51 protein-coding genes and 1 tRNA gene (1 of these 52 running past the window's edge) are annotated in these 57,671 nt (G+C 61.9%); 37 read left to right on the plus strand and 15 right to left on the minus strand.

The window, feature by feature from the left end:
* From ACT3UQ_RS13495 to ilvA, 22 genes are all read left to right on the plus strand, one after another.
* Positions 1–223 (plus strand): GMC oxidoreductase (locus ACT3UQ_RS13495; protein WP_444637298.1); only part of this gene is annotated, 223 nt, incomplete at its 5' end.
* Between the two features lie 137 nt (positions 224–360).
* Positions 361–1,557 (plus strand): amidohydrolase, encoded by a 1,197-nt coding sequence (locus ACT3UQ_RS13500; protein WP_444619329.1) that lies wholly within the window; start codon positions 361–363, stop codon positions 1,555–1,557.
* A gap of 263 nt (positions 1,558–1,820) precedes the next feature.
* The gene (locus tag ACT3UQ_RS13505; protein WP_105553919.1) at positions 1,821–2,909 is read left to right on the plus strand and encodes a BMP family lipoprotein; all 1,089 of its coding nucleotides are present in this window, start codon (positions 1,821–1,823) and stop codon (positions 2,907–2,909) included.
* 123 nt (positions 2,910–3,032) lie between these two features.
* On the plus strand, positions 3,033–4,667 hold the full coding sequence (locus tag ACT3UQ_RS13510) for an ABC transporter ATP-binding protein (protein ID WP_444637299.1): 1,635 nt from the start codon (positions 3,033–3,035) through the stop codon (positions 4,665–4,667).
* A gap of 20 nt (positions 4,668–4,687) precedes the next feature.
* Positions 4,688–5,896, plus strand: coding sequence for an ABC transporter permease (locus tag ACT3UQ_RS13515; protein ID WP_105553938.1), 1,209 nt, complete (start codon positions 4,688–4,690; stop codon positions 5,894–5,896).
* Positions 5,897–5,901: 5 nt separating this feature from the next.
* Positions 5,902–7,173 (plus strand): ABC transporter permease, encoded by a 1,272-nt coding sequence (locus ACT3UQ_RS13520; RefSeq protein WP_444637324.1) that lies wholly within the window; start codon positions 5,902–5,904, stop codon positions 7,171–7,173.
* An 8-nt stretch (positions 7,174–7,181) separates the two neighbouring features.
* Positions 7,182–7,592: a cytidine deaminase gene (locus ACT3UQ_RS13525; RefSeq protein ID WP_444637300.1), complete on the plus strand. Its 411-nt coding sequence runs from the start codon at positions 7,182–7,184 to the stop codon at positions 7,590–7,592.
* A 60-nt stretch (positions 7,593–7,652) separates the two neighbouring features.
* Positions 7,653–8,966, plus strand: coding sequence for a thymidine phosphorylase (locus tag ACT3UQ_RS13530; RefSeq protein ID WP_096287753.1), 1,314 nt, complete (start codon positions 7,653–7,655; stop codon positions 8,964–8,966).
* 306 nt (positions 8,967–9,272) lie between these two features.
* On the plus strand, positions 9,273–9,947 hold the full coding sequence (locus ACT3UQ_RS13535; RefSeq protein WP_096287751.1) for a DedA family protein: 675 nt from the start codon (positions 9,273–9,275) through the stop codon (positions 9,945–9,947).
* A gap of 102 nt (positions 9,948–10,049) precedes the next feature.
* Entirely contained in the window at positions 10,050–11,231 is a 1,182-nt protein-coding gene (locus ACT3UQ_RS13540; protein ID WP_374954812.1) for an adenosine deaminase, read from the plus strand.
* A gap of 112 nt (positions 11,232–11,343) precedes the next feature.
* On the plus strand, positions 11,344–11,895 hold the full coding sequence (locus ACT3UQ_RS13545; RefSeq protein WP_444637302.1) for a pyridoxamine 5'-phosphate oxidase family protein: 552 nt from the start codon (positions 11,344–11,346) through the stop codon (positions 11,893–11,895).
* Between the two features lie 13 nt (positions 11,896–11,908).
* A complete protein-coding gene (locus ACT3UQ_RS13550; RefSeq protein ID WP_444637303.1) occupies positions 11,909–12,577 on the plus strand; it encodes a MazG nucleotide pyrophosphohydrolase domain-containing protein in 669 nt (222 codons plus the stop codon).
* Positions 12,578–12,685: 108 nt separating this feature from the next.
* The gene (gene eno, locus ACT3UQ_RS13555) at positions 12,686–13,966 is read left to right on the plus strand and encodes a phosphopyruvate hydratase (RefSeq protein ID WP_105553914.1); all 1,281 of its coding nucleotides are present in this window, start codon (positions 12,686–12,688) and stop codon (positions 13,964–13,966) included.
* 101 nt (positions 13,967–14,067) lie between these two features.
* On the plus strand, positions 14,068–14,913 hold the full coding sequence (locus tag ACT3UQ_RS13560) for an FtsB family cell division protein (protein WP_105570251.1): 846 nt from the start codon (positions 14,068–14,070) through the stop codon (positions 14,911–14,913).
* Positions 14,914–14,969: 56 nt separating this feature from the next.
* Positions 14,970–15,662: a DUF501 domain-containing protein gene (locus tag ACT3UQ_RS13565; RefSeq protein WP_105570250.1), complete on the plus strand. Its 693-nt coding sequence runs from the start codon at positions 14,970–14,972 to the stop codon at positions 15,660–15,662.
* On the plus strand, positions 15,662–16,585 hold the full coding sequence (locus tag ACT3UQ_RS13570; protein WP_181148606.1) for a Ppx/GppA phosphatase family protein: 924 nt from the start codon (positions 15,662–15,664) through the stop codon (positions 16,583–16,585). The genes ACT3UQ_RS13565 and ACT3UQ_RS13570 overlap by 1 nt, the downstream gene beginning before the upstream one ends.
* Positions 16,586–16,645: 60 nt before the next feature.
* Positions 16,646–18,175, plus strand: coding sequence for a S8 family serine peptidase (locus ACT3UQ_RS13575; protein WP_255248491.1), 1,530 nt, complete (start codon positions 16,646–16,648; stop codon positions 18,173–18,175).
* Between the two features lie 252 nt (positions 18,176–18,427).
* Entirely contained in the window at positions 18,428–19,810 is a 1,383-nt protein-coding gene (locus tag ACT3UQ_RS13580; RefSeq protein ID WP_105570249.1) for an NAD(P)/FAD-dependent oxidoreductase, read from the plus strand.
* Between the two features lie 119 nt (positions 19,811–19,929).
* Positions 19,930–20,011: transfer RNA gene (locus ACT3UQ_RS13585), tRNA-Leu, on the plus strand.
* 789 nt (positions 20,012–20,800) lie between these two features.
* The gene (locus tag ACT3UQ_RS13590; protein ID WP_096287733.1) at positions 20,801–21,622 is read left to right on the plus strand and encodes a Bax inhibitor-1/YccA family protein; all 822 of its coding nucleotides are present in this window, start codon (positions 20,801–20,803) and stop codon (positions 21,620–21,622) included.
* Positions 21,623–21,831: 209 nt separating this feature from the next.
* Positions 21,832–23,022, plus strand: coding sequence for an AI-2E family transporter (locus ACT3UQ_RS13595; RefSeq protein ID WP_258133612.1), 1,191 nt, complete (start codon positions 21,832–21,834; stop codon positions 23,020–23,022).
* The gene (gene ilvA, locus ACT3UQ_RS13600) at positions 23,023–24,294 is read left to right on the plus strand and encodes a threonine ammonia-lyase (RefSeq protein WP_096287729.1); all 1,272 of its coding nucleotides are present in this window, start codon (positions 23,023–23,025) and stop codon (positions 24,292–24,294) included. It begins immediately after the preceding gene.
* Positions 24,295–24,372: 78 nt separating this feature from the next.
* On the opposite strand, the gene greA is transcribed toward ilvA, so the two are convergent.
* Positions 24,373–24,867 carry a transcription elongation factor GreA gene (gene greA, locus ACT3UQ_RS13605; RefSeq protein WP_096287727.1) on the minus strand — a complete coding sequence of 165 codons (495 nt, stop codon included), beginning with the start codon at positions 24,865–24,867 and terminating at the stop codon, positions 24,373–24,375.
* A 291-nt stretch (positions 24,868–25,158) separates the two neighbouring features.
* Positions 25,159–25,578, minus strand: coding sequence for a DUF4307 domain-containing protein (locus ACT3UQ_RS13610; RefSeq protein ID WP_096287725.1), 420 nt, complete (start codon positions 25,576–25,578; stop codon positions 25,159–25,161).
* A gap of 208 nt (positions 25,579–25,786) precedes the next feature.
* Here ACT3UQ_RS13610 and mca point away from each other — a divergent pair, with 208 nt between their 5' ends.
* The 5 genes from mca to ACT3UQ_RS13635 all read left to right on the plus strand — a co-directional run bounded on the left by mca (position 25,787) and on the right by ACT3UQ_RS13635 (position 31,700).
* Entirely contained in the window at positions 25,787–26,653 is an 867-nt protein-coding gene (gene mca / locus ACT3UQ_RS13615) for a mycothiol conjugate amidase Mca (RefSeq protein ID WP_096287807.1), read from the plus strand.
* A 43-nt stretch (positions 26,654–26,696) separates the two neighbouring features.
* Complete coding sequence (locus tag ACT3UQ_RS13620; RefSeq protein ID WP_096287723.1) at positions 26,697–26,978, plus strand: hypothetical protein; 282 nt, start codon at positions 26,697–26,699, stop codon at positions 26,976–26,978.
* Positions 26,979–27,160: 182 nt separating this feature from the next.
* A complete protein-coding gene (locus ACT3UQ_RS13625) occupies positions 27,161–29,269 on the plus strand; it encodes a thioredoxin domain-containing protein (protein ID WP_444637304.1) in 2,109 nt (702 codons plus the stop codon).
* Positions 29,270–29,367: 98 nt separating this feature from the next.
* On the plus strand, positions 29,368–30,129 hold the full coding sequence (locus ACT3UQ_RS13630) for an isoprenyl transferase (protein WP_096287719.1): 762 nt from the start codon (positions 29,368–29,370) through the stop codon (positions 30,127–30,129).
* A 257-nt stretch (positions 30,130–30,386) separates the two neighbouring features.
* Positions 30,387–31,700 (plus strand): PhoH family protein, encoded by a 1,314-nt coding sequence (locus ACT3UQ_RS13635; protein ID WP_105570248.1) that lies wholly within the window; start codon positions 30,387–30,389, stop codon positions 31,698–31,700.
* Here the strand turns inward: ACT3UQ_RS13635 and ACT3UQ_RS13640 are convergent.
* Complete coding sequence (locus ACT3UQ_RS13640; RefSeq protein WP_444637306.1) at positions 31,697–32,491, minus strand: hypothetical protein; 795 nt, start codon at positions 32,489–32,491, stop codon at positions 31,697–31,699. The two genes, ACT3UQ_RS13635 and ACT3UQ_RS13640, sit on opposite strands and share 4 nt — an antisense overlap.
* Before the next feature lie 84 nt (positions 32,492–32,575).
* Between ACT3UQ_RS13640 and ACT3UQ_RS13645 the strand changes: the two genes are divergently transcribed.
* Together ACT3UQ_RS13645 and ACT3UQ_RS13650 are read left to right on the plus strand one after the other, a co-directional pair.
* Positions 32,576–33,070, plus strand: a complete 495-nt coding sequence (locus ACT3UQ_RS13645; protein WP_176484236.1) for a prepilin peptidase — start codon at positions 32,576–32,578, stop codon at positions 33,068–33,070.
* Positions 33,071–33,074: 4 nt separating this feature from the next.
* Positions 33,075–33,542: an NUDIX hydrolase gene (locus ACT3UQ_RS13650; RefSeq protein ID WP_096287711.1), complete on the plus strand. Its 468-nt coding sequence runs from the start codon at positions 33,075–33,077 to the stop codon at positions 33,540–33,542.
* Between the two features lie 172 nt (positions 33,543–33,714).
* Here the strand turns inward: ACT3UQ_RS13650 and ACT3UQ_RS13655 are convergent, their stop codons facing one another.
* Together ACT3UQ_RS13655 and ACT3UQ_RS13660 are read right to left on the minus strand one after the other, a co-directional pair.
* Complete coding sequence (locus tag ACT3UQ_RS13655; protein WP_105650639.1) at positions 33,715–35,412, minus strand: MDR family MFS transporter; 1,698 nt, start codon at positions 35,410–35,412, stop codon at positions 33,715–33,717.
* Positions 35,413–35,461: 49 nt separating this feature from the next.
* The gene (locus ACT3UQ_RS13660; RefSeq protein WP_255248489.1) at positions 35,462–36,121 is read right to left on the minus strand and encodes a TetR/AcrR family transcriptional regulator; all 660 of its coding nucleotides are present in this window, start codon (positions 36,119–36,121) and stop codon (positions 35,462–35,464) included.
* Positions 36,122–36,234: 113 nt separating this feature from the next.
* Here ACT3UQ_RS13660 and ACT3UQ_RS13665 point away from each other — a divergent pair, with 113 nt between their 5' ends.
* Positions 36,235–36,801 (plus strand): GNAT family N-acetyltransferase, encoded by a 567-nt coding sequence (locus ACT3UQ_RS13665; RefSeq protein WP_096287705.1) that lies wholly within the window; start codon positions 36,235–36,237, stop codon positions 36,799–36,801.
* A 99-nt stretch (positions 36,802–36,900) separates the two neighbouring features.
* On the opposite strand, the gene ACT3UQ_RS13670 is transcribed toward ACT3UQ_RS13665, so the two are convergent.
* From ACT3UQ_RS13670 to ACT3UQ_RS13680, 3 genes are all read right to left on the minus strand, one after another.
* Positions 36,901–38,313 (minus strand): class II fumarate hydratase, encoded by a 1,413-nt coding sequence (locus ACT3UQ_RS13670; RefSeq protein ID WP_096287703.1) that lies wholly within the window; start codon positions 38,311–38,313, stop codon positions 36,901–36,903.
* 140 nt (positions 38,314–38,453) lie between these two features.
* Positions 38,454–39,083, minus strand: coding sequence for a carbonic anhydrase (locus tag ACT3UQ_RS13675; protein WP_096287701.1), 630 nt, complete (start codon positions 39,081–39,083; stop codon positions 38,454–38,456).
* Positions 39,084–39,146: 63 nt separating this feature from the next.
* Positions 39,147–39,794 (minus strand): DUF4245 domain-containing protein, encoded by a 648-nt coding sequence (locus tag ACT3UQ_RS13680; protein ID WP_096287699.1) that lies wholly within the window; start codon positions 39,792–39,794, stop codon positions 39,147–39,149.
* Positions 39,795–39,948: 154 nt separating this feature from the next.
* Here ACT3UQ_RS13680 and glpX point away from each other — a divergent pair, with 154 nt between their 5' ends.
* Positions 39,949–40,983 (plus strand): class II fructose-bisphosphatase, encoded by a 1,035-nt coding sequence (gene glpX, locus ACT3UQ_RS13685; RefSeq protein WP_096287697.1) that lies wholly within the window; start codon positions 39,949–39,951, stop codon positions 40,981–40,983.
* A gap of 77 nt (positions 40,984–41,060) precedes the next feature.
* Here the strand turns inward: glpX and manA are convergent, their stop codons facing one another.
* The 4 genes from manA to ACT3UQ_RS13705 all read right to left on the minus strand — a co-directional run bounded on the left by manA (position 41,061) and on the right by ACT3UQ_RS13705 (position 45,744).
* Positions 41,061–42,269, minus strand: a complete 1,209-nt coding sequence (manA, locus tag ACT3UQ_RS13690) for a mannose-6-phosphate isomerase, class I (RefSeq protein WP_181150547.1) — start codon at positions 42,267–42,269, stop codon at positions 41,061–41,063.
* Positions 42,270–42,354: 85 nt separating this feature from the next.
* Complete coding sequence (locus tag ACT3UQ_RS13695) at positions 42,355–43,881, minus strand: LCP family protein (protein ID WP_444637308.1); 1,527 nt, start codon at positions 43,879–43,881, stop codon at positions 42,355–42,357.
* 113 nt (positions 43,882–43,994) lie between these two features.
* Positions 43,995–44,528 (minus strand): 5-(carboxyamino)imidazole ribonucleotide mutase, encoded by a 534-nt coding sequence (gene purE, locus ACT3UQ_RS13700; protein ID WP_096287691.1) that lies wholly within the window; start codon positions 44,526–44,528, stop codon positions 43,995–43,997.
* Positions 44,529–44,583: 55 nt separating this feature from the next.
* Complete coding sequence (locus ACT3UQ_RS13705; protein WP_105570241.1) at positions 44,584–45,744, minus strand: 5-(carboxyamino)imidazole ribonucleotide synthase; 1,161 nt, start codon at positions 45,742–45,744, stop codon at positions 44,584–44,586.
* A 240-nt stretch (positions 45,745–45,984) separates the two neighbouring features.
* Between ACT3UQ_RS13705 and ACT3UQ_RS13710 the strand changes: the two genes are divergently transcribed.
* Positions 45,985–46,542 (plus strand): GtrA family protein, encoded by a 558-nt coding sequence (locus ACT3UQ_RS13710; protein WP_105553897.1) that lies wholly within the window; start codon positions 45,985–45,987, stop codon positions 46,540–46,542.
* Here ACT3UQ_RS13710 and ACT3UQ_RS13715 read toward each other — a convergent pair.
* The gene (locus tag ACT3UQ_RS13715; protein WP_105553896.1) at positions 46,539–47,267 is read right to left on the minus strand and encodes a TIGR03089 family protein; all 729 of its coding nucleotides are present in this window, start codon (positions 47,265–47,267) and stop codon (positions 46,539–46,541) included. The genes ACT3UQ_RS13710 and ACT3UQ_RS13715 overlap by 4 nt on opposite strands.
* A 282-nt stretch (positions 47,268–47,549) precedes the next feature.
* Between ACT3UQ_RS13715 and ACT3UQ_RS13720 the strand changes: the two genes are divergently transcribed.
* The 3 genes from ACT3UQ_RS13720 to ACT3UQ_RS13730 are packed head-to-tail and all read left to right on the plus strand — an operon-like array spanning position 47,550 to position 53,871.
* Positions 47,550–48,071 (plus strand): WhiB family transcriptional regulator, encoded by a 522-nt coding sequence (locus tag ACT3UQ_RS13720; protein ID WP_105553936.1) that lies wholly within the window; start codon positions 47,550–47,552, stop codon positions 48,069–48,071.
* The gene (locus tag ACT3UQ_RS13725) at positions 47,975–51,544 is read left to right on the plus strand and encodes a glycosyltransferase (protein ID WP_444637310.1); all 3,570 of its coding nucleotides are present in this window, start codon (positions 47,975–47,977) and stop codon (positions 51,542–51,544) included. Before ACT3UQ_RS13720 ends, ACT3UQ_RS13725 begins: the two co-directional genes overlap by 97 nt.
* Complete coding sequence (locus tag ACT3UQ_RS13730; RefSeq protein ID WP_444637311.1) at positions 51,544–53,871, plus strand: DUF5719 family protein; 2,328 nt, start codon at positions 51,544–51,546, stop codon at positions 53,869–53,871. The genes ACT3UQ_RS13725 and ACT3UQ_RS13730 overlap by 1 nt, the downstream gene beginning before the upstream one ends.
* Before the next feature lie 5 nt (positions 53,872–53,876).
* On the opposite strand, the gene ACT3UQ_RS13735 is transcribed toward ACT3UQ_RS13730, so the two are convergent.
* Positions 53,877–54,335 carry a metallopeptidase family protein gene (locus tag ACT3UQ_RS13735; protein WP_105553893.1) on the minus strand — a complete coding sequence of 153 codons (459 nt, stop codon included), beginning with the start codon at positions 54,333–54,335 and terminating at the stop codon, positions 53,877–53,879.
* A gap of 89 nt (positions 54,336–54,424) precedes the next feature.
* Here ACT3UQ_RS13735 and ACT3UQ_RS13740 point away from each other — a divergent pair, with 89 nt between their 5' ends.
* On the plus strand, positions 54,425–54,793 hold the full coding sequence (locus tag ACT3UQ_RS13740) for a DUF3499 domain-containing protein (RefSeq protein WP_096287677.1): 369 nt from the start codon (positions 54,425–54,427) through the stop codon (positions 54,791–54,793).
* Between the two features lie 264 nt (positions 54,794–55,057).
* Positions 55,058–56,575, plus strand: coding sequence for a TIGR01906 family membrane protein (locus ACT3UQ_RS13745; protein ID WP_444637312.1), 1,518 nt, complete (start codon positions 55,058–55,060; stop codon positions 56,573–56,575).
* Positions 56,576–56,663: 88 nt separating this feature from the next.
* Here ACT3UQ_RS13745 and ACT3UQ_RS13750 read toward each other — a convergent pair whose 3' ends face one another.
* Positions 56,664–57,671: the 3' portion of an AMP-dependent synthetase/ligase gene (locus ACT3UQ_RS13750; RefSeq protein WP_444637313.1), read on the minus strand. Its footprint extends 834 nt past the window's final position; the window shows 1,008 of its 1,842 coding nt (coding positions 835–1,842); its start codon lies off the right edge, out of view; the stop codon is at positions 56,664–56,666.

Genomic DNA, 57,671 nt, shown 5'->3' on the forward strand with positions numbered 1-57,671 from the left:
TCTCAAGCGCACGCATAACACCGTGTATCATCCGGCCGGCAGCGTGCGGATGGGGGCTGTGGAGGATGTGATGTCGCCGTTGGATCCTCAGCTGCGGGTTAAGGGGGTGACCGGGTTGCGGGTGGCGGATGCGTCGGTGATGCCGGAGTTGGTGACGGTGAATCCGAATCTCACGGTGATGATGATTGGTGAGCGCTGCGCCGAACTGATCCGCGGCAAGTAGCGAATGTCCCGTGCCCCTGGCCCCGGTTCGCGATGAACCGGGGCCTGGGCTGGGATTGTATTGCGTAATTAGGCTCAAGGTTACGGCCCAGCTGGTCGCCGATTCCTCGACGGCGTATTCTCACAGGGGTGACCACCGTGAATGAAAATGGCAAGTTAGCTTCCGTCCAACCGTGGACCGAGCCGCTGCTGCCTGCGCTGATCGACTTCCGCCGCGAGCTGCACCGCAACCCAGAACTGTCCTTCGCGGAGCACCAGAGCACCGCGCGAATTCTCGCGGCATTGCGTGCCGCCGGGCTCGAACCGGTGGCCATGGAGCAGACCGGTGCATTCGTCGACGTGGGCCCGGGGCCGATCCGGCTCGGGCTGCGCGCGGATATCGACGCGCTGCCGGTGGTGGAAGAAACCGGACTGGATTTCGCCTCGCTGACCGACGGGGTGGCCCACGCCTGCGGCCACGACATCCATACCACCGTGATGCTCGGCGTCGCGCTGGCATTGCAGCGGATGGACGAGGCCGGGGCGTTGCACGGGAAAATTCGGGTGATCTTCCAGCCTGCCGAGGAGAAACTGCCCGGCGGCGCGCTGTCGGTGATCGAGCAGGGGATCCTGGATGAGGTGCCACGCGTGCTGGCCCTGCACTGCGATCCGCGGATCGACGTGGGCAAGATCGGTACCCGCATCGGCGCGATCACCTCGGCCAGCGATACCATTCGGATCGAGGTCAACGGCCGCGGCGGGCATACCTCGCGTCCGCATTTGACCGAAGACATCGTCTTCGCAATGAGCCAGATCGCCACCCAGGTCCCGGCGGTGCTCGGGCGCAAGGTCGATGTGCGCTCGGCCGTCTCGGTGGTGTGGGGGCAGATTCATGCCGGCAGCGCCCCGAATGCGATACCCGCTACCGGATACCTGGCCGGAACCATGCGTTGCCTCGATGGCGAGGTCTGGTACGCGGCCGGTGAGCTGCTCGATGCCACGGTCCGCCAGGTGGCAGCCCCCTATGGGGTGGAGATCAAGATGCAGCACACCCGCGGGGTGCCGCCGGTAATCAACGCTCCGAGCGAAACCGCGTTGATCGAAGATGCCGGCCGCCGAGAATTTGGTGCGGCCGCGATCGAATTGACCCCGCAGTCCATGGGCGGAGAAGATTTTGCCTGGATGACGCAGAAGGTGCCGGGGGCAATGTTGCGACTTGGCACCCGCACTCCGGGAGGCAAGACCTACGACCTGCACCGCGGGGACTATAACCCAGATGAACGATGCATCGGCACGGGCGTGCGTTTAATGACCGCCGCGGCGGTGCAGGCCATCGACGAAGCGCTGGCCAACTAGGGGAAACCCAAAAGTTTTTAACACTTCTTTGAAGCATTAACAAATCGTCATCTGACTTGGAGTTTGACGTTAAGCGCTTGCCGTTACGTGTTCGGGAAGTTACCGGTTTGCAATCTTCCACGTCTTTACCTCTGTCGTATCTCCGATAGGCTATGGAAACGATGGGAAAGCTAGTACTTTTGTGCCGCTCGCGAAGGCCATCTTCGTGGGGTTACAGGTTCCTCGCCTCCCGGTAATCTCGCACTTCACTCATGGAGGTTTAGATGCGCTTCGTATCGCGCAAGACCGGTATGGCCGCGGCCATGCTCGGCATTTCTGCTTTGGCATTGAGCGCCTGTGGCGCCGCTCCAGAGGAAACCGGCGGAGCTGCCGGCAACTCTGACTACATTGGCTGCATCGTTTCCGACTCGGGCGGATTCGACGACCAGTCCTTCAACGAATCCTCGCACCGCGGCCTGCTGGCCGCCGCCGACGATATTGGCTTCACCCCGCGCGAGGCAGAGTCGAAGTCGAACGCCGACTTCGCCACCAACCTCACCGGCATGATGAACGCCGGCTGCAATCTGACGGTCACCGTCGGATTCCTGCTCGGCGACGCAACCGCCGAAGCCGCTGCCGCTAACCCGGAGAAGCACTTCGCGATCGTCGACTTCCAGTACGAGGAGCAGATCGAAAACGTCAAGCCGATCATCTATGACACGGCTCAGGCAGCCTACCTGGCCGGCTATGCGGCAGCTGCCGCCTCGGAGACCGGCACCGTTGCCACCTTCGGCGGCGTCAAGATTCCTACCGTCACCATCTTCATGGACGGCTTCGCCGACGGCGTTGACAAGTTCAACGAAGACAAGGGCGAGGACGTCAAGCTGCTGGGCTGGGACAAGAAGAAGCAAGACGGCACGTTCACCGGCGACTTCGAAAAGCAGGACAAGGGCAAGCAGGTGACCAAGAACTTCATCGACAACGGTGCAGACGTGGTCATGCCTGTGGCAGGCCCGGTAGGCAAGGGCGCCGGCGCTGCGGTGCAGGACGCCAACAAGGCCGGCAAGGACGTCAAGCTGGTTTGGGTTGACTCCGACGGCTACGTGACCGCGCCGGACTACAAGGACGTCATGCTCACCTCGGTGGTCAAGACCATGGACAAGGCCGTCGAAGAGGTCATCGTCGCCGATGCCGCAGACAACTTCGATTCGACCCCATATGTCGGAACGCTGGAGAACGAGGGCGTTGCCCTGGCTCCATTCCACGACTTCGACTCCAAGGTTTCCGACGAAACCAAGGCAGAGCTCGAGGCCCTGAAGGCCTCGATCATCTCCGGTGAGCTGAAGGTTGAATCGGCTGCCAGCCCTAAGTAGGGTTTGGCGCACCACAGAATAAGTCATCCGAGCGCGTCACCGCTCACCGCCTGAGCGGTGTGCAGGTGACGCGCTCTATGCCTGCCCACCTGCCAGCAACCGAATAACAAAGATGGTGGAATCGTGAAACTCGAACTACGAGGAATCTCGAAAGCCTTCGGTTCTTTCTACGCCAACAAAGACATCGACCTCGTCGTCGATGATGCCCAGATCCACTGCTTGCTCGGTGAGAACGGCGCGGGAAAGTCCACGCTAATGAACGTGCTCTACGGTCTGTATCAACCGACCGAGGGGCACATCCTGCTCGACGACAAGCCGGTGGCATTCTCCGGCCCCGGCGATGCCATGGCCGCCGGCATCGGCATGGTGCATCAGCACTTCATGCTGATCCCGGTGTTCACCGTCGCCGAGAACATCGCCCTGGGCGCCGAAGCCACCAAGGCCGGCGGCGTGCTGGACCTGCAGGTAACGCGCAAGAAGGTCCGCGAAATCTCCGATCGCTATGGGTTCAACGTCGACCCGGACGCGGTCGTCGAGGACTTGCCCGTCGGCGTGCAGCAGCGCGTGGAAATCATCAAGGCGCTGGTCCGCGAGGCGAAGGTGCTCATCCTCGACGAGCCAACCGCGGTGCTGACCCCGCAGGAAACCGACGAGCTGCTGGATATCATGCGCCAGCTCAAGGCCAACGGCACCTCGATCGTGTTCATCTCGCATAAGCTGCGCGAGGTGCGCGCGGTCTCCGATGTGATCACCGTGGTCCGCCGCGGCCTGGTCGTCGATTCGGTCGCCCCCGAAACCTCCACCACCGAGCTGGCCAACCTGATGGTCGGACGCGCCGTGCAGCTGAATCTGGACAAGGAAGCGGGCACCCCGGGGGAGGCCAGTCTCGCGGTGCGCGAGCTGAGCGTCATCAACCCGGCCGGCACCACCACCTTGGACCGGGTCTCCTTCGACATCCATAAGGGCGAGATCCTCGCCGTGGCCGGGGTGCAAGGCAACGGGCAAACCGAACTGACCGAGGCGATCCTCGGCACCCAGCCGGTGAATGCCGGATCGATCAAGCTCGACGGGCAGGAACTGGTCGGCAAATCGGTCAAGGCGGTGCTGCGCTCTGGCGTGGGATTTGTCCCCGAGGACCGCTCGGTGCACGGGCTGGTCACCCAGTTCTCCATCGAAGAGAACCTGATCCTGGACCTGTACGACCGAAAGCCCTTCGGCAAGGGGATTTCGATGAATCTGGAGGCGATGAAGAAGAACGCGACCAAGCAGATCGCCGACTTCGACGTGCGCACCGACAACCCGCTGAACCCGGCGTCCAGCCTTTCGGGCGGCAACCAGCAGAAGGTGGTGATGGCCCGCGAGCTGAGCCGCGATTTGAAGCTGTTCATCGCCTCGCAGCCCACCCGCGGCGTGGATGTGGGCTCCATCGAGTTCCTGCACCGGCGCATCGTCGCCGAACGCGACAAGGGCACCCCGGTGCTGATCGTATCCACCGAGCTGGACGAGGTGATGGAGCTGGCGGACCGGATCGCGGTGCTCTACAAGGGCAAGATCAACGGCATCGTGCCGGGGGACACCTCCCGCGAGGTGCTCGGCCTGATGATGGCCGGAGTCTCCCAGGAGGATGCGACCAGCCAGGCCGGGCACGTGAAGGCGGATGCCGAACCCGTCGAGGCGACCCCGGTGCCGGTGGAAACCAAACAGCCCGGCCAAGCAGCGCCGGGCGAAACCAACGCAGCGGAAGGAGAAGCGCAGTGAGCGAGAACCCCATCGGCGAGATGCCGACCGCCGAGAAGCCGGCAGCGCAGCCCGATGGCGGGCGGGCGAACAACGAGCTCTTCCGCAAGATCACCCAGGGCCCGGGCATCGTCTCGCTGCTCGGCGTGATCGTCGCCCTGGTCATCGGCGGCCTGCTGGTAGCAGTCACCGACAAGAAGGTCATCGAGACCTCCAGCTACATCTTCGCCCGACCCAGCGATTTCTTCTCCCAGCTGTGGCGCGCGGGAACCGAAAGCTACGTGGCGCTGTTCAACGGCTCCATCTACAACTCCGCACGGGGCTTCTCCCCGTTCCTGGAGACCCTGACGGTCTCCACCCCGCTGATCTGCGCGGGCCTGGGCGTTGCCCTGGCCTTCCGCGCGGGCATGTTCAACATCGGTGCCCAGGGGCAGATCATCATCGGGGCCACGATGGCCGGCTATGTCGGGTTCGCCTGGCACCTGCCGCTGGTGCTGCACCTGCTGCTGGTGATCATCTTCGGGCTGCTCGGCGGCGCGCTGTGGGGCGGGCTGGTGGGCCTGCTCAAGGCCCGCACCGGCGCGCACGAGGTGATCTTGACGATCATGTTCAACTACGTGGCGCTGTACCTGCTGGACTTCTTGATGAACACCACCGCCTTCCGCCGTCCCGGCGAGACGAATCCGATCTCCCCGATCCTCGACGCCAACGCGACCTTCCCGGCGATGCCCGGTTCCCGGTTGCACCTGGGGTTCGTCATGGCGATCGGGCTGACGGTGCTGGTGGCCTGGATGCTCAAGCGCTCCACCCTCGGCTTCGAATTCCGCGCGGTAGGGCATAACCCGCAGGCCGCACGGACCGCCGGGGTGAACGTCGCACGGACCACCATGCTGGCGATGGCCTTCGCCGGCGCGCTGGCCGGTGCCGCCGGCGTCGCCCAGGTGGCCGGCACCGAGAAGGTGCTCACCGCCGGTGTGGCCGGCTCGCTCGGCTTCGACGCGATCACCGTGGCGCTGCTGGGCCGCTCCACCCCGTGGGGGACCTTCTTCGCCGGACTGCTGTTCGGCGCCTTCCGCGCCGGTGCGGTCAATATGCAGATCTCCACCGGCACCCCAATCGACATCGTGCTCGTGGTGCAGTCGCTGATCGTGCTGTTCATCGCCGCTCCGCCGCTGGTGAAATCGATCTTCGGCATGAACCCCAAGCGACGCGCGCGCGTCGCCGAAACCACCAAGGCAGGTGCCAAGTGACCACCATGACGACTCAAGGCCTGCAACCGTCGATCACGCTGTTGCCGAGCAAGAAAACCCCAATCGTGCTCAGCGTCATCGCACTGATCACGCTGATCAGCTTCGGCTTCCTAGGCAGCAGCCAGGCGGCGCACTTCTCGCTGAGCACCGCCACCGACGCGTTCACGATTCCGGACCTGGTCTTCCCGGGCATGGCCACGAATATCGTCTTCGGGGTGCTGCTGGTGGCCCTGGCGGCCTATTCCTGGAGGCTGCGCGCCAAGGGGCAGGCCCTGCCGACCTGGGCGGTGGTGATCGCCGCGGTGGTCTTCGTCCTGGGCTTCCTGATCTGGGTGGTCTCCGGGGCGAATATCAACAGCATTTCGCTGGCCAGCCTGCTGGCCGGCGCGGTGGTGCTCGCGGTGCCGCTGGTCTTCGGTTCGCTCTCCGGAGTGCTCTGCGAACGTGCCGGCGTGGTCAACATCGCCATCGAGGGCCAGCTGCTCGGTGGCGCGTTCACCGCGGCGATCGTCGCCTCGGTGACCAAAAACGCCTTCGCCGGGCTGATCGCCGCGGGCATCGCCGGCGCGCTGGTTTCCCTGGTGCTCGCGGTCTTCGCAATCAAGTACCTGGTCAACCAGATCATCGTCGGCGTGGTGCTCAACGTGCTGGTCTCGGGCATCACCGGGTTCCTCTTCACCACGGTGATGCAGGAAGATCCGGAACTGTTCAACTCGCCGGCCCACCTGCCGATCATCGCGATCCCCGGGTTGAGCGCCATCCCGGTGATCGGCCCGATCCTGTTCAAGCAGTCGCTGATCGGCTACCTGATGTACGTGGCGGTCTTCCTGGTCTGGTTCGGACTGTTCAAAACCCGTTGGGGGCTGCGCGTGCGTGCGGTGGGCGAACACCCGAAGGCCGCGGACACCCTGGGCATCAAGGTCAACGCCACCCGCTTCTGGAACGTCACCCTCGGCGGCATCGTCGCCGGCATCGGCGGCTCCTTCTTCACCCTGGTGGCGATCGACTCCTTCACCAAGGAGATTTCCGGCGGCCGCGGCTTCATCGCGCTGGCCGCGGTGATCTTCGGACGCTGGAACCCGATCGGAGCCTTCGCCGCCGCGCTGCTCTTCGGCTTCGCGGATAACCTGCAGGTGATCTTGACGATTATCGGCACACCGGTGCCAAGCCAGTTCATGGCGATGATGCCGTATCTGGTCACGATCTTCGCCGTCGCCGGACTGGTGGGCCGCTCGCGTGGCCCGGCGGCCGTCGGCGAACCGTATGTGAAGGAATGACAATCCCCATGGAAAACAACACCGCGCCGTGGTCGCAGCTCGAAGCTGCGGCCGCGGCGGCGCTGTCCACGGCCTATGCACCCTACTCGAAGTTCCGGGTGGGCGCCGCGGCGCAAACCACCGATGGGCGAATCGTCTCGGGGTGCAATATCGAAAACGCCGCCTACGGGGTGACCCTGTGCGCCGAGTGCGCCATGGTCGGCGAAATGTTCGCCACCGGCGGCGGCCAGCTGGCGTACTTTGTCTGTTTCGGCCAGCTGGATGCGGGCAAGGTCGAACTGATCACCCCCTGCGGGCGCTGCCGCCAACTGCTCTTCGAGCACCGGGGTGCCGACATGCTGATCAAAACCGATACCGGCATCCTCACCATGGAACAGCTGCTGCCCTACGCCTTTGGCCCGAACGATATTGCCTTGTGACCCGCGCGCTTTTGCGTAGCGAAGTCACCTCCGAGAAATTGACGAGTAAGGAACCCGATTATGGCTGCCGAAAAATTTAGTGCCGTCGATATCATCCGCACCAAACGCGATGGCGGGGAACTCAGCGGCGAGATGATCGACTGGACCATCGAGGCGTACACCCGCGGCGCCATCGCCGAAGAGCAGATGTCCGCGCTGAATATGGCGATCTTCTTCCGCGGCATGAACCGTTCGGAAATTTCGCGCTGGACCCACGCGATGATCAACTCGGGCGAACGCATGGACTTCTCCGGGTTGACCGATGCCAACGGCAAGCGGCTGGCCACCACCGACAAGCACTCCACCGGCGGGGTGGGGGATAAGATCACGCTGCCGCTGGCACCGCTGGTCGCCAGCTTCGGGGTGGCCGTCCCGCAGCTCTCCGGCCGCGGCCTGGGCCACACCGGAGGCACCCTGGATAAGCTCGAAGCCATTCCGGGGTGGCGTGCGGCATTGACCAACGAGGAGATGTTCGCCCAGCTTTCGGGTGCCGGCGCGGTGATCTGCGCCGCGGGCACCGGGCTGGCCCCGGCGGATAAGAAGCTGTACGCGCTGCGGGATGTGACCGCCACCGTGGACTCGCTGCCGCTGATCGCCTCCTCGATTATGAGCAAGAAGATCGCCGAAGGCACCGGCACGCTGATCCTGGATGTGAAGGTCGGTTCCGGCGCCTTCATGAAGGACGAGGCGATGGCCCGCGAGCTCGCCGAAACCATGGTCTACCTGGGCACCGACTCCGGGGTGAATACCGTCGCCTTGCTGACGAATATGGACACCCCGCTCGGGTTGACCGCTGGCAATGCGATCGAGGTCGAGGAATCCGTTGAGGTGCTCGCCGGCGGCGGGCCGGAGGACGTGGTCGAGCTGACCGTGGCCTTGGCCACCGAGATGCTCGCCGGTGCCGGGATCAAGGGCGTTGACGTGCGCGCCGCGCTGGGCAACGGCCAGGCGATGGACCGCTGGCGGCAGATGATCATCGCCCAGGGCGGCGACCCGGACGCGAAGCTTCCGGTGGCCACCGAATCGCATACCGTCTACGCGCCGGCCGAGGGAGCGCTGCTGAAGCTCGACGCGATGGATATCGGCTTGGCGGCCTGGTTCCTGGGCGCGGGGCGTGCCCGCAAGGAGGATTCGGTGCAGGCAGGTGCCGGCGTGCGCTTGCATGTGAAGCCCGGCGCCTTGGTGCGCCGCGGGCAGCCGATCGCGACGCTGCTGACCGATACCCCGCAGAAGCTGCCGCGCGCCATCGAACTGGTGGAAAAGTCGATCCTGATCGGTTCGGATACCGACCGGGCGGACACCCGCCTGATCTTCGATCGGATTGCCGCGAAGTAGCCGAACTTCCGCGAACGCGCCGGAATCCCTGCAGCGCGAAGCGGCACCCGACCCACGCCGTGGTCGGGTGCCGCTGTCGTTTCTTCGCGGTGGTCGTGAACCGCTGCTCCGCGCGCGGCTCTAGCTCCCGGCAAACTCCCGGGAACCGGAAGGCGGTGTTCAATCGTTGGACAGATGTCTCCACCCGTGGGTGTGGATGGATAAAATTCATTATGCGACGACGGTCGGATGCATCGGTGCGAGTTCTCGAGTGAGAATGGAATCACGGCGCGTCAGGCGCAAGCCCGGGGGAAGAAGCAGAGATTAATGGAACTGGTCAACGAGGCGATCACGCAGGCAGCAAGCGCATGGTGGGTGCTGCCGCTGTTGTTTCTGTTCTGCATGATCGATGCGTTTTTTCCGATCGTGCCCTCCGAGTCCTTCCTGGTCTCGCTGGCCGCCGTGGGCGTGAACACCGGGTCGCCCAACCTGGTATTGATTGCAGTGCTTGGCATTTCCGGGGCCATCGTGGGGGACCAGATCACCTTCCTGATCGGCCGCAAGCTCGGGGCGCGCGGCTTCGCGTGGATGCGCGGAAAGCGGGCGCAACGCGTGCTGAATTTTTCCGCGCGCAAGCTCCAGACCTCAGGGGCGCTGCTGATTTTCACCGCACGCTATATCCCCGTGGGCCGCGTCGCGGTGAATTTGACGGCGGGCGCCACGGGCTTCAGCCACCGCCGCTTTACCCTCTTCGACATCATCGGCTGCGTCACCTGGGGCGCCTATTCGGTGGGCATCGGAGCGTTGGCGGGCAATTGGCTGGCGCATAACAAACTGCTGGGAATCATCGTCTCGGTGGTGCTCGCGGTGCTGCTGGGCTACCTCATCGACCTGTTGGTCAATCGGGTGTTTGCCCGGTACAAGCGGCGAACGCAGAACGGCGCACCGGCCGAAACCTCCGGGGCGCTGGAGCTGGTCCCGCCCGAGCGCGAACAGGGTTAACCCGCCGGCTTGACGATGGTCACATAGCGGCTCGCAGATCTTTACCCAGCAGAACTATCTGTGCGGAGGAATTGCGACTAGGCTCGACCTGTGACTGAAGAAATGATTCATCTTGCCTATGATCCCGAGTTCGACTTCCGGGATCTGCCCAAAGTTTCGCTGCATGACCACCTTGACGGTGGCTTGCGCCCGCAAACCATCATCGACTTGGCAGCGGAGGTCGGCCACGAGCTGCCGGCCACCGACGCCGAAGCCTTGGGTGAATGGTTCCGTGAATCGGCCGACTCCGGTTCGCTGCCACGCTACCTGGAAACCTTTGACCACACCCTGGCCGTAATGCAGACCCGCGATGCGCTGATCCGCGTGGCTCGCGAATTCGTCGAAGACCTCGCGGCCGACGGCGTGATCTACGGCGAAGTGCGCTACGCACCCGAGCAGCACCTGCGCGAGGGGCTGAGCCTGGACGACGTCGTCGACGCCGTGCAGGAAGGGCTGGATCAGGCCTGCGAGACGCTGAACAACGAGGGCCACCCGATTCAGGTTGGACAGCTGCTCTCCGCCATGCGCCAAGCAGACCGCGGCCTGGAGATCGCCCAGCTGGCCTTGCGCCACCGCGGACGGGGCGTGGTCGGATTCGACATCGCCGGACCCGAGGATGGGTTCCCGCCTTCGCGCATGAAGGACGCCTTCGACCTGCTGGCCGAGAATCTCTTCCCCGCCACCGTGCACGCAGGCGAGGCCGCCGGGCTGGACTCGATCAAGGATGCAATCCTGGTCGGCCGCGCCACCCGCTTGGGCCACGGCGTACGCGTCGCGGAAGATATCGAAATCGAGTTCGGCGGCGTGGACGACGACGGAGAAACGCTGGACCAGGACACCGGACTGGTTTCCTTGGGCCCGGTAGCCAACTGGGTGCGCGAACGCGGCATTCCGCTGGAAATCTGCCCGTCCTCGAACCTGCAGACCGGCGCCACCGCCGGATTCGGCGAGGGAATCGAATCCCACCCGATCGACCTGCTGGTGCAGACCGGGTTCAACGTCACCATCTCCCCGGACAACCGGCTGATGAGCGGCACGGGCCTGTCCGATGAATTCGAATTGCTGGTCGAGGCCTTCGACTACGATCTCGAAGACCTGCTGGATCTGACGCTGAACGCCGCCGAGGCGGCCTTCGTGCCGCTGGAAATGCGTGAACTGCTGGTCGAATACATCAACGACTACTACGCCGACCTGCTCGACGAAGACGACGATGAGGACGACGACGAGGATTACGAAGAGATCTAGTTCTCGACGCAATCATTCGCGCAAGGGCAACCGAACCGGTGGCCCTTGCGACGTTTAACCCTGCCCGAGGCAGGGTGGCGGGAGCCGAAATCGATGCACTATGCTCGAATTTGTGGGCAAAATCTTTGAGGGCATAGACGAGAACCTGAAGACCTGGATTCAACGGCAGCCGATGTGGTTCGTGGCCACTGCGCCGCTATCGGACCAAGGGCATGTGAACATCTCCCCGCGCGGGCATGACTCCTTTTCGGTGCTGGGCCCGAACCAGGTGGCCTGGGTGGACTACACCGGCAGCGGGGTGGAAACCATCGCGCATATCCGGGAAAACGGCCGGGTGTGCCTGATGTTCAATTCCTTCGACGACCGGCCACGCATCGTGCGCCTGCACGGGCGCGGGGCGGTTCACCTGCCGGGCGAGGAAATCTTCGAGAAGGTTGTTGCCTTGCACCCGGAGCATCCAAGTACCCGCGCGGTGATTTCGGTTCAGCTCACCCGGATCAGCGACTCCTGCGGTTGGGGCGTACCGGTGATGGAGTTCGCCGGGGAACGGGAGCTGCTGCGCCTGCAGGCCGAGAAGAAAGGCGCCGCGGGCATGGAAGAGTACCGCGCGCAGAAGAATTCGCTGAGCATCGATGGTCTGCCCGGGCTGCCCGCATCCATGTGATTAGCTTGTAGGCATGCAAAGCGAGAGCGAATTAGACCGGCTGATCTGGATCGTCGGGACCTTGCGGGAGCGCTGCGCCTGGACCGGCGCGTTGACCCATGAGTCCCTGCGCACCTACCTGATCGAGGAATCCTATGAGGTGCTCGACGCGATTGGCGCGCAGGATGCGCAGCTATTGTGCGAGGAGCTCGGGGACTTGCTCTTCCAGATCCTGCTCCATGCGCGGATCGCCGAGGAACGGGAGCACTTCGGCCTGCAGGAGGTGGCCAAGGCGCTGGCCGACAAGCTGCAACGCCGCAACCGGCATGTCTTCGATGCCCAGGGTGGGCTCGAACCGGTGATCACCACGGACATCGCTGAGATCATCCGGATTTGGGATGCGGCCAAGCAGTCCGAACGCGCCGGGGCGCCGCGGCGTAAGAATGCCGGGCTTCCCTCCGGTCTTCCCTCGCTGGCGCTGGCGCAAAAGCTGCTGGACCGGCACCGGCGTGCGGGGGCCGCGAAACTGCCGGAGCCCACCAGCGAAATCCGGGGGCGGGTGCATGACGCGCAGAGCCTTAGTTCCGAACTGCTGGCCCTCTCGGCGCGGGCCGAGGAGCTTGGCTTGGATGCCGAAACGGTGCTGCGCGACGCGCTGGCGAAAAATTATGCTGGAACGAAGCGCGAAACAACGTCGCCCTAACAAGGGGTGAAGCGCTAGGCTAGGGAACAGGCAATGGTGCCAACGGTCGATCGGACCGCTGGATCGACCAGCCCTTAGACAACCCCTTTATACAAGGAGTCCTTACTCATGGCATTGATTGACGCCATTCACGCGCGCGAAATTCTTGATTCCCGCGGAAATCCGACCGTTGAGGTCGAGGTCCTACTTACCGATGGCGCCCATGGCCGCGCCGCGGTTCCATCCGGTGCTTCCACCGGCCAGTTCGAAGCCGCGGAACGTCGCGACGGAGACAAGAAGCGCTACCTCGGCAAGGGCGTCTTGGGCGCCGTTGGGTCGGTAATCGAAGAGATCGCCGACGAGCTGGAGGGCCTGGACGCCACCGACCAGCGCTCCATCGACCAGGCGATGATCGAGTTGGACGGCACCGCCAACAAGTCGAAGCTCGGCGCCAACGCCATCTTGGGCGTTTCCCTGGCCGTGGCCAACGCCGCGGCCGCCAGCGCCAACCTGCCACTGTTCAAGTACCTGGGCGGCCCGAACGCCCACGTGCTGCCGGTGCCATTGATGAACATCCTCAACGGCGGCTCGCACGCCGACTCCGATGTGGACATCCAGGAATTCATGATCGCTCCGCTGGGCGCCGATACCTTCTCCGAAGGCCTGCGCTGGGGCGTCGAGGTCTACCACAACCTCAAGTCGGTACTGCAGGAAAAGAAGCTGTCCACCGGGCTGGGCGACGAGGGCGGCTTCGCGCCGAACCTGCCAAGCAACCGCGCGGCACTGGAACTGATCACCGAAGCCATCAAGCGCGCCGGCTACACCCCGGGCAAGGACATTGCCCTGGCGCTGGACGTGGCCTCCTCGGAGTTCTACGAGAACGGCGCCTACCAGTTCGAAGGCGAAGCGCGCAGCGCACAGCAGATGAGCGATTACTACGCCTCGCTGGTTGCCGACTTCCCGCTGGTATCCATCGAGGATCCGCTGGATGAGAACGACTGGGAAGGGTGGAAGACCCTGACCGACAACATCGGCGACAAGGTGCAGCTGGTCGGCGATGACCTCTTCGTCACCAACCCGGAACGCCTGGCTCAGGGCATCAAGACCAATACGGCGAACTCGCTGCTGGTCAAGGTGAACCAGATCGGCACCCTCACCGAGACCCTGGACGCCATCTCGATGGCCCAGCGTGCCGGTTACACCACCATCACCTCGCACCGTTCGGGCGAGACCGAAGATGTCACCATCGCCGAGATCTGCGTGGCCACCAACGCCGGCCAGATCAAGACCGGTGCCCCGGCCCGAAGCGAGCGCGTAGCGAAGTACAACCAGCTGCTGCGCATCGAAGAGGACCTGGGCGAGGCAGCAGTTTACGCAGGAACCAGCGCGTTCCCGCGTTTCAACAGCTAATCTTCAGATAAAACGAATAAGCTCGTCGGTAGTTGGATACCGACGGGCTTATCGTTATTTAATGGAGATACCGTTGGAAGTACGAGTTTGAATGGGGGAGTATGGCGCAGCGACCACCGCGCATGCCGCGACGAAACACCCCAGCAAGCACCGGGAAACCGGAAGCTGACTCCGGTGAACGTAGCGAAATAGACGAAGCACCGGCAGCCGGCGCGCGCAGTGAAACCAGTGGGGCCCACCAGGCGGAGCCAGCCACCGACGCGTTGCACGTGGTACCAAGCGCGAAAAGGAATGCTCCGGCGGCGCGCAGGGCGCGGACGGCTCCATCCCCGGAACGCAAAACAGCTGGCACCGGTTCTTCTGGCGCGCCCGCGGCGCCGCGGCCAGCCAAGCCCGCCGCCAAGCCTGCCGCGGGGAAACCGAAGGCGCCGCTGCGCGAACGTGCCAAGGAGAAGCAGAGCGAACGCCGCCGCGATGACCGGGTGAAGTTCTCCGCCGCAGTCCGCCGCAAGCCGGGGGAGAAGGCCGAGGCACACAGCCAGCCGCCGGCCGGCGAACCGGTGGCGGCCCATCGCTTCTCCGGACGCGTGGCCGCACTGCTGGTAGTGCTCGCGTTCTTCGCCGTGATGCTGGTGCCCACGGTGAACTTCTACCGCACCCAAATGACCGAAATCAACGAACTGCGTGCCTCGATCAGCGCGAAGGAGCAGCAGCGCGACGATCTGAAGGCCGAGATCGCACGTTGGGACGATCCGCTGTATATCAAGCAGCAGGCCCGCGAACGGATAAACTTGGTGATGCCGGGCGAAAAGCTGTACAAGGTGGTGGGCGAACTTCCAGCTGAGGAAGAAGTCCAAACAAGCAATGGCAGCACCTATGAGGTGCGCGCCGATCTTCCATGGGTTGATGCACTGCTCGATTCGGTGCATCGCTCGGCGACCGACTGATAACTTACCGGCTCCCTGCACCAGGGACGAACCACACGACGCGAAAAGACGATAACTTGACTGATAAGCCAATCCGCGAAGCCCTCGATGCCGCCGGACGTGTTCCCAGCGAGCAGGACCTGGATACGCTCAGCCGCCAGCTGAACCGTCCGGTACGCGATGTGGTGGAGATCGGTGCACGCTGCGTGTGCGGCAATCCGCTGGTGGCGACCACCGCCCCGCGGCTTTCCAGCGGCATCCCCTTCCCGACCACCTACTACCTGGCGCATCCGGTCATTACCGCCGCGGTGTCCCGGTTGGAAGCCGCCGGGCTGATGGGCGCCATGAACGATCGCTTGGGCGAGGATTCGCAGCTGGCCGCCGACTATGTGTCGGCGCACGAGTCCTATCTGGCGAACCGCGAGGCGATCGGCGAGCGTTCGGGCACCGGGGCGGTCCCGGAGATCGACGGCGTCTCGGCCGGCGGCATGCCGAGCCGGGTGAAGTGCCTGCATGTGCTCGTGGGGCATTCGCTGGCGGCCGGCGAGGGCGTGAACCCGCTGGGTGACGAGGCCATCGCGGGGATCGCGGAATGGTGGACCAAGGACAAATGCTTCTGCGAAGGCGCTTGGGATACCTCCGGCGAGGCTCCGAGCCTGGATCGATCGCGCCATGTGAAGACCCAAGAGCGGGTTGACCCGGCGGTGAAACGCGCCGAGCGCGCACGCAAGCGTGCCGAGCGCGAAGCCACCGAAGCGGATCAAGCCTGATGCGCGTAGCGGGAATCGACTGCGGGACGAACTCCATCCGCCTGCTGATTGCGGATGCCACCGTTGAGTCCGACGGCGTGCAGTTGCGTGACGTCGTGCGCACCATGCGCGTGGTTCGGCTGGGCCAGGACGTGGACGCCACCGGCGGGTTCGCTCCCGAAGCTTTGGAACGTACCTTCGCCGCGGTGCGCGAGTACAAGGCATTGTGCGATGAGCATTCAGTCCAGCAGATCCGTTTTGCGGCGACCAGCGCGGCGCGTGATGCCTCGAACCGCGAGGTCTTCCTGTCCACCGTCACCGGCATCCTGGGCGTGAGCCCCGAGGTGATCACCGGAGATGAAGAAGCGAGCCTGTCCTTTACCGGCGCGGCCTCGGTGCGCCACGCCAAGGACGGCCAGCTGCTGGTCATTGATCTTGGCGGCGGTTCCACCGAATTTGTCCTCGGCGACGATTCCGGACCGCTGGCCGCGGCCTCGCTGGATATGGGTTGCGTGCGGGTGACCGAACGCTTTGCCGACCGCGACGGGGCGATCGAGTTCATCGATGACACGCTGGCCACGCTGGACGGCCGAGTCGATGTGTCCCAGGTGGATACGGTGATCGTGGTGGCCGGTACCTTTACCACCCTCACCGCGCAGGCGCTGAAGTTGAGCGCCTATGATTCGGCAGCCATCCACGGCGCCCAGCTTTCTTTCCCGCAGATGCGCCGAGCCACCGGTGAAATGCTCTCCTATAGCCGTGCGGAACGCGAAGCGTTGGGCTTCATACATCCGGGACGCGTGGATGTGATTCAGGCCGGCGCGTTGATCGTGGAACGCATTCTGGGTTACCTCGAACGAACCAGCCAAAACCGTCCGATGACGTTGATCGCCTCGGAGCACGATATTCTCGATGGAATCACGGCCTCGGCCGCGCGTAACTAGCCAACTGCAGTTCTAGCCCTACTGGCCCGGCATGCCGGAGCCCCTTGCGAGGAGATGATCGTGGGTCACTTGACTACCGGCAAGCCCGTCGCGGCGCGTACCTTGTTGGCTGCCGTGTTGGCGGCGCTACTGGCCGGGGCTACGGTGCTTGGCGCCGCTCCGGCCCATGCGGACGATATCCGCAGCAGCGAATACTGGTTGGCGGCCCAGGGCATTACCGAGGCGCACAAGGTCACCAAGGGCAAAGGCGTCAAGGTCGCTATCATCGATACCGGCATCGATACCAGCCACCCTGATCTGAAGGGCGCGATCGCCGGCGGGGCGGACATGTCTGGTTCCGGCGGGCCTAAGGGCGATAGGCCGATCGGTGTGATGAGCGAGCACGGAACCCTGGTGGCCACCTTGCTGGGCGGGCGCGGCAACAATAAGCAAGAAATTGAGCGGATCAAGTCCGAGAACGAACGGCTGAAGGCCGCGTGGGAACGCGCGAAGAAGAACGCCGAAGAAAAAAATGAAGACAAAGCGGACGACGAAGAGCCGGTAGAAGTCCCCGAGGAACCCGAATACGAGAAGGTGCCGCCCCTGCGTGCGGGCAATGACGGAGTGCTCGGCGTCGCTCCGGAAGCCGATCTGCTTTCGGTGTCCTTGTGGATGGGCGGGGAAAACCCTTCGGGCATTCCCGTCGAGGAGCAGATCCCCAAGGCGGTGCGCTGGGCAGTTGATTCCGGCGCGAAGGTGATCAACATGTCCCTTGGCTCCACCTCGCCGGCGTGGCCCGAAAGCTGGGATGACGCGTTCAAGTACGCGGAGGACAAGGATGTGGTCATCGTGGCCGCCGCGGGCAACCGTTCGGGCGGGATGAGCCAGGTCGGTGCCCCGGCAACGATCCCCGGCGTGCTGACGGTCGCCGGGGTCGATGAGTCGGGCAAGGCTTCGAAGGATTCCTCCACCGAGGGTATCTCCATCGGTGTCGCCGCTCCCGCCGAACAGCTCGTCGGAGGCCTGCCCGGCGGCGGATACGCCCGCTGGTCCGGTACCTCGGGCGCTGCGCCGCTGGTCGCCGGCGTGGCCGCGCTGATTCGCGCCGAGCATCCGGAGATGAAAGCGCCACAGGTGATCAACCGAATCCTGCAGACCGCCAAGGACACCGGCGCGGCCGGTGTGGACAATCTGTACGGTTACGGCATTATCGATGCGCACGCGGCGCTGACCGCAAATGTGCCGGTGGCCGAGACTAATCCAATGAACACCATTACCGAGTGGATTCGGATCCATCGCCGAAATTCAGATGAAAAGACCGAGGCGCCGGATCCAGGGGTCTCCATGGAGAAGTCGACGCTGGATCCCGTAGCGGCTCCCGAACCGATCCTTCCCGATGACTCGGCCCCGGCACTGCAGCCGGTGATTGTGCTCGGCGGTGGAATCCTGCTGGTGCTGGTACTCCTCGGCGGGGGAGCGCAGGTAGGAATTCGTGCCCGACGGCAAAAGAAAATCCGTGAAGCCGAGCTCGCGGCCCTGAGTAAATTGCAGGTCGGCAAGTCGGGCGATGGGCGCGATCTATTCGACGAAATCCCGGAAGACGATAAGTAGCCGAAACTTGTTGCTGGCGGTGAGCCAAAGGAGATAGACCTCCTTTGGCTCACCGCCAGTTCGGGTTAACCCGTGGCGGTAGGCGCCCGGTGTCCGATAACCGTTTCCAGGGCAGGTTTTCAGCTGGAAAGCGCGGAATTCTCCCGGTGCGCTCCGCCGCGGCAGGAACTTGTGCGGGCGGAGAGACGAAGGCAACAGAGAAAGTTAGTGAATGTTTTCACTAACTCCGATATTCCGCGTAGAATCAAGAGTATGTCGATCATCGAAAGCTCCCAGAAGCGTCCGCGCATTCTTGTCGTTGGCGGTGGCTATGTTGGCCTTTACGTCGCGATGAAGTTGCAGAAGAAGGTCAAGGACCACGGTGGCATCGTCACCGTCGTAGACCCGAACCCATACATGACTTACCAGCCATTCCTGCCAGAAGTTGCAGGTGGCAATATCGAACCACGCCACGCGGTGGTCTCCCACCGTGCGCACCTGAAGCACTCCGAGCTGGTTAACGGCCGTGTGCTGAGCATTGACCACGCTAGCAAGAAGGCCGTTGTCGCCCCGGTCAGCGGTGAAGAATTCGAGCTGGAATACACCGATATTGTGATGTCCGCTGGCGCCATCACCCGCACCTTCCCGATTCCGGGACTGGGCGATGCAGGCATCGGACTGAAGACCATCGAAGAAGCGGTAGCACTGCGCAACAAGGTTGCCGAACGCATAGAGTCCGCAGCGAATATGACCGATCCGGTTGCACGCAAGCGCGCGCTGACCTTCGTTGTGGTTGGTGGCGGCTTCGCTGGCATCGAAACCATTGCCGAACTTGAAGACATGGCTCGTCACCTGGTCAAGCTCAACGACCGCGTCGATGAGAAGGAAGTCCGCTTTGTTCTCGTTGAGGCGATGGGCCGCATCATGCCGGAAGTTACCGAAGAGCAGGCCTTGTGGGTTGTTGACCACTTGCGCAGCCGCGGTATCGAGGTCCTGCTGAACACCTCGCTGGCAGATGCCACCGACGGAAACCTGCAGCTGATCAATATGGCAGACAAGTCCCCAGCCGGCGAATTCGGCACAGACACCTTGATCTGGTGCGCCGGTGTCATGGCGAACCCGATGGTGCGCTCCACCGATTTCCCAATCGAACAGCGCGGTCGCATCGAGACCCGCACCGATCTGCGGATCAAGGATGAGAACGGCAACCCGTTGGACGGCGCCTGGGCTGCCGGCGATATCTCGGCCGTGAAGGACGTCACCGGCGGTCTGCCGGATGGCACCTGCGTGCCGAACGCACAGCACGCAGTGCGCCAGGCCAAGCTGCTGGCGAAGAACCTGTATGCATCGCGCTACGGCGTAGGCACCATCAAGGAGTACAAGCACAAGAACCTCGGCGCAGTTGCAGGCTTCGGCCTGAACAAGGGCGTCGCCAAGGTAGTTGGCCTGAAGCTCAAGGGCTGGCCAGCTTGGATGGCACACCGCGGATACCACGGTATGGCCATGCCAACCTTCGAGCGCAAGTTCCGCGTCCTGGGCGACTGGATGGTTGCTTGGTTCTTCTCGCGCGACGCGGTGCAGCTGAACAACTTGGAGACCCCTCGCGCGGCCTTCGAAGAATCGGCTAATCCCAAGAAGGCTGCTTCAGCGAAGTAAGCTGTTTTGATCGACGAATGATCGCCACAGGGGCCGGAAGTGACTTCTGGCCCCTGTGGCACTGATCGATGCGGGAATTTCAGATTTTACGATCTGATCGCGTAAGATTTTAGAGTCTTGCCCTCATGGTGGAATTGGCATACACGGCTGACTTAAAATCAGCTGCCGAAAGGCTTGTGGGTTCGAGTCCCACTGGGGGCACCTGTGAAAGGGCCGCTGCTTACCTGTAAACACGGGGAAGTAGCGGCCTTTGCTTTGCTTGAATACTGGTGCTTTGCAGTTGACTTGTCGATTCTGGCGAAGCGGATCTACATCAGTCCTTCGGCCACCGACCGAGTACAGGCGACGCTGAAGCGTCCTGGTTCCGCGGAGCTCAGGAACAAATTCCAGAGCTGGATTCTGCCACTTGGATTGGCTCATGAGGCCCCAAGCAACTAGTTCCAACGGACTGTACGTCCCGGCCCCGGATTGCTATGGCGACGTCGAGCATGCCGGGTATTGGGAACTCCAGGATTCAATTTCCCCCGCAGCCCAGCCCTCGAAAAAACTCGTTGAAATTCTCTGCGCCATTGCCAATGCAGAAAAATGGATCACATCAAGAGCTCATGAATCGCGCGGAAGCAAGCCAGGACGGCCTGGTTTTCCGCATCGGACGGTACTGAAACCACACAAGGCTATTGCTATCGGCGGGGCCACCACTTGCAGGAGGCCATCTCCACGAGGCGATTCCCTCTGGCTCTGCATTGCGACGCTGCATGCAAAAATTCCCCCATGCTGCCGGGCCAAAGGGGATGGGATTGGAGTTCTGTCGCTCGCAATTAACGTGGCTAGCGGCCTAACCATGAAGCGAAGCGGAAGATGCACACGCTCTAGGCATAATTCAGGCTAAATATATCGATATCATCCCTATGGCTGAGCCGATTCACAGCAAACCCAAATAAGATCGGTAGCAGGACACAGGCGATGGGCTTGTGCTTGAACAAACGACTTATGGGGGAATTCAGGTTGAGCGGTAACCCGATCTTCGGTTCCAAGAACCAGTCTGCAAACTGGGGCACTGGCTCCAATGCAGGCAGTCCGGTCGGATTCCACGAATCCGGCAACCTCAGCGCCGACCAGTTGCAGGGCATGTACCAGCAGCCATCGGCCACTAGCCACGACACCGGTCGCATGACGGTCGGTGACACCATCAATAAGACCATCCTTACCTTGGGACTTGTTGTGCTTGGCGCCGCAGCGGGCTGGGCTGTGCCAATCCTGATGTTGCCAGGCGCGCTGGTCGGTTTCGTGCTGGGCCTGGTCAACGTGTTCAAGAAGAAGCCATCGCCGGCACTCATTCTTTTGTACGCAGTAGCCCAGGGCTTGTTCCTCGGCGGCTTGTCGCAGTTCCTGAACGGGCTATACCCGGGTGTCGCAATCCAGGCGGTCGTCGCGACCTTCTGCGTCGCCGGCGTGACCTTGGCGCTGTACCGCTCGGGCAAGTACCGGATGAGCCCGAAGCTGAACAAGATGTTCATGATCGCGATGATCGGCATGGTGGTCTTCTCGCTGGTCAATATGGTCATGATGATGACAGGTACGGTTGACGGCATGTTCGGCATGCGCAGCGGTATGCTCGGCGTCATCATCGGTGTCGTTGCGGTCCTGCTTGCGACCTACGCGCTGGTTTCCGACTTCACCATGATCGAGGAGCTTTCCCGCCAGGGTGCCCCGGCCATCATGGCTTGGCGCGGTGCCTTCGGCCTGACCATGACCCTGGTCTGGCTCTACACCGAGATTCTGCGCATTCTGGCTATTCTGCGCGAAGAGTAATAACCATATTGGAATAGATTTTGAGAACCAGTGCCCAATACGGGCACTGGTTCTGTTTTTTGTGTCACAATACCGACATGGATCCCGGTGCGGCGCGGAACTCACGGTAACTTAGAGAAATGAAGAGTAACCGGCTGTCGCGACTGCGCCGGTTCCGAGTGGTGCTACCAGCTAAAACCAGCCCGGGACCGACTCCACGCTCAGCGAACGTGGATTTCCATGATGCGGATGACATGCCCTATGGGGTGCGGCTAGCGGCCTGGTGGTCCTGGCGTTTCCTCGTGGTGGCCGCCGCCGTAGGCGCGATTGTCTGGCTCCTGTCGCAGCTGTCTTTACTGCTGATCCCGGTGATGATCGCCGCACTGATCAGCGGTCTGCTTTCCCCTATCGTCAACGTGCTGAATCGTAAGTTGGCGGTGCCGCGCGGATTGGCCGTGGGATTCACCGTGCTTGGCTTCCTCGCGTTGGTGGTGAGCGGATTATCGATGGCTGGCCAGCGCCTTTCCGCCGGGTTCGCAGCACTGTGGAACCAGTCGATCGCAGGGCTGGAACAGGTCCAGGATTGGCTTTTTAATGGCCCCCTGCAGCTAACCAATGACGACCTGCAAAACGTCATCGATGACGCGTTAGGCCAGCTACGCTCGAACGCCACGAATATCTTGAGCGAAGCGATCAGCTGGGGTTCGGCGCTCGGCCAGATCGTCACCGGAGTCCTGCTGGCCCTGTTCACGCTGATCTTCCTGCTCCTCGATGGACGGAAGATCGGCCTGTTCCTGATCAACCTGCTGCCTCTTCGCGCCCGTCCCGCCATGGACGGCGCGATGAGCCGCGGCTGGTTCTCTCTGGTGCGCTACGTGCGCGTGCAGCTGCTGGTGGCTTTCATTGACGCGGTGGGCATTGGCTTTGGCGCGTTCTTCCTGGGCGTTCCGCTAGCGATGCCACTGGGCGTGATCGTCTTCGTTGGCTCCTTCATCCCGATCATCGGCGCGCTGGTTACCGGCGCATTGGCGGTGCTCCTGGCGCTGGTCGCCAACGGTTGGATCAACGCGCTGATCATGCTTGGCGTGGTGTTGCTGGTTCAGCAGGCCGAATCGAACATCCTGCAACCGCTGATCATGGGCAAGGCGGTGAGCCTGCATCCGCTGGCAGTGGTGCTCGCAGTCGCCGGCGGAGCCATGGTGGCTGGCATCCCCGGAGCGCTGTTCGCCGTACCGATCATGGCCGTATTGAATTCGGTGGTGAAATACCTAGCTCGGCGCGGATGGGACGATGACCCGTTCGTCCGCGAACAATATGGGGTTGGCGAGGATCCTCACGCCCCTCCAGAGCAGCCCACCGAAACTTCCCCCGAACAACCGCCGGTGAGCCGGCGCACCGAGAACTTCGCAAATGAGGAATAGATGAGCAGCAAGCCAGAACTACCTGTCACCTTGGCGGATATCGAACACGCAGCACAGGTGCTCGAACCGGTGATCGCCCGCACCCCGATCGAACACTCTCGGGTACTTTCCTTGCATGCAGGCGCCGAGGTGTTCTTGAAGTGCGAGAACCTGCAACGCGCGGGTTCCTTCAAGGTCCGTGGCGCCTATGTGCGCATGTCAAAGCTCAGCGCCGAAGAGAAGGCCCGCGGAGTGGTGGCCGCTTCGGCAGGCAACCATGCGCAGGGTGTGGCCCAAGCGGCGGCGCATCTAGGAATTAAAGCACGCATCTACATGCCGCGCGGGGTGGCGCTGCCGAAGCTTGCGGCCACCCAAGACCACGGCGCGCAAGTGGTGCTGCATGGAGACACCGTCGATCAGGCGCTGGCCGAGGCGCAGCGTTTTGCCGATGAAACCGGTGCGGTGTTTGTGCACCCCTTCGACCACCCCGACATCATTGCCGGCCAAGGAACTATTGGCCTGGAAATCCTGGAGCAGCTTCCGGAAGTGGAGACCGTGCTGATGGGCGTGGGCGGCGGCGGCCTGCTGGCAGGCGTGGCCATTGCATTGAAGGAGAAAGCTCGTCAGCTGGGCCGCGACATCAAGGTGATCGGCGTGCAGGCAGAAAATGCCGCCGCGTACCCTCCGTCGCTGGCCGCGGATGCACTGGTGCCCTTGGACACGGTGCACACCATCGCTGATGGCATCGCGGTGGGCAAGCCGGGCCAGTTGCCGTTTGCCATCATCAAGGAACTCGTTGATGACGTGGTGACGGTCTCCGAAGATGCGCTGGCGCAGGCGCTGGTAGTGCTGCTGGAGCGCAACAAGCTGGTTGTGGAGCCGGCTGGTGCCGTAGGCGTCGCGGCCCTGCTGGAGGACCGTTTGAAAGCCCATGGAATTGACCCGGCGACTACCGTGGTGATCCTCTCGGGCGGAAATATCGATCCGCTGCTGATGCTCAAGGTGATCCAGCGTGGTCTAAACGCAGCCGGTCGTTTCCTGACCGTGCGCATCATGCTGCCGGACCGTCCAGGTGCGTTGGCGACCATCTCGCGGGTCATCGCCGAATCGGATGCAAATGTGACTCGTCTGGACCACACGCGCATCGGCGGCTCGCTGTCCATGGGCGATGTAGCGATCACCATCGATTTGGAAACCAAGGGCCATAAGCATTCCGAGCATGTGCTGGATAATCTGCGTGCCGAGGGCTTCGACCCGCACATCACGAACAGCGCTGGCGGCTCGGTAGCCTAATTTCGAAATTACAGATGAAAAGCAGCTGGCCTGACACTTTTTCAAGTGTCAGGCCAGCTGCTTTTGATGCGTGGGGGACTAGCCCTCGTATGGCGTGGCGGAGATGATCTCCACGGCGATATCGCGGCCGTTGGGCGCGGTGTAGGTCAGCTTGTCGCCAACCTTCTTGCCATGCACTGCCTTGCCGATTGGGGACTGCTCCGAGTACACCTCAAGGTCGCTGTCGCCGGCAACCTCACGGGAACCGAACAGGAAAGTGGTCTCATCACCAGCGATGGTGGCACCCACCAGCATGCCTGGTTCGACCACTCCGTCATCTGCGGGCGCTTCGCCTACGTGGGCGCGGCGCAGAAGGTCCTTGAGATAAAGGATGCGGGCCTCGGCCTTGCCTTGCTCCTCACGAGCAGCGTGGTAGCCGCCGTTCTCCTTGAGGTCACCCTCCGAACGTGCCTGCTCGATGCGGGCAACGATTTCGGTGCGGCCTGGGCCGGAGAGGAAGGTCAGTTCGTTCTGAAGGCGGTCGAAGGCCTCCTGAGTCAGCCACACGACAGGTTCGTTGCTGTTGGTGCTCACGTTGTACTTCCTTTGGTCTGTCAGGGACTTCTTCTGTTAACCGTCCGAGGTGGACGGCAAAGCCGAACGCCACCATGCGGTGGCGTTGAAGAAGTCAGATTCGGTACGAATTGGCGATCTGTCGAATTTCGGCGGATGCAAGCAAAGACCCCGCTAGGCTCCTGTCCCAGTTGCTTTTCAACTAGGCGCACAAACCGATGCGGGGTTAAACGTACTTTCCAACGATAATAGTCGTGTTTGGGAAATAATCCCAATAGATTCAGCTCTGAGGGAAGAAGAACGAGCTAATTGTTACTCGGAGAAATCGTTCGGGACCTTGTAGCAAGCCTCTACCCCAGCGGTGACGGCCAGGTTATCGGTACGCAGCGGCACCGTGATGCGCTGGGTAGTCAGCTGACCCGGATCGGCGGATTCAAGTGCGATGCTGGTAAAGCCAACGGTAGCCTTGGACTCGTTCAGCGCTCTCACATCGCACTGCACACGGTGCTTGGAATTGTATTCGACCTCGATCACCGCGGTCGCCTGAGCTGGCGAGGCAACCGAAAACTCGATGTCCTGCGCGGTTATGGCACTGAAGTTTGCGAATCCGATATACGCCGCACCGGCGACGCCGACGGTCAGCGCGCCACCGATGAGCAGGAAGCGGGTGCGCTTGGACAGCGGGCGTTTCTTGGGGTTGTTGTATCGAGCCGTTAAGCTTGGATCAGACATCGCTTACCCTGTACCACTCTCTGCCGCTATCTATGAGGTATCTCTTAGTCTACCGGCAGGCGGTTCAGGGAATAACTCGGGTCTACGTGAGAGTTGTCATTGATGGTATGCCATGACGGCATACCGGCCTGTTCACAGTGCAGAAGGAAGATTTTACGTGGAGATTCACGACGTGAAGAAGTTAGCGCCGTCCCAGGGGCTGCGTCTCATGGCAATTCATGCCCACCCGGACGACGAGTCTTCAAAGGGGGCTGCCACCATGGCCGCCTATGTTGAAGCCGGCGCCGAGGTCATGGTCGTCAGCTGCACCGGCGGTGAACGCGGTGACATTCTCAACGCTGCGGTCGGGGAACTGGCCCACGCGCATCGTGACCTGCCCGGCGTGCGCCGCACGGAGATGGCTGAAGCCGCCGCGGTACTCGGGGTCAAACACCGCTGGCTAGGATACGTCGACTCGGGCCTGCCCGAGGGCGAGCCGTTGCCGGAACTGCCTTTCGGCGCGTTCGCACTGCAGCCGGTGGAAATCGCGGCAGCTGGTGTCATCAAGCTGATCCGCGAATTCCGTCCGCACGTGATTACCACCTACGACGAGAATGGCGGATACCCGCACCCGGACCACATCCAAAGCCACAAGGTCGCCACCTTCGCGTTCGAACAAGCCGGAAACCCTGAGATGTACCCCGAGCTCGGCGAACCCTGGGAAGTGGACAAGCTCTACTTCGACCGTGCGTTCTCCTCTGACCGCTTCCGCACCTTGCACTACGCAATGCTGGAAGCTGGCTACGAATCTCCGTACACCGAACGTGTTGCCATGTGGGAAAACGACGAAGAGAACGAAATGTTCAAGTGGGTTTCGCCACATACGACCACCACCCAGGTGCACTGCGCAGACTACTTCACACTGCGCGATCAGGCGTTGCTAGCGCACCGAACCCAGATTGACCCGGAAGGTTTCTTCTTCGCGGTCCCCGAGCACATCTATGCCGAGTCATGGCCGTGGGAGGACTACACGCTGATCTCCTCGAAGGTTGCCACCGAGTTGCCCGAAACAGATCTGTTTGCCGGACTAAGATAGAGCTAAGTACCAACCAGTCCCAGAAAAGAGTTGTCCCCACACCGTGAATGCGATCTACGCGACCATGCTGGTTGCGAGCACTAAAGTGCAGAACGAAAACTTGGACGAGAACAGTTATGGCCCGGGGTTCCTCGGGTTCGTGTTCACCGCGTTTCTGGCACTGGCAGTAATCTTCCTCATTCGCGACATGGTGCGCCGTGTACGCCGCGTGCGCTACGCCTCGGAAGCCGAGGCTAAGCAGAATGAGCTGATGCTCAAGGGCGAGAACCAGCCACGCCAAGAATCTACCGATCCGGTAGATCCGAAAACTTCCGAGGACAGCTAAGCTTCACGGCAGTTGGATCAAGGCCTCGTGCCGTGTGCGCCAAATTTTTGGTGCGCCCGGCACGAGGCTTTCCGTTTCTGATCGGGCGGGACATGCGGGAACGCAGTGTGGCCTAGCAAACCGATTTTGCCTTTGGCCACGTTTGCAGGTGAGCTCTAATCCTCATGGGGCAGAATGGCGCTATGGGACAACGAATCGCCACAAGCTCCTCTGCCTACCTGCGTCAGCACTCGCACCAGCTCGTTGACTGGTGGCCCTACGGTGATGAGGCTTTTGAGCAGGCCCGGCTGCGGGATGTTCCGGTAATGCTCTCCATCGGCTATGCGGCCTGCCACTGGTGCCACGTGATGAGCCACGAATCCTTTGATGACCCTGGGATTGCTGGAAAATTGAATGACCGATTTGTCGCGATCAAGGTGGACCGCGAGGAACACCCGTTGGTGGATGACACCTATATGATGGCCACTCAAGCCTTGACGGGTTCCGGCGGCTGGCCCATGACGATCTTCACCCTGCCCGACGGGAGGGCATTCCACGCCGGCACCTACTACCCCCGCGAACCCCGGGGGAAGATTCCATCCTTCACCCAGCTGCTCGACGCGGTGCATCAGGCCTGGGAGGAACGCCGCGAAGGGCTGGAAGAACAGGCCGATATGCTCGCCAACCATCTGGCCGAACTTGGCTCCCGGCAAGGGGCATTATTGACCCTGCCGAGCACCTCTCCGGTAGCCGAGGCGCTTGCGGTCGCGAGCACGCATTGGATTACCGCGACCAAACCCGAAGGTGGATTCACCCCGGCGCCCAAGTTCCCACCGAGCTGGGCGCTAAAAACCCTGTGGCGCACGGTGATGCTGAACCCCGAGCGCAGCGCTGAAGGGTTCAATGCGCTGGCGACTACCATCGAGGCGATGCTGCTTGGCGGTCTGCGCGATCATCTGGCTGGCGGGTTCGCCCGCTACTGCGTGGATGAGCACTGGGCGGTCCCGCACTTTGAAAAAATGCTCTACGACAATGCGGGTTTGCTCTCCCTGTGTGCGCGCACCGCGGTCTTTGCCGAAGAGTTGGCGGCACAGGACACCGCGGAGTCGGTACGTGCAGCGCAGCTTGCGCAGCTGTCCCGGCAGGCGGCGCTGGATACCGCGCAATTCTTGTCCGCCGAGCTGCTGACCGGAGCGGAAGGCGAAGCGCATCGTGCGTTGGCCGCCTCGTTGGATGCGGATTCAATGCGTGCCGGAAAAAGTGTCGAGGGTGCGGCCTACACCTTCACCCGGGAAGAATGCGCCGAGGCGCTGCGCCGGGCGGGAGTGGAACTGCCTGCGGGTCTGGTGCGGCTCGCGGCGGTGGCCGAAGATCCCGGCTACTTCCACCTGTCGTTGACCGAGGCGCCGGCAAACGACCAGGTCGAGATCTGGGAGGCCTTCAAGGAGCAGCTGCGCATCCTGCGGGCCGCTCGCGAACGTCCGGGGCGAGATGAGAAAATCATTGCCGGATGGAACGGGCTGGCGATCGAGGCCCTCGCGGAGGCGGGCGAACTGCTCGCCGACCCGTGGCTCGGAGAACTTGCCGAGCAGGTGGCGACCACGCTCTGGGAGGTTCACTGGGACGCGCAGACTAGGACCCTTGCCCGAGTCAGCTTCGCCGGTCAGCAGGCGGCCGGCAACGAGGGGACCTTGCAGGACTATGCTGCCCTCGCCCTGGGGTTTCTGGCGCTGGGCCAAAGCCCAAAGCGTGCCACATGGCAAGAGCGCGCCGGGGTGCTGCTTGAGCGTGCTGCGAGCTTCCTCGATCCCGAAACCGGGATCCCACGAGATACCGTCAGCCTAGATGCACGGCTGAGCAAGCAGCGCGCAAATATCGCACCGGTCACGGTACTCGATGATGCCATCCCCGCCGCCGGGGCGCTCTACGCCAAGGCCATGGCGCGCCAGGCGCTGCAGAGCATGGCGGACGGGAGCTTCGATGCGCTGGGCGCCGACCGGCTTGAGCAGGCAGGCAAGCTCAGCGCGCACGCTTCGGCGCTCGCCGGCGAAGCGCCCACCCAGGTGGCAACCGCGCTAGAGGTGCAAGCGGTGCTCGACGCGACGGTGCATTATGTGAATTTCACCGGAGGCAGCAACGCGGAACGCGTGAGATTACGGGCGCTTTGCAGGGGACTGGGGATCGAAGCCAGGAGCGCCGGCGAAGCGTCCAAGGACGTGCAGAGCCTGCAAATCCAGCCCTGCAGGCTCCAATTGTGCAACCTTCCGGTGACCGGAGTAGACGCATTCTTGCGGATGCTGCGTGGTCAATAACCCTTGAGCCGGCCCGGTTGGATGCACCGGGCACGCGGCGAAACACGATAGATTTAGTTAGAAGAATTCTTTGATTGTGTGCGAAAGCGAGGAACCAGGTGCGATTTCCCTCTCTGGTGTACCGTTTCTACGAACGGCGCCTAGCGAAGTCGTTGCCCAGTGACAAGCTTCCGCACCACATTGGGGTGATGGTTGACGGTAATCGCCGGTGGGCAAAGCTTGCCGGAAGCCCGACCCTTGCCGGCCATCAGGCCGGAGCAGACAAGATCCTTGAATTCCTTGAATGGTGCGAGGACCTGGGAATCAAGGTCGTCACCCTCTACATGCTCTCCACCGACAATCTGAACCGCGAACCCAGCGAACTGCGCGACCTGCTCAAGGTCATCGGCAACACCCTGGATCGGCTGGGGGAGACCAACCAGGTCAAGGTGCAGCAAGTCGGTGCGCTGGATCTGTTGCCCGAAGAACTTGCCACGAAGCTATCGGCCCTGGAAACGATCACGGCACACCGCACCGGGGTGCACGTGAATGTCGCTATCGGCTATGGAGGCCGGCGGGAAATTATCGACGCGATCAAGTCATTGCTGCACGATGCAGCGGAGCACGGACGTTCGCTGGAATCGGTAAGCGAGTCGCTATGCATCGATGAGCTGGAGTCATACCTGTACACCAAGGGGCAGCCGGATCCCGACCTGGTGATACGCACCAGCGGTGAACAACGGCTCAGCGGATTCTTGACCTGGCAGAGTGCCTACTCCGAGTTTTATTTCTGCGAAGCGTTGTGGCCGGACTTCAGGCGCGTCGATTTCCTCCGCGCGCTACGCGACTTCGCAGACCGCCAGCGCCGGTTCGGCGCTTAATAGCCCAGTGAAATGCCAAGTATCTAGCGTTCAAAAAAATGATACTTGCGCTTAACCTACTGGAGCCCTTTGCGGTCTATGGTGAGAATATGGCGGGATGACACAGTCCCGGCTGACCGAAAGGTTCCTCACTAGATGACCAGATGCGGCGTTTCCCCGGAGCAATTCGTGGGTCACCCTCGGCATCCGGTGGCGGAACTTCCCACTGAAGCGTGGGGAGATTCCCCCACGCCGGATTCGAGAATGGGTGCGCTGCTATGACCCGAACTACCGACTCGGTTGTCCGAACTTACGTCATCGACACCTCGGTGTTGCTGTCGGACCCGAAAGCGATGTTCCACTTCGAGGAACACCATGTGGTGATCCCGTTGACAGTCATTACCGAGCTGGAACACAAGCGCAAGGACCCTGACCTGGGCTTTTTTGCCCGCCAAGCGTTGCGCCTGCTCGACGAACTGATCGCCAGCCATGGCGGCTTGGCGGATGCGGTTCCGGTTTCCGATGCCGGAGGTACCTTGCGCATCGAGCTGAATAACATCGCCTCTGAGGTGCTTCCCTTGGGGATGCGCTCGGGAGACAACGACACCCGCATCCTGGCGGTAGCCAAGCACCTGCTCGACCAAGGCCAGGACGTGGCCTTGGTGACCAAGGACCTGCCGATGCGCATCAAGGCTTCGGCCATCGGCATCCACGCCGAGGTGTACCGCAACGAGCTGATCGCTTCCTCGGAATGGAGCGGGGTGGAATCACTGGAGCTCGATGAATCGAAGATGGCAAGGCTCTACGACACCGAGCGGCTCACCGATCTTCCCGAGGCGAAAGATTCTCCGGTGAACACCGGCTACGTGATTACCTCGCCGCGCGGCAGCGCGCTGGCCCGCAAGGTCTCGGCCGACACGGTCAAGCTGGTGCGCGGGGACCAGCAGGCCTTCGGGCTGCATGGGCGCAGCGCCGAACAACGCATCGCACTGGATTTGTTGATGGATCCGAATGTCGGAATCGTTTCGATGGGCGGCAGCGCAGGCACCGGCAAGTCCGCGCTGGCCTTGTGCGCGGGGATGGAAGCGGTGCTCGAACGCCGGGAACACCGCAAGATCACCGTGTTTCGACCGCTCTATGCGGTGGGCGGCCAGGAACTTGGCTATCTGCCGGGCTCCGAGGGAGAGAAGATGGGACCGTGGGCTCAGGCGGTCTTCGATACCCTGGGCTCCATCGTGTCCAAGAACGTGATCGACGAGGTTCTCGAGCGGGGGATGCTCGAAGTCTTGCCGCTGACCCACATCCGCGGGCGTTCGCTGCATGACTCCTTTGTGATCGTGGACGAGGCGCAGTCCTTGGAGCGCAACGTGCTGCTTACGGTGCTCTCGCGTATCGGACAGAACTCGAAGGTGGTGCTCACCCACGACGTGGCCCAGCGCGACAACCTTCACGTGGGACGCCATGACGGTGTCGCCGCGGTGGTCGAGCAGCTCAAGGGGCATGCGCTCTTCGGGCACGTGACGCTGATGCGTTCGGAGCGCTCGGCGATCGCGGCGCTGGTCACCGAGATGCTCGAGGGGCCGCTGGTCTAGCGCTGTGCGCGCACCGTCCACGGGATGTGTGCGCGCACATCAGTCATGGTGGGTGTGGCTACGGTGAACAGCGAGTCGATGTAGTACTCGTTCTTCGCCAGCACCGCGATGCGCAGCGGCGGTTCGCTCCCATCCAGCAGCCGGCGCTCGACGCAGATTCCGGTATCCAAATCCAAGACAAGCAGCGCAGCAGTTCCGGCTGGGACCAAGGTAAATGAGTCGCTACTGGGCTGGTAGCTGTGGCCTGCGGTGAGCACCGCGGAGAGTTGCGCGCGACCGTGCTCGCTGCGTGTGGGAGCCAGCTCGTGGATGTATGTGGGATGTTCGAAGGCGAGGTCCAATGATGCCGGCTCGGTACCGGCCAGCTCAAAGGGGTCGAGCATGCTCGCCAAGAAATCCAAGGGCAAGAGGTCCTGGTAGCCGTCGATGTCCGGCCGCCGGGCGATCAGGTGGTCATTTGTGTAGACCGGATAGGTGAGCGAGGCCGGAAGCTTCCAGGAGGACTCGGTCGCGGCCACGTAGTCGCGGCCCCGGTCCGCGGTGAACAATTCGCGCTGGTAGCGCAAGGTATCGGATTCGTCGCTGATGGCGATAGCCTCACGGCCGCGCAGGACCATGCCCAGCGTGCCCGATAGCGAGTGCTGGGCGAAGGCCGGCGGGACATCGAGTTCCAGCCGCAGCGAGGTGCTCAGCCAGGGAGCCGAGCGGGCCAGTGCACGGAAGCGCCGGCGCGCCGCGGAATCGGGTGCCGGATGTTCGGGGAACAACTGCGGTGCTGCTGGCTGGGTCATAATTCAAGTGTAGAAGCGCTCAAGTTATTCACAACCCCACAAGCACCACTAGAGTCCAAGTCCCTGCCCGCTTATGCTCTAACCATGATCGGTATTTGGCAGGAATCGGTGGGTGCGGCGTTGCTGCTCATGCTGTTCTGCGCCTGCTTTCTGGGCTTCGGGGTGTCGCTGGCGGTGGCCGATGTGAAAAGCCACCGGTTGCCGAACCGCTGGCTGCTGCGTTGGGCCGCGGCCAGTGCGCTGCTCTTGCTGGGGCTCAGCGCGGTGCGGGCAGCCTACATGCCTTTGCTCTGGGCGCTGCTCGGCGCCGTCATTCTGGGCGGGGCCTACTTGGTGCTCGCGCTGGTCTCGCGCGGGTCAATGGGCATGGGCGACGTGAAGTTGGCCGCGGTGCTCGGCTTGAACCTCGGCTACTTCTCGCTGCCCGCGTTATTCGTGGGCAGCGTATTTGCCTTTGTGCTCGCCAGCCTGGTGGTGCTGGCGGGAATTATCGCGCGGAAGCTCACTGCCAAGTCGGCGGTGGCCTTCGGCCCGTTCATGATCCTCGGTGCGGCCCTGGCCCTGCTTATGACACGATAGGCCCATGGCAACTCCGGAATTCATCACCGAACTGCGTACCCATATCGGCCATGACATGCTCTGGCTCAGCGGGGTGAAGGTCGTCGTGCTGGACGGAACTAAGGTCTTGCTGGTTCGCCGGGCAGATAACGGGCTGTGGACCCTGCCGGCAGGAATTATCGATCCCGGCGAAGAAGCCTCGCACACCGCGGTGCGCGAGGTCCACGAAGAGACCGGCATCGACTGCGAGCTGACCCACCTGCTGGGCATCGGTGTCACCGCGCCGGCGACCTATCCGAACGGGGACCACGCCCAGTATCTTGATGTGGTCTTCCGGGCGAGGCATCTGGGCGGCACTGCGGAAATAAATGATGATGAAAACGTGGAAGTCGGCTACTTCGAACTCGATGACCGCCCGCGGCTGCCGCCGCTGCACGAGCGGGCCATCGACTGGGCGCTGAATCCGCGCCCCGGAGGGTATTTCGCCGCCTAGAGCAAGGTGTAGTTTGCGATTCCCCGGAAGCGCATAAGTCGTTTGCCTGCCCTTCGCTTGGTAAACAAGAAGACTTTGGAAAACGACAACGCCCCGCACGAGCGATTCCTCATCTCCCAGCAGGCTGGGGAAAGGAATCGCAGGTGCGGGGCGGCGCCTAGCACGAGGCTAGCTACACCCTAGGGCGTTCGTCGCTTTTCGGGGCGGTAGCTGCATCCTGCTCCGACTCACCTTGCGGAGGCTGATTCACCAACCTTGCTTGTCGTTCTGCATCTTCAAGTAGCTTGGCTTCCTCGCCACCAATCGCCTCGCCACGTGCCACCATGCCAGCGGTGTCCGAGAGCGGAACCTGCTTGAGCAGCAAGGCCAAGACGAAGGCGATGAGGATGAACGGGATCAGGTACCAGAACACCGGGGCCAGCGAATCGGCATAGGCGGTCACGATCCCATCGCGCATTTGCTCCGGCAGCTTGGCCAGGGTCTGCGGATCCAGAGTCGCGGTCGCATTGCCGGCGTCCGTGGCGCTTGCCCCGGAAGCGGTGAACACCTCGGTGAGCTTCTCGGAGAGTCGGTTGGTGAACATGGCACCGAAGATCGCCACGCCCAACGAGGCACCGACCTCGCGGAAGTAGTTGTTCGTCGACGTGGCGGTGCCGACCATTATCGGGTCCACCGCATTCTGCACCACAAGCACAACAACCTGCATGATCAGGCCAAGGCCCGCGCCGAAGACGAACAGGTACACGCAGATCAGCCACAACGGGGTGCTGGCGCTCAGCGAGGTGAACGCGAGCATCGCCAGCGCGGTGACCAGGGCACCGGCGATCGGGTAGCCCTTGTACCTGCCGGACTTCGTGATTGCGATACCCGAGAAGATGCTGGTACCCATCATGCCGATCATCATCGGGACCATGAGCAGCCCCGAGACCGCGGCGGAGGTGCCAGAGGACATCTGCAGGAAGGTCGGAACGAAGGCAATCGCCGCGAACATGCCCAGGCCCAGGGTGAATCCGATGGCGGTGGCGTTGATGAAGATCCGGTTCTTGAACAGCGAGAGCGGAATGATCGGGTCTTCCGCACGGGCTTCGACGACCACGAACAGCACGGCGGCTGCCAGCATGCCAAGGCCCCAACCCCAGGTTTCCAGGGCTGCCCAGCCATGGTTCTTCGAGCCGCCGAAGTCGGTGAAGAAGATCAGGCAGGTGGTGGCGGCCGAGAGCAGCAGCACGCCCAAGACGTCGATCTTCTTGGTGGATTTCTTGTTCGGGATGGTCAGCGCGAACCAGGCGATCAGGAACGCGGCGATCCCGATTGGGATGTTGATGTAGAAGGCCCACTGCCAGGTCAGGTGATCTACGAAGAATCCACCAAGCAGGGGACCTGCGACGGCCGAGATGCCGAAGATGGCGCCCAGCGGGCCCATGTACTTGCCGCGCTCGGAGGCCGGGACGATATCCGCGATGATGGCCTGCGAGAGGATCATCAGCCCGCCGCCGCCCAGGCCCTGCATGGCGCGGAAGAAGACGAACATCCAGAAGGTGCCGGCAAACGCGGCACCCACCGAGGCCAGGGTGAACAGCGCGATGGCGATCAAAAACAGGTTGCGCCGGCCGAGCACGTCACCGAATTTGCCGTAGATCGGCATCACGATGGTGGTGGCCAGCAGGTAGGCGGTGGTGATCCAGGCCTGGTGCTCGACGCCGCCGAGCTGCCCCACGATGGTTGGCATGGCGGTGGAAACAATGGTCTGGTCGAGGGAGGAGAGCATCATTCCGGCGATCAGCGCGGAGAAGATGATCCAGATACGCCGTTGCGTCAGGAGCAGCGGCGCCGGTTCCGGGATTTTCCGGGACTCGGTGGTCGTTGACATGCGTGGGTCCTTGCGAGATTTATAGGTGGCTGGTGGTTCTGGCGTCCGGCTAGGAACGAGTTAAGGGCTGGCAATACAATTCCCGAGCCAGCTCGATGACTATGAGGAATTCTTCGGCCAGGCTTCGTTCGCGCTCGGATTCGAGGAAACGGTCGATGGCTTTGAACGTGGCGAACTGCAATGAATGAACAAGCAGCGCGAGACCCGGATGGTCCGCCTCGACACCTTCGCGCTGGGCGATAAGCTTCATGAATTCGGCTTGCCGCTCGGGGCCCACCTGCATCATGCGTTCTAGCAATTCGGGTTCGCGATGCACGGCTGCGAAGAATCCCTGGGTGCTGCGGATAGCCTGCTCGTCGCGGTTCAGCTGTTCGATGATCAGTGCGACGAGATCCGCCTGCAGGGTGGGGGAGATCCCGGTGATTCCTGCCGGCCGGGCGGCCATAAACCGATCCATTGCGCCGTGCGGCACCCCGTCATCAACGTGCCCGAAGACCGCGTCGATCTTTGTGGCGAAGTAGTTGAAAAAAGTGCGGCGCGAAATGCCCACCGCCGCGCAGAGCTGATCCACGGTGAAACCGGCAAAGCCGTATTCGGCGGTGAGCTCACGTGCGTGCTGGGTGATCGAAAGGCGCGTTTTTTGCATGCGTGCGCTGAGCCCGGCAGGTGCTGCAGCCGGTTCGGAATCGTTCGTTGCACTTTTATTCACAAGATGCAGTTTTGCACTCAAGGTGCAGGCAGTGCAACTTAAGTAATCGGGAACACAGGACGGCATCTGCCGGCAATGGCGGGGGACGGCCAGAAACCACTAGGATCGGCCCTATGACTTTGCTACAGCTGCTCGAACCGAGCACGCATCTTCACGAATCATGGCTCGCGAGCAACCGGGAATGGAACGGCGAGGACCAGCAGGGAGCCTCGGTATTCTTTGCCGAAAGGTTCGGGTGGGATTTGGAGAAGCCCGAGGATTTTGCCAGCTGGGTACGGCTGCTCAAGGACCTCAGCGACGACTCAATCCTCCCGCCGCAAGGCTTCGTCAACCAGAGCACTCTCTGGCTGGAACGCGAGGGCGAATACCTCGGTGCGGTCAGCCTGCGCCACGCATTGATCAACGAATCCCTCAAACAGGTCGGAGGGCATATCGGCTACGGGCTGCGCCCCAGTGCACGCGGAGCCGGCCTGGCCAAGCGGGCGCTCGCCGAAATGCTCGAGATTTCTCGCCAACGTGGCCTCGAAGAGGTGCTGCTTACCTGTGCCGACTCGAATATCGCTTCGGCGCGAACCATCGAGGCCTGCGGCGGGGTGCTGGAACGTGTCTGCCCGGTAGCCGAGATCGCCGAACCGTTCGGGCTTCAGGAGCCGCAACGCCGTTATTGGATCAAGCTCTAAGTTCACTGCCCCGGCGAATGCACGCGGGCGGCCACCGGGAATCTCCGGTGGCCGCCCGCGTCGGGACCTGGATCGCCACGAAGGGGCTGGCCTTCGCTCCTAGTATTTGCCCGTCATCGTGGAAACATCCAGCAACTCATCAAGCTGTGCTTCGGTGACTTCGCCACGCCCCACAAAACCCAGCGCAACGGTTGCTTCGCGGACCGTCAGGCCCTCGGCGACCGCTTTCTTGGCGATCTTCGCAGCATTTTCGTAGCCGATGAGCTTATTCAGCGGAGTCACGATCGAGGGGGAAGCCTCGGCGAGGAATCGCGCACGTTCCACATTCGCGGTAATCCCATCGATCATCTTCTCGGCCATCACCGTCGAGACGTTGGCCAGCAACCGAATGGATTCAAGCAGGTTCGAAGCCATCACCGGGATGCCGACATTGAGCTCGAAGGCGCCGTTGGTGCCGGCCCAAGCGATCGCGGTGTCATTGCCGATGACCTGGGCTGCAACCTGAATGGCTGCCTCGGAGATCACCGGGTTGACCTTCCCGGGCATGATCGAGGAGCCGGGCTGCAGATCAGGAATCGCGATCTCGCCCAAGCCGGTGTTCGGGCCCGAACCCATCCAACGCAGGTCGTTGGCGATCTTGATGATCGAGATCGCGATGGTGCGCAATGCGGCGGAACCCTCGACCAGGCCATCGCGGTTCGCTTGGGCCTCGAAGTGGTTGCGCGCCTCGGTGATCGGCAGGCCGGTATCTTCACGCAGGAATTCCAGGACGCGCTGCGGGAAGCCGTCCGGGGTGTTGATGCCGGTACCCACCGCGGTGCCGCCTAGCGGGACCTCGGCCACGCGCGGCAGGGCAGCCTCGACGCGTTCGATACCGTAGCGGATCTGTGCCGCGTATCCGCCGAATTCCTGGCCTAGGGTGACCGGGGTGGCGTCCATCAGGTGGGTGCGCCCGGACTTCACCACGTCCTTGAACTCGGACTTCTTTGCCTCCAGCGAAGTGGCAAGCGTTGCCAGGGCCGGGAGCAGGTCGTTGAGCAGCGCGTTGGTGGCCGCTACGTGCACCGAAGTGGGGAAGACGTCATTGGAAGACTGCGAGGCGTTGACGTGGTCGTTCGGGTGGACTTCCGTTTCGCTTCCCGACTCCTTCAGCGCACGTGTCGCCAATTCGGCCAGGACTTCGTTGGTATTCATATTCGAGCTGGTGCCGGAACCGGTCTGGAAGACGTCGATCGGGAAGTGGGCATCAAATTTTCCGGCGGCCACCTGGTCAGCGGCCGCTACGATGGCGTTTGCGCGTTCGGAGTCCAGCACCTGCAAGGCTTCATTGGCGCGTGCGGCGGCCTTCTTGACCTGCGCGAGCGCCTTGATGTGGGCAGACTCCAGCGTCTTGCCCGAGATCGGGAAGTTTTCTACGGCACGCTGGGTCTGGGCACGGTACAGGGCCTGGGCCGGGACTCGGACCTCGCCCATGGTGTCATGTTCAATTCGGAATTCTTCGCTGTTGCTCATGAGGCTCACCATACGCCTGGAACGAGTGCCGGAACAGGGATCTGCCTCAAAGATCACAGTCATCAGTGAGGTTAACGAAAACCGGGAATAAGCTCGGGATTAAATGCAGCGACCCGCGGAAAATCCGCGGGTCACTTCGATTATTTCAGGCCCATATTGGAGACCAGCTGCGCTTCGCCTTCGGCTAGCTTGTAGGCAACGCCGGCCACTGCGGTACGTCCTTCGGCGATCGCGGTTTCGATGATGCTCGACAGATCAACCAACCTGGCGGTGGTCTGCTTGACGTGCTCGACGACGGTGCCGTTGACATCGGTAATGTTGGCGCTTTCGGCGGCGAAGACCGATGGGATGATGTGTTCGACCAGGTCGCGCACGAAGCCCTTGGGCATAATGCCCGATTCCTTGGCCTTGATCGCGCTGGTCACGGCACCGCAGCTGTCATGTCCGAGAATCACGATCAGCGGGATGTTGAGGATGTCCACGGCGAATTCCAGCGAGCCGAGGCTTGCCGGGTCCAGCACGTGGCCGGCGGTGCGCACCACGAAGACGTCGCCCAGTCCCACATCAAAAATGATCTCCGCAGCAAGGCGGGAGTCGGAGCAACCGAAAATGACGGCGAAAGGTTCTTGTCCCGTCACGAGGGACTGACGTCGAGCACCGTCCTGATTGGGGTGCTCTGTGGCGCCTTGGATGAATCGACTGTTGCCTTCGGTGAGCTTTTTCCAAGCTTCTTGAGGGGTCAACGGTGTCTGGCTGTGTTCAGAATCCATAACTGAAATTCTACGCTTGAGGTCCAGAGTTAGGTCGCACTGATGTCCACGGTGAAGCGAAAATTACGAGATCTGCGCCTCGGCCGCCTGCACAATTGCCATAATTTCTTCTTCGCCGGTGTCGCTGGAGACGATCAGCGTGGACGCTTCGCGTTCCGAAATCATGTAGGTGGTCTCGTCCTTAACTCGGACCTCCCACTTCGAGCCGTCGACTATGCGTTCGTCGGTGGGGGCAGCATTATCGGTGACCAGCGCAATCCATGTGGGATTCGCGTCGGCAGTCTGGCGAACGTAGACAAAGTTCGTTTCGCTCATCACCAGTCCGAACTCCCAGTAAGAGATGTCTTGCACCTGGTTGCTCTTCCAGCGGGCGAAATTCGCGTAATCCTCGCCGGAAACCTGCGGGGCGAATACCTCGAATTCTGCAATGCCGGAAGCGTCGCTAGCCACCTTTTGCAGGTCAACCGCGTGCTGGAAATTTTCTTCCTTGGTGCCAGGGTTCAGCAGCAGCAACGGAATGAGCACCGCGACGGTGAAGCCAATGGACAGGACCATGCCCTTGAATGTCTGGTTGGCGCGCTTCGACTGCTTCTCGGTGAGTACCGGGGTGAACGGAAGATCCTCAAAGGTTGCTTTGGGGTCGTTCAGGTCGCGGCGGACCGGCTGCGCGCCGGTCTGGGCGTCATTCTGGGGAGTGTTCTCTGGCTGCACGAGTCCATTCTCCCCGATGTTCCTGTGCAAATCGAACCGAGGTGCCCAAACACACGTTGTCTGCGCTCCGGCGCGCACGACATGAATTACATGCTGAAAATCGATGGGGATATGATGGAGTTGTTTGCATAGGCGCAATGACTACGACTCAGTGATGGGATCTTTCGTGACCGAAAACAACAATTATGCCCACCTTTCTCCCCGACTGTCGGTAACCGACTCGGAGCCGGACCGCAACCTTGCCTTGGAGCTGGTGCGTGCCACGGAAGCGGCAGCCATTGCTTCATCCCCTTGGGTTGGCTTCGGTGACAAGAACGCAGCCGACGGCGCCGCAGTGGACGCCATGCGCGGCCTGCTCTCCTCCGTGAACTTCAACGGCGTGGTAGTCATCGGCGAAGGCGAAAAAGATGAAGCCCCGATGCTTTTCAACGGTGAACAGGTCGGCAACGGCTCGGGAGCCGAATGCGACGTCGCGGTAGACCCGATCGACGGCACTCGCCTGACCGCCCTGGGCCTGAACAACGCCCTGTCCGTGCTGGCCGTGGCCGACCGAGGCTCGATGTTCGACCCTTCGGCAGTGTTCTACATGGAGAAGCTGGTGACCGGCCCGGAAGCCGCGGACCTCGTTGACCTGCGTTTGCCGGTGAAGCAGAATCTGCACCTGATCGCCAAGGCCAAGGGCAAGAAGATCAGCCAGATCACCGTGACCCTGCTCGACCGCCCACGTCATGCCGGGCTGATCGAGGAGATCCGTGCCGCTGGCGCCCGCACCAAGCTGCTGATGGACGGCGACGTCGCCGGCGCCATCGCGGCCACTCGCGAGGGCACCGGCGTGGACGCGCTGATGGGTATCGGCGGCACTCCAGAGGGCATCGTCACCGCATGCGCCATCAAGGCCATGGGCGGCGTGATCCAGGGCCGCTTGTGGCCAACCGATGACGATGAGAAGCAGAAGGCCATCGACGCGGGCCACGAGCTGGGCCGCGTGCTGACCACCAACGACCTGGTTACTAGCGATAACTGCTACTTCGCAGCCACCGGCATCACCGATGGCGACCTGCTGCGCGGCGTCCGCTACAAGAACGGGCGCATACACACCCAGTCGATCGTGACGCGTGCCAAGTCCGGCACCATCCGTTTCGTCGATGGTGAGCACCAGCAGGACAAGTGGGAAGCCTACACCCGCTAAAAATCATTAAACGAGTCGAGCCGCAGATTTCCCGAAAGGGCGATCTGCGGCTCGACTCGTTTATGGGCTAGTTGGCGCTATTTGCCCTGTGCGCTGGCGGCAAAGAGCGTGGCCGCGCCCGGGGACGCGGATACCGCGGTCACCGGCAATTCATGGGCGGCAATGAACACCGACCCGCCACGGGAGACCTGGAGGGTCTGGGATGAGGTTTCCAGGCTGAACTCACCTGCCGTGCACAGCACCAGCGCGGCGCCGTGCAATTGCAGCTCGGTGCGAATCTGCGGCGCCGCGGTGTCCACCACCTGGAGCTGGAATTCGTCGAAGGCCGGCTGGAAGAGCTGGGAGTGCTCCGAAACCGCAGTGCCCTGCAAGAGCGGTGCCGCGGAGGACTCGGCGATGGTCACCTCGAGCAGTTCCGGAACATCGATATGCTTGCTGGTCAGCCCGCCGCGCAGCACGTTGTCCGAGTTGGCCATCACCTCGATGCCAAGCCCGCGCAGGTAGGCGTGGACGTTTCCGGCACCCAGGCTAATCGCTTCGCCGGGCTTCAAGAACACCAGATTCAGCAGCAAGGCGACGAGGACCCCGGGGTCCGCAGGATAGATCTCGTTGATCCGCACCAGCTCGGCGAACTGCACATTTTCCTGCAGGACCGGGTCCGCGGTAATGGTCCCGCAGAGCGTGAGCACCAGATCGCTGATACCGGTGCCCGAGGTGAGCACGAGATTCAGCGCCCGTGCCAGCGGGTCGGCGGACTGCAAAGCCGCAATCAGGTCTGCGGCCAGGGCCGTCTCCGTGGTGGATAGCCGGGGCAGGAAGAGGCGCAAATCCGCGATGATCTCCTCGGGCACGCGAAATCCGGAGAGCGCCACGAAATCGGTGAGCGCATAGAGCATCTCGGGCTTGTGGTTGTCGTCCTTGTAGTTGCGTTCTGCCGCATCACGGGGGACACCGGCGGCATCTTCCTTGGCGAAACGTTCCCGCGCCTGCTCCAGGGTCGGGTGCACCTGGATCGATAGGGGCTGAGCGGCGGAGAGCACCTTGAACAAGAAGGGCAGACGGCCATAGCGCTCATTGACCTGCTCGCCGAGCATATTCACCGGATCGGCCGCAATTGCCTCGTGCAGTGGCCGGCCGGAGTCGACGAGCACGCTCGGGCATCCGGGGTGGGCGCCGAGCCACAGCTCGGCCTGTGGGCTGAGCCGTGCCGGCTGACCCAGCAACTCGGTAATATCCTGCTTCGAACCCCAATGATAGTCCCGAATGGAATTTTTCAACTCAAACACGTTTTGCACCCTTCAATTTTCACAAACGATAGTGGTTTCAAAACGGTCGGGGGGTCGTAACCGTGGGCGAAACCTTGAATGCTGGTTAGGGCACCGAGCATTCGTCGTTGTTTGCAGCGATCTGCGCCAGGCGGGTCGTTTGGCCGATCATCTCAAGTTCCACCAGATACTGCTCGTCGATCGGGCTGCCGTCGCGCTGCGTGAAGGTTTCTTGTTCACCGTTGGACAGCTTCGGAGCGTCGTTGATGCTGGTGGATTCTTCCTCGGCGCTTTCGGATGGTTCGGCTGAACCTCCGGCCTCGGTGGTGTCCTTGGACTTGGCAGGCTCCTTGGATTTCTTCGATTCCTTGGGCTTCTCCGGAGCGTTCTGCTTTTCGATGATCTTGGTGATGCGATCATCGATCTTGCCGAAGTCAGGATAGGTGGAGAACGAACGCTCGAAGTCCGGCGCGCCCAGGGTCAAGCGGCTGAACGGCGTGCCCGATACCTTGTCCGCCACCGACACGAAGGAGCTGAGCTGGCTGGCGGGAATGTTCGTCTCGACCAGCTGCTCGCCTGCCTGCATGATGCTGCTGAAGTTGCTCAGAATGGTCTGCGGGGTGAACTGCTTGATGATTGCCTGCTGCAGGCACTGCTGCCGCTTGATGCGGTGGTAGTCATCGGTGAAGTCACGCGAACGAGCGAACCAGAGCGCGTCCTTGCCGTTGAAGGTTTGTTCGCCCGGGGCGAACCAATGGGTATTGACCAGCGAGCCTTCCCACTTCTTGCCGTTGTAGGGGACCCAGCCGCCAGAGTCGATGGTGACGCCACCGAGGGCGTCAACGAAGTTTTCGAAGCCGGCCATGTCGACCATGACATAGCCCTGGACCTCGAGCCCGGTGGTCCCGGTCAAGGCATCCATGGCGGCCTGCGCACCGACGTTCTTCACCGAATCCGGGAATCGATCCGCGTGGTTATCTACCGCGTCGCGGTAGATCGCATTGAACAGGCACTCGTCCCCGCAGCTGTACCCGTCGGGGTAGACCTCAGCCATGGGCGAACCCTCGGCGAAGCGGGCATTCTGGAAGTTACGCGGCACCGAGATCATCAGTGACTTGCCGGTTTTGGCATCCACCGAAAGCAGCGCGATGGAGTCGGTACGCACGCCATCTCGGTTCGAGCCGGAATCGGCGCCGAAAACCGCGATGTTGTAGCGGCCATCCACCGGGTCAAAAGCAGGACCCGCATCGAAGACCTTGACGATAGTCTCGCGTCCGGTGTTCAGGATCGAGGCACCATAGACGAAGATGCCGCTGGTCGCGATGACCGCAGCCAACGTGAAAATGGAGACGATTGCGCGCATTCCCGGTGCCAGCATTCGGGGCCGGATGATGAACAGTGTATTCAGGAACATGATCAGCCAGCCGACGGCCAGCACCGAGAGCACGATGATCAAGAACAACTGGAAGTTCGGGTGCGCAACCCAACCCAGGATGATCGAACGGTCAATGAAGTAGATGACTGCGAGCCCAATGAGCGCGGCCCAGCAGAGCATGGTGATCGTGACCGCGATGCGTCCCAGCTTGCGGTTACCCGCAATCAGCTGAGCGCTACCCGGGAAAATAATGGTCAAGACGACCAGTATTAGGGCGCGTTTGCTCCGGGCCGGAGACGAAATCGTCTCCGGGTTCCTGAGCGGACTTGGAGCGCGGTGGCTGGCAGAACCCATGTACTTTGTGACTTTCCTTAGGAAGAGAAGTTCTCGTTTGCTACCTCGGCACGCAACGCGGCGCCCTTGGCATACGCAGAATCGCGCAGCGAATCTGCGAAGGCTAGCAACTTAACCTGTAACGACTTGGCAAGCTCATCGGTTCCCGATGCCAGCATACGCACAGCTAACAGGCCGGCATTGCGGGCACCGCCAATGGAGACGGTAGCCACTGGCACACCGGCAGGCATCTGCACGATCGACAAGAGGGAATCCATTCCATCGAGCTTGGCTAATGGTACCGGAACACCCACCACCGGAAGCGGCGTCACCGAGGCGAGCATGCCCGGCAGATGCGCGGCGCCACCGGCGCCGGCGATAATCACGCGCAGGCCACGGGTGTGGGCGCGCTGGCCGTACTCGATCATTTCGGTGGGCATACGGTGCGCCGAAACGACGTCAGCTTCGAAGGGGATACCGAATTCGGTAAGCGCCTCGGCGGCCAGCCGCATAACCGGCCAGTCGGAGTCCGAACCCATGACGAGTCCGACAAGTGGTGCTGTTTCAGTCATTAGAATCTATGTCCTTGAAGATCGTGGCCCAAAATGAGCGAGCCTTGCTGAAAGCCTAGGCGGTCGGGGTGATGCCATCACGGATTAAGCTCGCGACCCGGTCGGCGCGTTCACGTAGTTCTTCTACGCGTTGGCCATCCTCGGCCACCACATTAACGTGTCCGATCTTGCGTCCGGGACGCACCGATTTTCCGTAGGCGTGTACCTTGACATCCGGCGCGGCGGCCAAGGCGGCCTGGAATGCGGAGAACAGATCCTGGTTGGCTCCGCCGAGGAAATTTTTCATCACGGTCAACCCAAGTTCGCGGGTTTCACCCAGCGGCAAGTCCAAGACTGCACGAAGGTGCTGCTCGAACTGACTGGTGACCGAACCGTTCATGGTCCAGTGCCCGGTGTTGTGCGGGCGCATGGCAAGTTCGTTGATGACGAAACCGGCACCCTGTCCCGGAGTTTCGAAAAGCTCAGCTGCCATGACGCCGGTGACGCCAAACTCTTCGGCGATGCGCATGGCAGCATTTGAGGCGGTAGCCGCGGTTTCCGCCGAGATGTCTTGGGCCGGTGCAATCACTTCGTCGCAGACGCCGTCAACCTGAATGGTGTGGACTACCGGCCAGGCTTTCCGCTCGCCGGAAGGAGTGCGCGCGACCATGGCCGAGAGCTCACGGGTGAAATCCACCTTGTCTTCGGCCAGCAGGGCGCCGTTGGCGAACCAGGCTTCGGCTTCACGCGCCTGTTCGGCGTTCTCCAACATGCGTACGCCCTTGCCGTCGTAGCCGCCGCGAGGGGTTTTGAGCACGATCGGCCACCCGGTCTGCTCACCGAAGGCAATCAGCTCGGCTACGTTTTCCACTTTGGCCCACGCCGGGTTTGGAAGTCCGAGCTTCTCAATCGCAGCACGCATCACCAGCTTGTCTTGCGCGTGGATCAGGGCCTCTGGGCGGGGCTGGACATTGATCCCCTCATTAATGAGTGTGGTGAGGAACTCATTGGGAACATGCTCGTGGTCGAAGGTCACCACGTCTTTACCCTGGGCGAAGGCGCGCAGGGTCGCCAAGTCCTTGTAGTCGCCAATGGGCGCATCGGGCACGCAACGTGCCGCCGATACGTCCGGGCCTTCGGCGAGAACATGCAGTTCAAATCCGAGGTTCAGGGCCTCTGGGGCCATCATTCGGGCTAGTTGCCCGCCGCCAATCACACCAATTTTAGGGAAGCTCACCCCTCTAGGTTATCGAAATAGTTCCGGCTTCCCGTCCTCGCGGTGACTGATTACTCACCAAATCCGGGGAATTGTCAGGAAATGCGGATAAAATAGGCAGATGTGCCCTCATGCCATTGCGTATTCGGGGCAACACTAAACCGATAACCGAGGGAACTGCACTTCCCGGGATTCTGACGATCTCTAGGTCTTGCTGATTCGAAATTGGGTCAGCAAGAGCGACGATACGTCTGGAGGAAAATGTTCGAGCGCATCTCACGAAAACTAGCTGGACTCATTTCGCTGCTCTGGCGCGAAGTGGCGAAGTTCGGCGTTGTCGGTGGAATTGCGTTCATCATCGACTCCGGAATCTATGTGTGGTTGTTGCATGGACCGATGAGCGATTCGCAGGTTAAAGCCAAGATCATCGCCGGCATCGTCGCGACCTTGTTTTCGTGGGTGGCCAATCGCTTCTGGACCTTCCGCCACCGCCGCCAGGCAAATGTCGCTCGCGAACTGGTGATGTTCCTGATTATGAACGCCATCGGGCTGGGCATCGCCGCCGCCTGTGTTTGGTTCACCAAGTACGTTTTGAACCTGACCGACCCGACCAGCGTATTTATTGCCGGCTCCGTTGTTGGCTTGGTGCTGGGCACCATCTTCCGTTTCTTCGCATACCGTTTCTGGGTCTTCGGCGCCGAGATGGATCAGGAAGAAAAGTTTGCCCACGACCATGAGCTTTTGGCCCATCACGAGAAGGCTGCCGGCACCCAGGCCGTTTCCCCGGACACCGGCACCATCCCCACTGGGAAGAGCTAATCAGCGAGTAGGTAATCGTGGCTGATTTTCTCGCCCTCGCGAAGCCGGTCGCTCACCTCCATGGTTTCATCGACCAATACGATCGTATCGCCGGCCTTCCACTGCGCCACCGCGTAAGGCAGCAGGTCAAGAACCGGGATATCTGCGCGCACCAAGATGGTGCCGCGGGCCGGTGCTTCGGCGGCAAATAATTCTGCGCTAGACAGCTCTTGGCCGCCGGCGGTGATGAGGCTGATTCGTGAGCCGGATACCGCCGAGGGGTAGAACTGGTCCCCATAGGTGCGCACATTGGCGTTGTAGTCTTCGGCCACCGGGCCTAGATCGGCGCCGAAGGACAGCGCCATGGCTGCGGGGTTGACCGCCAAGATTTCCGCAGCGCCGGGAATGCGCTCATCCGTTGGGTTGCTGGTGATCCAAAGTTGCGCCTCGGCCGCCTGGCCATGTTCGGCGGAAACCAAGGTGGCTCCGTGATGCAGGGAAGCAAGCGCCAGGACCAGGGATTTCCAGTGCGCGCTGAGATCCAAGACCACTATCGATTCTTCGTCGAGGTCGAAAATCTCGCCCAGAAGGTTTGCGCTCTTAGCGACCCAATTGTCAAAGACCTTGCCCGACAGCTCGATTCTTTCCCCGGAAGTCGAGTACCAGGTGAGCCATGGTGTGGCCGAGGCCCGGCGCGGTGCTAGCAGACCTTCGGCAAAGGCTCCCTTAGCGGAGTTGAACGGCATTTTCCACCTTAAATAATTTACTGAGAATTTACCGACAATTCGCGGAAGTTGCGACTCGCCGGATTCATTGGTGTCTTTCGCGGCGTGTTGTGCCGAGAGTTTCCTGAGAACTCTCCATAGAATATCCTCCCCGCTTGACTATGACCGAGTTACACGGCTGTAATTAGATGGTGAGTTCGGCTCGTCCATCGTTTCACTATTTCGATGGAATAAATAGAGACGTATGGATCGGGAGCACGGATGGCTCGATCTTCTCAAACCAATCGAAAGGTCAACATCAACATGACGAAGCTGGAGCAGGGGTACTCCGATTTTTCGACATCGGCTGTAGCGTCCGCCCAATACGGGGTTGAGGGTGCACCATCGGACTGGTTTGTCGATCCACAAGCTGGTGAATCCGCACGTGTTGCGGTTGCCGCAGATCTGGAGAACGCCGCAGAAGACTTCCTACGGGAGCATGCGCCAGCGGAAACCGAAGGCGGATCGACCGCAGGGTCGTGGGCTCCGGAGCTGGATGAAGACGAACAGGTTCGCGAAAGCATCAAGGCCGTTTGGCTCGGCGTCGGTGGCGAAGTCGACGAAGGCGAGCTCGGTTGGCAGGCCCGCGCTTTGTGCGCGCAGACCGACCCCGAAGCATTTTTCCCAGAAAAGGGTGGTTCGACCCGCGACGCTAAGCGTGTCTGCGGTGCCTGTGTTGTACGTTCAGAATGTTTGGAATACGCGCTGAGCAACGACGAGCGCTTCGGCATCTGGGGAGGGCTCTCCGAGCGCGAACGCCGCCGACTACGGAAACGAGCAATCTAATTCGACCGCCAATTCATGTCACCGCCATCGTTGCCGCGCACGATGGCGCTGACTTTTTACCCCGAACTTTAGCCGCACTGCGAAACCAGTCCCGGCCGATTGAACGGTACCTCGGGGTCGATGCGTCATCCCAAGACGCTTCCCGCCAGGTATTAAAAGCAAATCTTCCTTCCAACGCGACCCTGCTCTCGGCCCCGGCGGGGTCGTTGGGACTTTCGGTTCAAGAAGCGGTGGATTCCCTGCCCGAAGCTCGTGCAGATCGCGACGAGTGGCTGTGGATCATCCACGACGATTCGATGCCGGCTCCCGACGCGCTAGAACAACTGACGCGTACGGTCGAAGCCTCCGAATCCGTGACCATTGCAGGCTGCAAGATCCTGGACATCGACAATCCTCGCCGCTTGGCCGAAGTCGGGCTCAGCGTGGACCGCAAGGCGCAGCGCCTGACGATGATCGATATCGACGAAGTCGACCAGGGACAGTACGACGGGCGAAGCGACTACTTTGCCGTATCCTCGGCCGGAATGTTTATCCGCCGCGACGTCTTTGAAGAATTAGGTGGTTTCGACCCGGCGCTGCCAGGCCGCGGCGACGACGTGGATCTATGCTGGCGCAACCGCCTGGCTGGGCACCGTGTGGTGGTTGTTCCCTCCGCGAAGGTCTACCATCAGGTCGATGTGGTCGACTCGCTGGCTGGACCAGGCGAAGCACGCCGTGCTGAGGTCTTTCAGCGGCTGAAGTTCGCACCGACCTTGGTACTCCCATTTCTTTGGCTAGGCCTGCTTTTGGGTGGCATCGGGCACTTCCTTTTGGCTCTTCTAGCCAAGGATCCGGGCCATGGGTTCAGCCATTTGGGCTCGACCTTGCGGGGCTTGTTCTCGCCGGTGAAGCTGGCTTCCTCGCGCCGCGGGACCAAGCAAATCCGCAAGGTGCCGCGCGGCCAGGTGCGCAAGCTGATGACGTCGAATAGCGCCGTGCGCGAGTACCGGCGAAACCTGTCAAGCGGTGCGGACGACTCGCAGGTTTACGGAGATGGCTCCGGCGCCGAGGGCATGGTGGAGCCAAGCGGAGAGAACTTCTCGGACTTTGTCCGAATTGCTCGGCCGCCGCGGACCACCGCGGTGCTGTCACTGATTCTCGCATTGCTCATCACGACCGCGGCCTCGCTGATCGCCTGGCGTTCGCTGATCGGCGCCAACGCCCTGAGCGGCGGTTCCATGCGTCCGCTGTCGCGCACGCTCAATGAGATCGGTGCCAATGCCACCTCGTGGTGGCAGAACGCGGGCACCGGCTTCAGCGCCGCTCCAGATAACACGGACATCATGTACTGGCTGCTTTCGGTGCTCAGCTTCAACCACGCGAACCAGGCTTCGGTTGTCTTGTTCCTGGCGGCCATGCCGTTGGCGGCGCTCACCGCCTGGTGGGGCGTGGGCGTAGTGAGCCGTTCGCGCGCGGTACGTTTCTTCGCCGCCGTGATCTGGGCCTTGCAGCCTGCCCTGATTTCGGCCCTGGCCAGTGGCCGGGTGGGCTCGGTACTGATTCACGTCCTGCTGCCGTTGTTCTTCCTAGCCATGCTTCGTGCGATTAACGCGCATGTGCGCCCGGAGGGCAAGCCGGCAACAAGCGAGCAAACTAAAAAGACTTCCGCCTGGACCGCTTCGGCCTGCGCGGCACTGATCCTGTGGGTAATTTCTACCGGTTCAATGCCTTTCTTCTTGGCACTTGTGGTGCTGATCTACGTGTTGGCGCTATCGGCTCCGCGCCGGGCGCGCACGCTGTGGTGGGTTCCGCTGCCGGCCGTGGTGTGGAACCTGCCCTTGCTTTTCGAGGCACTGGGCAACCCACGACTGTTGTTTACCGAACCTGGTGCACCGCTGGCATTCAACCCGGCCCCGCTGTGGCAGATGCTTTTGGGCTTCCCCGAGGCCTTTGACGCAATGCTCACCCCGCTTGGTTGGGGAATCTTGCCTGCCGGACCGTGGGCTTTGGTCGCTGCGGCTCTGGTGGGCGCGCCTGTGGCGATCTTGGCGGTATTGGGCGCACTCGGGTCATCCTTTAGCCTGGACCCCACCATGCGGCGGAATTCGCGCAAACTCGTCTGGGCCGCAGCCTTGTCCTTGGTGGCCGGCTGGGGGATCGGTTTCATTTCGGTCTCCCTGGACTCGTCCACGACGGTCAGCGCGTACACCGCGCCATTTGTTTCCTTCGCGGTCTTCGCGATGCTTGCCGCAGCCGCCAACGCGCTGGCAGCCTTGCGCCATGAGGAGCAGCCACGCCCACTTCGCCATCCGGCGAATCGGGCAGTCTTGAGCCTGATGGCAGCGCTGAGCGTGGTTAGCGTATTGGCCGCCGGGTCGGTGGCACTCGGTGCGCAGCTGAATTCGCAGAATCCAGATGGCACCTTGACCGCGCTGAACGCCGCTCAGCGGGTGTCTCCCTCGCAGGAACGGACGATTCCGGCCACCGCGGCGGACGCCGGCCGCTCGGAATCCGCAGAGCGCACCTTGGTGCTCACCCCGCGGGCTTCGGGCGAGATCGACAGCCAGCTGCTCACCGGGTCCGGCGAAACACTCGACGCCATCAGCCGTTCCTCGCAGGTGGCGCAACTGAGCGGATCGCTGCTGAACCCCGCACGAAACGAGGCTTCGGCCACGGGCAACGTGCAGCGCGAAGCCGTGGCAATGCTTTTATCTGAATCCGCTCTCGACTCCCGCGAAGCCTTGCGGGATCTGGGTGTTGGATTTGTAGTGCTCAACGAGACCGGCGAATCCGTCTCGGCCACCGTGCGTGTGCTGGATGCCGCGACCGGCCTGGCCGCCGTGGGGCAAACCGACAACGGATGGCTTTGGCGCGTCAACTATGAAAGCTCCACGCCGAATGCGGGCGCAGGATTTGCACGCTTGATCGACAAGTCGGACCGGGTTCAGGTACTGCCCACCAACCGCGGGCGTATCCAGGATCTTGAAATACCCGCAGCCGATGCATCGCGCACGCTTGTATTGGCGACCGCGCAGGATCCAAAGCTGCGTGCCAGTATCGATGGCGCGCCGTTGCGCGCGGTAGCGTACCCCCGGGATTCGGATGCCCGCTGGGCGCAGGCCTATGAGGTGCCGGCCGAAGGCGGCAAGCTGACGCTGACCCACTTCGAACCCTTGGCATTGCCTACGCTGATCCTCGGTGGCGTCGTGTTGCTCATCGCGGTATTGCTGGCGATCCCGGTACCCAGTACCCGTCGCCTCGCTAGCTACCGAAATAGCGAATATCGTTTCCGCGCCGCCGAGGAATCGGCCGACGGGGAAGTCGACGTAGCCAGCGAGCCGGCAGAACCAGCCTTCGAAGCGGAACCCGCGACGAGCTCAACACCGTTGAGCCGTCGGGAGGCTCGCGAACGGACGCACGAGATCCGTGACACCTTGGCCCCGAAGCTCGGTGACCGTATTTCGGACACCGACACCGAGCAGGAGAAAAAGTAGTGAGTGATGAGAAGAATCCCGCTTCGGATGACGCAAAAAACGAGCATGCCGGACACCCCGCGCACGCTGCGGAACCACGTAAGGATCAAGGATCAGCGGTAGCCGATAACGCCTCCCCAGACGGCAGCGACAAGCTCGCCGCGGATGACGCAAAAAATGAGCAGGCCGGGCACCCCGCGCATGCTGCGGAACCACCTAAGGATCAAGGATCAGCGGTAGCCGAAAGCCCCTCCCCGGGCGGCAGCGATAAGCCTGCCGCTAAACCGGCCACAGCGGAAACCGGCTCCTCAACCGAACCGGCCAAGCCCGCACCGCAACCGGTGGCTGCGGCGAAGCCGGAATCCACTCCGGCTGCCGAACCTGCCGTAAACGCGCGGCAAACAAAGAGCAAGTCTGAATTGCGCGCCGAGGCTAAAGCCGAGAAGGAAGCCAAGGCTGAGGCCAAGGCAGCGGCGAAGGCTACTGCAAAAGCCGACGCGAAAGCAGCTGCCGAGGCCAAAGCCACCGCAAAGGCGGAAGCCAAGGACCGGGCCAAGGCCCAGCCGCAAGCCAAGCCAGAACCGAAGCGTCAGACTGAGCCGGAAGCCGAGGCTGATCCTGAAGCCAAGGAAGAGAAAATGGCTGCAGCCCTGGCGCAGCCGGCAATCCTAAGCGCCGCGGAAACTAGCGAGGCTTCGGTGCCCGCAGATCCGACTGCGAGCCGCCGCCGCCGCAAACTAGACGACGCAAATAAGGCAGCACGTAAGGACCAGGAAACTGCTCCGGTGCGTCGTCGTGCGGGCGCCGTGCTGCTCAGCCTGGTGGCCATCATTGCCGCCGGTGGCGTGGTCGCCGCGGCTTCGGTGCTTGCACCACAACCGTCCAATACGGCGCTCCCCGCGGCGGTGACCAGTCTTCCGGCCGGCGACGCCCAGTCGGTCTGTGCCGGAACTCCGCAACTTCTCAAGGGCGTGGACGGTACCGATCCACAGTTCGCCGCCGGTGCAAAACAAATCTCAAGCAATATTCGCACAGCCCTGGTCTCAGACTTGGGCAAGCGAATTCCCGGTGCCACGCTCCGGGACCTGGGCAGCTCAGATCCGGCCCAGCTCAGCGAACGCATTCCGGATGCTGAAGCGGCGCAGTCTCTGGGTGCCGATGACGAGGGGCTGACCGGTCGGGTTGGAAAGGTAAACACCACCAACGGCCGAGACAAGACGCAAGTCTTCTCCCTGCAACCCTTGGGTGAACTACCGTCCTGGGGAAGCGCCATGCGCAGTTTCTTGGCCAAGGATGGCGACCTCGCGGGACTGGCCGCGGCGACCTGCCAGGCGCCAGCCTCCAACTGGCGCTTCACCGGGCTGCTGACGAATACCGGTGCGACCAGCGTGCTTCACCTGTCGAACCCGACCCACACCACCGCCCAGGTCTCCATCGATCTGCGCGGCCCGGAGGGTCTGATCGACACCTCCACGCTGCAGAACATCGTGCTTGCGCCGGGAACCTCGCGGGCCTTGGTGCTTGGCGGGTACGCCCAGAATTTGGATTCGGTGTCCGCCGATATCACCAGCCTCGGCGGAAAGATCACCGCTTCGGTCCAACAGGCCGCGTTGCGCGGCCTGACGCCTTCCGGGGTAGACCTGGTGGCTGCAAATGCATCGGCAGCCAATACGCAGGTGATTCCGGGCGTTTGGCTCGGCAACAAGAATGACCGAAACGAACTAAGCAAAGATGACAAGAAACTGGTGCCGCAGCTTCACGTTTCGGCCACAGGTGCGCAGGGTGCAGGTTTCAAGGTGAAGATATTGGGTGCCGAAGGCGAAGTCAAGGCGGATCTTGGCTCGAACCTCGCGGTAGCCTCCGACGCAACCAGCGTCATCGACCTCAACGGTCTCGAGGCGGGCGCGTACTCCGTGGTCGTGGAAGCTGATGCTCCGGTGACCAGCAGCGTGCGCATGGTGCGCGGCGCGGATCCCAAGGATTCCTCGGACAACGCCTGGGCCGCCAGCTCCATGCCGTTGGCGGGAAAGCAGGTTGCACCTATTTCAGCGAACGGCACCGGTGAATTCAGCATTGCCGCGCCATCCGCCGATGCCTCAGTCGAAGCTGTTGTGGTCGACAAGGACGGGAAGCTTTCAAAGCCGACCAAACTTGAGGTGAAGACCGGGCAGAACGTGGTGTTCAAACCGAAGGAAATCACCGAAGACGCCCAAGCCGTGATCTTCTCCGCAGATGCAAACGCCTACATTGGCCAGTTGATCTTCGGGTCGGATCGTTCACTGGCCTGGGCTGCAATGCCTCAAGCCAATGTCGGACGTGACGGTATCGTCGTCAACGTCGGCGGCTAGCAGGACTAATAATCCGGGTTCTCCGGAAAATATTCGGGATCAACTTCGTGGGGCGAAAGCATCCACAAGTTAGCGACCTCGTGCACCACACACTGGTGTACGAGGTCGACTAATTCCGTGTGGCTATGACTAGCTTGTTCCAATGGCAGCCGGTAAATGGAAATCCGGGCACGGCGCTTAGCCGTTGCCGGTCGTGCAGAAGACAGCGGCATGCGGTCTCCGGCGGCTGCGGCCTGCGTCATGACCTTGTCTCCAGGTACCGGGACGATGCGAAAATCGATGATCGCGAGTTTTTGGCCCCAGCGTTCGCCTAGTCGCTGGGCGCTGGCCATCACCGCGTCGTCAAAGCGTTCCGGTCGTGTGCGGAAGGCGGGCAGGTGCATTGGCATCAACGGGCCACGCCGTCCGCGTCCATGACGGTTGCGGCGCGAGCGCTGCTGTGGTGTCTGGGGATTATGCTCCATGGCTCCACAGTAAACGTTTGCGCGAGCGAACGTGGCCGTTCGGACCAGATTACCGGGCTAGGACGGCTAGCAAGAGTAGACTTGAAGCCGTGGAAAGTCTTCGTCTTTGCTCTCGCCCCGCGTGCCGTGAATCGGCCCGCGCAACCCTCACCTACAACTACGCCGATTCGACCGCCGTGCTCGGCCCATTGGCGCAGTACCCCGAGCCGCATTGCTATGACCTGTGCGCCCGGCACGCCAACCGGCTCACGGTGCCCAGTGGGTGGAACCTGCTGCGCGGCGCCCTGCCCGAGGTCATTGAAAACGAAGATGAATTGCATGCGCTGATGAATGCCGTGCGCGAAGAACGCAAACCCAAGCACTCGGTCGAAACACCTGCACCCCGCGAGGTGCGCGGCACCCGTTTCGATTCTCGCCCACGGCTGGCAGTGCTTCCGCCGGAGGCCGAAGAAATCTAAGAATTACCACCGAGTTTATTTAGCTTCGCGTGGGATCTGACCTCCCGCTACACCGTAGGCCGCGCCGCCGCCGTCAGTTTCGCATTTCTACTAATCGGATGGGAATGACTGGCTTTGCCGTTTCCCGCACCACGGTCCTAATTTAGGTGTGGTAATGCGCGGATTGGCGCGATCGGCTGGATAAGCTGAAACCGCGGGGCCTGTTGTGCAGGTTTCGTCTATTTATGATGGTCAGAGATCGCGCGATTTGCAGGAGGACTCCTCATGGCTGAGGCGGCGAAGAACACCCCCGGTGGTAAGGGCCCAGAAGGCCCGGACATGCCCATCGCGGCCACCAATGCTGAATCGAACGAGTCGGTCACCAAGGCCACGCTCAGCCAGCGAGCCGAAGAATTATCGGCACGCCTTGAAGAGCATAAGAAACAAGCCAAAGCGCAGCAGGACGCTCGTGCTGCAAAGGCGGCGGCCGCTGCGAAGGCAGCGTTCCTGAACCCCTCAGGGGCCAAAGCAGCAGCGTCCAAGCCTGCCGAGGCGAAGCCGGCGGCTCCTGGAACTTCAGATGCCAAGCCTGCTGCGAATCCAACCACGGCGCAGCCGGCCACGAAGTCTGCGACGGCCAAACCTGCAGCTACCAAACCTGCAGCTACCAAACCCGTTGCGAATCCTGCGCCGGCCAAACCGGTGGCGACTAAGCCGGCGGCCGCAGCCAAGTCAGCAGCAGCAAAGCCAGCAGTGAGCAAGCCAGCTACGAGTGCAGCCAAGCCGAAAGCGGACGAGCCGGTAGAGGACATCATTCGAGCGATTAAACTTCCGCATGAACTCGACGCGGAACAGCAGAAGCCGAAGGCCTCCACGAAAGCCGAGGCACCCGCCAATACCGATGCGCCGCTCAACGAAACCAAACAGACGGTGCCGCCGGTCAGCGCTGCGCCAAATAAAGACAACCCAGAGACTACGTCCGCCGCAGTTGCCCAGGCGCGTTCGCGCGTCTTTGGAAACTACGCTCCGGAATCGGAGCCATCCGAGGCAGCGGTCAAACGCCGTGTGGCCCGCGAACGTGCATTAAATTCCAAGCCGCCGTTGGCCCGCACCGCGCAGGTGCTGCTTGCACTCATCTTCCCGGTACTGGCGCTTATCGCCGCGATTCGTCTGGTCGCCACCCCAGCGTTCTTGGCGCTGGCCTACGCCCGGCCGGGGTTCCCCAGCGATCAGTTCGGCTTCACCGATCCGGAGCGCCTAACCTATGGCAGCTACGGGGTGGACTACTTGAATAACTTCGCTGGCCCGGAATTTTTATCTGGATTGAAACTTCCGACGGGCTCAAGCCTGTTCACCGCCCAGGAGGTGCAGCACATGCTTGACGTGAAAAACCTGATCGGTTTGGGCTATATCATCGGTGCAGTGCTAGCGGTATTGGCCATAATTTTCATCGCCTACCTGGCCAACCGTTACTCCGGCGGAGTGCGCCGAGCGCTCTTCTCCGGGGCAATCTTGACCCTGGTGCTCATTGCCGGAATCGCGGTCATTGCCATTACCGGGTGGAACACGTTCTTCTCCGGTTTCCACCAGTTGTTCTTCGCCGAAGGCACCTGGACTTTCAACCTCAGCGACACCCTGATCCGTCTATACCCCGAGCAGTTCTGGGTCGATTCCGCGCTTGCCATCGGGGTGTTGGTGGTTGCCACCGCGCTTGTTGCGCTCATTACCTGCTGGCCAACCGGGCGTCGCCGCGAAAGCTCACGTTTGCGCCAAGAAGCGCGAGTTTACGGCTTGAACAGCTAAGGAACTACTCGGGGCAAAGCGTCCTGGAACACTTAAACCTCGGGAACCGGGCAGTACGGATCCCGAGGTTTAATTGTTAAAAGGCCTGTCAGCGACGGTATAGCTCTTGGGCTTCGGAGGCAAAATCATCCAGGACTTGCTGGCGCTTAAGCTTTAGCGAGCTGGTCAAATGTCCGGAAGCCTCGGTGAACTCGGCGGGAAGAACCACAAATTTGCGAATCGATTCTGCCTGGGAGACAGTCTGGTTTGCGGCGTCAATATAACTTTGCACCTCGGAGCGCACCTTGTCGTGCAGCGCCGCCTCGCCAAGCGTCAGCTGGCCCACATCGCGGGCCTTGGACCACAATGCCAGCTCTTCGGCATCTAGGGTGACCAAAGCCGCGATAAACGGTTTGTTCTCACCGACCACAACGCATTGGTCCACTATCCGGCCGGCCCGGACCATTTCCTCCAACGGACCGGGGGAGACGTTTTTGCCCCCGGCGGTGACGATAAGTTCCTTCTTGCGCCCGGTGACCAATAGATGACCGGCGTCATCAAGGCGACCGGTATCTCCGGATTTGAAGTACCCGTCTTCGGTGAATGCCCCGGCACTGGCTTCGTCGTTGTGGTGGTATCCGGCGAATACACCGATGCCTTTGACAAGGATTTCTCCGTCATCAGCGATCCTGACGCTGGTGCCGGGAAGCGGGCGGCCCACGGTCCCCACGCGATTGTTATGCGCCTGATTCACCGTGGCGGGTGCAGTGGTTTCGGTAAGTCCGTAGCCTTCGACCAGCTGGATGCCGGCGCCACGGAAGAAATGCGCCAGATCCTGGTTAAGCGCGCTGGCCCCGGAGATCGCGTAACCGCACTGGCCACCGAAGACCGCGCGGAGTTTGGGATAAAGTACCTTATCGAAAAATAGGTGGCGGGCTCGTAACGCCAGTGGCATCCGCACCTTTTCGCCGCGGGATTTCGCATCCCGGATCTTGGAGACCGCAATGGCGGTCAGCTCGGCGCTGTGGAACAGCTCGGCCTTGCCGGACTGCTCCGCCCTATTCAGTGCTGAGGTGCGGATCTTTTCAAAAACGCGAGGGACGGCCAGCAGAAACCC

Source organism: Glutamicibacter sp. AOP12-B1-11 (assembly GCF_052379245.1).
Lineage (GTDB): Bacteria > Actinomycetota > Actinomycetes > Actinomycetales > Micrococcaceae > Glutamicibacter.

What these genes read in the sequence shown, in the direction of transcription:
- ACT3UQ_RS13505 (WP_105553919.1), top strand. Translation starts at nt 1,821, where the DNA reads ATGCGCTTCGTATCGCGCAAGACCGGTATGGCCGCGGCCATGCTCGGC.
- ACT3UQ_RS13515 (WP_105553938.1), top strand. Translation starts at nt 4,688, where the DNA reads ATGCCGACCGCCGAGAAGCCGGCAGCGCAGCCCGATGGCGGGCGGGCG.
- ACT3UQ_RS13520 (WP_444637324.1), top strand. Translation starts at nt 5,902, where the DNA reads ATGACGACTCAAGGCCTGCAACCGTCGATCACGCTGTTGCCGAGCAAG.
- ACT3UQ_RS13525 (WP_444637300.1), top strand. Translation starts at nt 7,182, where the DNA reads ATGGAAAACAACACCGCGCCGTGGTCGCAGCTCGAAGCTGCGGCCGCG.
- ACT3UQ_RS13530 (WP_096287753.1), top strand. Translation starts at nt 7,653, where the DNA reads ATGGCTGCCGAAAAATTTAGTGCCGTCGATATCATCCGCACCAAACGC.
- ACT3UQ_RS13535 (WP_096287751.1), top strand. Translation starts at nt 9,273, where the DNA reads ATGGAACTGGTCAACGAGGCGATCACGCAGGCAGCAAGCGCATGGTGG.
- ACT3UQ_RS13540 (WP_374954812.1), top strand. Translation starts at nt 10,050, where the DNA reads ATGATTCATCTTGCCTATGATCCCGAGTTCGACTTCCGGGATCTGCCC.
- ACT3UQ_RS13550 (WP_444637303.1), top strand. Translation starts at nt 11,909, where the DNA reads ATGCAAAGCGAGAGCGAATTAGACCGGCTGATCTGGATCGTCGGGACC.
- eno (WP_105553914.1), top strand. Translation starts at nt 12,686, where the DNA reads ATGGCATTGATTGACGCCATTCACGCGCGCGAAATTCTTGATTCCCGC.
- ACT3UQ_RS13560 (WP_105570251.1), top strand. Translation starts at nt 14,068, where the DNA reads ATGGCGCAGCGACCACCGCGCATGCCGCGACGAAACACCCCAGCAAGC.
- ACT3UQ_RS13570 (WP_181148606.1), top strand. Translation starts at nt 15,662, where the DNA reads ATGCGCGTAGCGGGAATCGACTGCGGGACGAACTCCATCCGCCTGCTG.
- ACT3UQ_RS13580 (WP_105570249.1), top strand. Translation starts at nt 18,428, where the DNA reads ATGTCGATCATCGAAAGCTCCCAGAAGCGTCCGCGCATTCTTGTCGTT.
- ACT3UQ_RS13590 (WP_096287733.1), top strand. Translation starts at nt 20,801, where the DNA reads ATGGGGGAATTCAGGTTGAGCGGTAACCCGATCTTCGGTTCCAAGAAC.
- ilvA (WP_096287729.1), top strand. Translation starts at nt 23,023, where the DNA reads ATGAGCAGCAAGCCAGAACTACCTGTCACCTTGGCGGATATCGAACAC.
- ACT3UQ_RS13610 (WP_096287725.1), bottom strand. Translation starts at nt 25,578, where the DNA reads ATGTCTGATCCAAGCTTAACGGCTCGATACAACAACCCCAAGAAACGC.
- mca (WP_096287807.1), top strand. Translation starts at nt 25,787, where the DNA reads ATGGCAATTCATGCCCACCCGGACGACGAGTCTTCAAAGGGGGCTGCC.
- ACT3UQ_RS13625 (WP_444637304.1), top strand. Translation starts at nt 27,161, where the DNA reads ATGGGACAACGAATCGCCACAAGCTCCTCTGCCTACCTGCGTCAGCAC.
- ACT3UQ_RS13635 (WP_105570248.1), top strand. Translation starts at nt 30,387, where the DNA reads ATGACCCGAACTACCGACTCGGTTGTCCGAACTTACGTCATCGACACC.
- ACT3UQ_RS13640 (WP_444637306.1), bottom strand. Translation starts at nt 32,491, where the DNA reads ATGACCCAGCCAGCAGCACCGCAGTTGTTCCCCGAACATCCGGCACCC.
- ACT3UQ_RS13645 (WP_176484236.1), top strand. Translation starts at nt 32,576, where the DNA reads ATGATCGGTATTTGGCAGGAATCGGTGGGTGCGGCGTTGCTGCTCATG.
- ACT3UQ_RS13650 (WP_096287711.1), top strand. Translation starts at nt 33,075, where the DNA reads ATGGCAACTCCGGAATTCATCACCGAACTGCGTACCCATATCGGCCAT.
- ACT3UQ_RS13655 (WP_105650639.1), bottom strand. Translation starts at nt 35,412, where the DNA reads ATGTCAACGACCACCGAGTCCCGGAAAATCCCGGAACCGGCGCCGCTG.
- ACT3UQ_RS13665 (WP_096287705.1), top strand. Translation starts at nt 36,235, where the DNA reads ATGACTTTGCTACAGCTGCTCGAACCGAGCACGCATCTTCACGAATCA.
- ACT3UQ_RS13670 (WP_096287703.1), bottom strand. Translation starts at nt 38,313, where the DNA reads ATGAGCAACAGCGAAGAATTCCGAATTGAACATGACACCATGGGCGAG.
- ACT3UQ_RS13675 (WP_096287701.1), bottom strand. Translation starts at nt 39,083, where the DNA reads ATGGATTCTGAACACAGCCAGACACCGTTGACCCCTCAAGAAGCTTGG.
- glpX (WP_096287697.1), top strand. Translation starts at nt 39,949, where the DNA reads ATGGGATCTTTCGTGACCGAAAACAACAATTATGCCCACCTTTCTCCC.
- purE (WP_096287691.1), bottom strand. Translation starts at nt 44,528, where the DNA reads ATGACTGAAACAGCACCACTTGTCGGACTCGTCATGGGTTCGGACTCC.
- ACT3UQ_RS13710 (WP_105553897.1), top strand. Translation starts at nt 45,985, where the DNA reads ATGTTCGAGCGCATCTCACGAAAACTAGCTGGACTCATTTCGCTGCTC.
- ACT3UQ_RS13715 (WP_105553896.1), bottom strand. Translation starts at nt 47,267, where the DNA reads ATGCCGTTCAACTCCGCTAAGGGAGCCTTTGCCGAAGGTCTGCTAGCA.
- ACT3UQ_RS13720 (WP_105553936.1), top strand. Translation starts at nt 47,550, where the DNA reads ATGACGAAGCTGGAGCAGGGGTACTCCGATTTTTCGACATCGGCTGTA.
- ACT3UQ_RS13725 (WP_444637310.1), top strand. Translation starts at nt 47,975, where the DNA reads ATGTTTGGAATACGCGCTGAGCAACGACGAGCGCTTCGGCATCTGGGG.
- ACT3UQ_RS13735 (WP_105553893.1), bottom strand. Translation starts at nt 54,335, where the DNA reads ATGGAGCATAATCCCCAGACACCACAGCAGCGCTCGCGCCGCAACCGT.
- ACT3UQ_RS13745 (WP_444637312.1), top strand. Translation starts at nt 55,058, where the DNA reads ATGGCTGAGGCGGCGAAGAACACCCCCGGTGGTAAGGGCCCAGAAGGC.